We start from the raw sequence: 55,638 nt of genomic DNA, 5'->3' as shown, positions 1-55,638 counted from the left end.
GCGCCCCACCCCACCGATCTACATCGCCTCGATCAGCCCCGAAACCCTCGATCTTGCCGCTGACCAGGGCTACAACATGCTCGTCACCCCCACCCTGATGACGATGCCCGAACTGAACAGCTTCGTCGTCGACGCCAAACGCCGATTGCGGGATCTGGGCCGCGACATCCTCGACCTGGATTTCCCGATGAACTGGCAGATCCACCTCGCCGACACCGAACAGGCCGCGGTGGACAACGCCCGTGAGGCGTTGACCTGGTACTTCGACGCCGCACTGTCGGCGGTGCCGCAGGGCCCGGACGTGCCGCCGACCTACGAGCGCTACGCCGAACTGGTCTCGGCCACCGACGAGGCCGGCGGCGTCACCGTCGACGGTCTGCGCGACGGCGGCGTCGTCTACGTCGGCGACCCCGACGGCCTGATCCGGCAGCTCGACGCGCTGCACGACGAGACCGGGCTGCAGCACCTGATCTGCTGGATGCGCTTCGGCGGCCTCGAGCACGACAAGGTGCTGCGATCGATGGAACTGTTCGCCGAGCACGTCATGCCGCGCTTTCGCGACCGCGCCCCGGTGGTGCCGCGGGCGCTGCGGGAGCATCCGGCCCCCGAGACCACGTCCTTGCCCCCTTCCCTACTCGTTCAGGAGGACACCATGGGATATCTGCCCGTCGAGAACGACCGCAGCATCTACTTCGAACACCACCGCGGCAGCGGCCGGCCGATCGTGCTGGTGCACGGCTGGGGCGCCAACGCCCGCGCCTGGGACACCACGCTGCTGGCGCTGCTCGCCCACGGCAACGAGGTCGTCACCGTCGACCTGCGCTGCTGCGGCCGGTCCGACAAGGACTTCGACGACGTGTCGATCGCCGCACTCGGTGAGGACGTCGTGCGCCTGGTCGACCATCTCGGACTCGACCGGCCGGTGATCAACGGCTGGTCGCTCGGCGGAGCCGTCGCCACCGTCGCCGTCGCCCAGCTCGGCGACCGGGCGTCGGGGCTGGTGCTCACCGGCGGGGCCTCCCCGCGCTACACCGCGACCGACGACTGGCCGCACGGCGGCTCGGTCGACGACGTCGAGGGCACCCTCGCGGCCGTGGCCGCGAACCGCGCCGAGACCTTCCGCGGGGTTGCCGCGGCGGTATGCGCGCAGAATCCCGGTGAAGCCGTGCTGGATTCGATCTGGGACATGTTCATGGCCATGGGTCCGCGCGGGGACGACTCGCTGCGCGATCTCGCGACGGTGGATCTGCGCAAGGAGATGGCGGCGCTCGAGGTGCCGATCCTGCTGCTGCACGGCACCGCCGACGCGTTCGTGCCGTTCTCCGCGGCCGAGGCCGTGCGCAGTGTCAGCGCACGCGCCGAACTCGTCGAGTTCACCGGGGTCGGGCACGCGCCCTTCCTCGAGGACCGCGACCGCTATCTCGCCGCGCTGACGGGATTTCTGAAGCGATGACCGAGACGAAGAACTGGCTGGTCACCGGTGGGTCGCGGGGAATCGGCCGGGCGGTCGTCGAGCAGGCGACCGCCCGCGGCGACCGGGTCGCGGTGTTCGCCCGCAAGCCTGCCAGCGCGCAGTGGGCCCATCCGGACCGGGTGGTCGAGATCCACACCGATATCGCCGATCCGGACTCGCTCGCTCGCGGGGTCGACACCGTCTTCGAACAGTTCGGCTCACTCGACGTGGTGGTCAACGCCGCCGGGGTGCATCGTGGCGGCCGCGTCGGCGATCTGTCGCGCAAGCACTGGGACGAGGTGATCAGCACCAATCTTTCCGGCGCGTTCGAACTGGCCCGCACCGTCTCGCCCCGACTCGGGGCCGGCGCAGCGATCATCAATGTCGGTGCGGTAGTAGGTTTCCGGGGCTTCCCAGGTGATGTGGCCTACGGGGCGGCGAAAGCCGGCCTGCACGGGCTGACGCAGGTGCTCGCTGTCGAGCTGGCGCCACGGCAGATCCGGGTGAATCTGGTGATCCCCGGTTTCGTGGACACCGACATGACCTCCGCCCTGACGGGGCGGGCACGTGAGCGGATCCTCGCGGCGATCCCGATGGGCCGCACCGGTCTTCCCGAAGAGATCGCGCAGGTCATCGTGGGTGTCGCCGATTCGCCGTACATGACCGGGTCGGTGGTGGCCACCGACGGCGGGTTGATGAGCTCGTTCAGTTCCCGCAGTTGACCCCTGGGGTCGTTGTAGCGACCTACAACCGCCGGAAAAGTTGCGTGACCCACGCCACAGGCTTCCGGCTAGTCTTGAGCACAGCAGCATCGAAAACGTTCCCCCGCTGCATTTTTCGTCCAATCCTCTCCGAAAAGGAGTTCGCATGGACAACGTCGCGAGCGCCGGAAACCTCGAAGCGGCCAACAAGAAGCTCGTCGCAGAATTCATGGAGGTCTTCTCCACCGGCGACGTCGAGGCGATCATGGGCTATCTCGCCCCCACCGCCACCTGGTGGGTCGCCGGCACCATCGAGGGCATCTCCGGCACCAAGAACAAAGAAGAGTTCCGCGCGATGCTTTCCGGTCTGTCGACCGAGACGAAGACCGGCGCGATCCGTCTGACCCCGCTGGCGTGGACCGCCGAGGGCGACCGCGTCGCGGTGGAGACCGAGTCGTACTCCGAGATGAAGAACGGCCGCATCTACAACAACCTCTACCACTTCGTCTTCGAGGTCCGCGACGGGCAGATCCAGTCGGTCAAGGAGTTCCTCGACACCGAACACACCCGGGCCGTCTTCCTCGGCTGACTCCCCTCCCTATTCCTCCTGAAACCCCACTCACACAAGGAGCTACGTCCATGGACGTCGGAATGCTGCTGGTCTTCCAGAACTACCACGAGAACGTCAGCGACCAGGAGGTCTTCCTTCGCGAACTCGAGATGGGCGTCGACGCGGAGAAGTACGGATTCGACGCCGTCTGGTCCGCCGAACACCACTTCGACGACTACTCGATGTGCCCGGACAACCTGCAGATCATGTCCTACATCGCGGGTCGGACCTCGACGATCAAGCTCGGCACCGGCGCCGTGATCCTGCCGTGGAACAACCCGGTCCGAGTCGTCGAAAAGATGGCGATGCTCGACATGATGTCCGGCGGCCGCGCCCTCTACGGCATGGGCCGCGGCCTGGCGAAGATGGAGTACGACGCCTTCGGCATCCCGATGGACGAGGCCCGCGGACGGTTCATCGAGGCCGCCAACCTCACTATCGAGGGGCTGCGCACCGGCGTCGTGGACAACCCCGACGGCGAGTTCTACAAGCAGGCCCGCGTGGAGATCCGGCCCGCCCCGAACCCCGCCTACGAGTGGACCCGCGACCGGCTGTTCGGCGCCGCCATGTCCCCCGATTCCGTGCCGGTCATCGCCGATCTCGGTGTGCGCATGATGACCTTCGTGCAGTACGAGTTCGCCAAGCACGCCGAAGCGATCAACCGCTGGCGCGATCTGTACCGGGAGCGGTGGAACACCGAACCGCTGCCGCCGGTCGTGCAGGACTTCGTCATCTGCCACGAGGACGCCGAGGAGGCCCGCCGCCTCGCCTACGAGCACACCGCCCGCTACTTCCTGTCGGTGATCAAGCACTACGACTTCGCCGGCGAGCACTGGCGCAACACCCGAGGCTACGAGACCTACCAGGCCGGCGCCGACATGATCCGCGAGGCCGGCATGGAGGCCGCCGCCGACGCCTACGTCGAGGCCAACATCTACGGCACTCCCGAGCAGATCGTCGAGAAGTACGCAGCCCGCCACGAACTGGTCGGCGACGTCTTCGTCAATGCCGCCTTCGCGTTCGGCGGCCTGCCGATCGACCAGGCCGAGAAGTCGCTGAAACTGTTCGGCGAGAAGGTCGTTCCCGAACTGCACAAGTTGAAGGCGAAGGTCCCGGTCGGCGCCTGATCCCGACCCGGGCGGCGCCCGGCCCAGCCGGGCACCGCCCGTTCCATCCCCGTCGGAGGACGACCATGAACTCCCCACTCACTCAAGACCTCACCACCGTGTTCCGGGACGTGATGGCCGGCGTGTGCACTCCCGTCACGGTGGTGACCGCACTCGACGGCGACCGCCCGCACGGCACCACCGTCAGCGCCTTCGCGTCGCTGTCGATGGATCCTCCGATGGTGCTCGTCGCACTCGACCGCGGATCGGACCTGCTCACCGTCGTGCGCGGACAGGGCCGGTTCGGAGTCAACATCCTCGGCCACGGCCAGGACAGCCTGGCACTGACCTTCGCCCGCAAGGGTCCCGACAAGTTCGCTGCCGTCGCATGGTCACTGTCGGCGGGCACCCCGCGCATCACCGGCACCCCTGGATGGTTGGCGTGCACCGTCTCTGACCTCGTCGACGGCGGCGACCATGTGGTGGTCCTCGGCCACGTCACCGAGGCCGACCGCCACGACCACCCGCCGCTGACCTACCACCGGCGCACTTTCGGCACCCACAGCGCAGAACAGGAGTAGTGGTCATGCCCCGCACCCCGGCCCAGCAGGTCGAACTCGCCGTCGAGGCCCTCGCCGCGGGCGGACTCGTCGTCGTGGTGGACGACGACGACCGCGAGAACGAAGGCGACCTCGTCGCCGCCGCGTCGACCATCACCGCCGAGCAGATGGCGTTCCTCGTACGCCACACCACCGGCATCGTCTGCGCACCCATGCCGGCGCACCGCGCCGACGCGCTCGACCTGCCGCTGATGGTCGAGCACAACACCGACGCGCACGGCACCGCCTTCACCGTCAGCGTCGACCACGTCTCCACCGGCACCGGGGTCAGCGCCGCCGACCGCGCCGCGACGATGCGGGCCCTCGCCGACGAGGCCTCCGCCCCCGCCGATCTGCGGCGCCCCGGACACGTCTTTCCACTGCGCGCCCGCGAGGGCGGGGTCCTCGCCCGCGCCGGGCACACCGAGGCCGCCGTGGACCTGCTGCGCCTGGCCGGGGCCGGCGAGGTGGGGGTGATCGGCGAGATCGTCGCCGAGGACGGCTCCATGCGCCGCGGCGACGACCTGGCCGAGTTCGCCCGCACCCACGGGCTGCCGCTCCTGCGCATCGCCGACCTGGTGCGCTACCGGGCAGCGACCGAACCGTTCGTCGAGTACGTCGCCGAGGCGCAGATGCCTACCGAGTTCGGGACGTTCCGCGCGGTGGCGTTCCGGTCGGTGCTCGACGACAGCGAACACCTGGCACTGGTGATGGGTGACATCGCCGCAGCCGGCCGCAGCCGCGAGGGGGTGCTGGTGCGGGTACACAGCGAATGCCTCACCGGCGACATCCTCGGCTCGCTGCGATGTGACTGCGGCGCCCAACTCGAACGCGCCCTCGAAGAGATTGCTCGCGAGGGCTGCGGGGTGCTGGTCTACCTCCGCGGCCACGAGGGGCGCGGTATCGGGCTCGCCCACAAGATCCGCGCCTACTCGCTTCAGGAGCAAGGCCTGGACACCGTCGATGCCAACCGCGCCCTGGGGCTGCCGGACGATTCGCGTAGCTACGGGGTGGGCGCCCGCATCCTCGCCGACCTGGGGGTACGGCGTATGCGGCTGATCACCAACAACCCGAGCAAGCTCGGCGGGCTGGAGGGTTACTCGATCGAAATCGTCGGCCGGGTGTCGCTGCCGACCGCCGTCACTGCCCATAACCTGCGCTATCTGCGGGCCAAGCGGGACCGGATGGGGCACGTGCTCGACACTTCTCTCCCCGATGTGATCGCGACCTGACCGTCGACTATTTTGTGATGTTGCACAACATCGTGGATGCCGAGTGACTGCGACCACGACGAGGAGGCGAGAGGACGGCATGACCCTGCTGCCGAGCACCGGAACCGGAACCACACCGCTCCGTCCTCCGGGCACGGCCACCGTCCCCCGTCACCGCGAACGCGACGTCATCACCGCCTTCGCCGAGATCACCGGGGAGGCGATCAAGGACACCGACCTCGAGGAACTACTGCGCGCAGTGTGCCTCAAGCTGTGCGAGGTGATCGGGGTCTGCCGCTCCTCCCTCTACCTCAAGCGCCCCGACGGACGCTTCCGCGGCGCCGCCGGGCACTGCGCCGAGCAGGGCGACATCACCGAGGCCGTCAAACGCCAGGAATCCGGGATCGAGGGCGACCGGTTCAGCCGGGAGATCATCGACACCGCCCGCCCGGTGCTCATCGAGGACGTGCGCAACGACCCGCGGCCGCACCGGCGCACCATGGAGCACTGGCAGGTACGGGCCATGCTCGGCGTCCCCCTGGTATTCGACGGCGAGGTCATCGGGCTGCTGTTCGTCGACGACCGCGACGGCGACCACGTCTACACCCAGGAAGACATCGAGATCGCCGAGATGTTCGCGCAGCTCAGTGCGCTGTTCATCAGCCAGGCCATGCTCAACGTGCGGCTGCGCACCCAGGCCTCGGAGATCGCCCGCAGCCGCAACACCCTCGCCTATCTCGCCGACGTGCATCGCAAGCTCACCAACGCCGTGCTCGAAGGCGCCGACATCCACACCGTCGTCGCGCTGCTGTCGGACCTGTCCGGCAAACCCGTCGTGCTCTACGACGAGGACTTCCGGGTACTGGCCTGGTCCACGCCCGCCGCCCTCGGCCTCGACCGGCCACCGGTGATCTCCGAGAAGATCCGGGGCATGCCGTCGGTGAAGGCCGAACTCGCCGGTCTGAGCCCCGCGCGCCCGTCCGCAGTGGTGCCACCGACCCTGTCGGTCGGGCTCGGCCGCCGGCACCTGATGTGCCGGCTCGTCATCGAGGGCCGCCCCAACGGCTATCTCGGCATCGTCGAAGTCGGCCGGTCGCTCGAGGCAGTCGACGCGAACATCGCCGAGCACGGCGCGACCGTGCTGTCGCTGCAGATTCTGTCCGAACGCCGCCAGATCGAGACGCAGGGGCAGGCGCGCGACGACTACCTGTCCGACCTGCTGCGCAACACCCGCGACAAGGAACACCTGATCCGCCGCGGCCCGCAGTTCGGCATCGACCTGACCAACCCGCACGTGCTGGTGCGGTTCACCCTGTCCGCGAACCCGCGCCTGACCGCCTCGGTCGCGCAGCGCCTGGTCACCCGCCGTTTCCGGGAGATCTTCGGCATCGACGAGCCCGCCGCGGTGAAACTGCCCGGCCACATCATCGTGCTGGTCCCACTCCGCGAGGGCGGCTCCGCCGACGAGCTGGCGGCGGTGCGCGAGAAGGTGCAGCAGGTGCGCGCGTCGCTGCAACCTGATCTGGCCACCGGCGCCACCGTCATCTCCGGGGTGTGCCGGGAGGTCGCCGACTTCCCGCACGCCTCGCGCGAGATGCGGGAGGTCGCCGAGATCGCCCACTCCTTCGACCGGTCCGAGGACGTCCTCGACGTCACCGAACTCGGTCTGCTGCGTGTCGTCGTGAGCTCCGGCCGGGTCAAGGAGGCCGTGCGGTTCGCGCACGAGTACGTGCACACCGTGCGCGCTACCGACGACGGGATCCTGCTGGCGACCTGGCGCGCCTTCGTCGCCGCGGAGGGGCGGGTGCAGGGCGCCGCCGCGATGCTGGACGTGCACGAGAACACCGTTCGCTACCGGATGGGCAAGATCAAGGAGCTGACCGGGCTGGACCCGAGCAGCCTCGACGCCCTGCTCTCGGCGCGCCTGGCCTTCCAGATCCTCGAATTCTCGGCCCGCTGACCAGCGTCGATCCCGGGCCCTGGGGTGTTGTAGGAATCCACAATCGGTCCCGAAAACCGCAGTGCCCCCATAGGTGTCGGCCGATACGTTCGATACATGCCGACCGACACCACACCCAGCGACCTCCTCGGGGTCGATCTCACCGCCGTGCGGGACTGGATGGACACCCAGGGCCTCGGCTCCGGCGAGCCGACCGCGGTCTCCCCCATCGGCGGCGGGACCCAGAACATCATGATCGGCTTCGAACGCTCCGGCGTCCGGTACGTGCTCCGACGCGGGCCGAAACACCTTCGGCCTCAATCGAACCGAGTGATGCAGCGGGAGATGACGCTGCTGCGTGCGTTGTCCGGGACCGCGGTGCCGCACCCGACCTTCGTTGCCGGCTGCGAAGACACCCACGTGCTCGGTGCGGTGTTCTACCTGATGCATGCTGTGGACGGCTACAACGCCGCCGAGACCCTCACCCCCACCCACGGCGCCGACCGAACCTTGCGCCACCGCATGGGCCTGAGCATGGTCGACGCCCTCACCGAACTGGCGCGCCTGGACCCGGCGGCGATCGGATTGAGCGACTTCGGTCGCCCCGAGGGTTTCCTCGAACGACAGGTAGGCCGCTGGCTGGGCGAACTCGAGTCCTTCACCCACCTGCCCGGTTACCCCACGGTGCTATTGCCGCAGGTCGAGAGGATCGCGTCCTGGCTCGACGACAACCGGCCGCCGCAGGGTGCACCTGGCATCCTGCACGGCGACTACCACGTCGCCAACGTCATGTTCGACCGCGTGGCCCCCACGGTCGTCGCGATGGTCGACTGGGAGATGGCTACCGTCGGTGACCCGCTGCTCGATCTGGGCTGGATGTTGGCGATGTGGCCGCACGCCGACGGCGAACCCGACCTACTCGAAAGCCGCCTCACCGCCGCCGGTGGCCTGCCGAGCCGCGCCGAGTTGATCGCCCGGTACGCCGCGAACAGCGACCGCGACCTCTCCGCGATCGACTGGTACACCGCGCTCGCCGGGTTCAAGCTCGGCATCATCCTCGAGGGCACCTACGCCCGCTCCCTCTCCGGGCAGGCCCCCACCGACGTCGGTGACCGCCTGCACCGCTACGCCCTGCTCCTGTTCGAGCGCACCCTGCGCTCGATCGACTGACCCGCTCCCCACACACCCCGGAGGTACGACGACATGGCTTGGGAATTCTCCACCGAACCCGAGTTCCAGCAGAAACTGGACTGGATGACGAGCTTCGTCCGTGACGAGATCCGTCCGCTCGAGACCCTCGAGCTGACCTGGCCGCAGCTGCGCAAGGCGATCGCGCCGCTGCAGCAGGAGGTCAAGAAGCAGCAGCTGTGGGCCGCGCACCTCGACCCCGAACTCGGCGGCCAGGGCTACGGTCAGGTCAAACTCGGCCTCATGCACGAGATCCTCGGCTCCAGCCCCTACGGGCCGATCGTGTTCGGTTGCCAGGCACCGGATTCCGGAAACGCCGAGATCCTCGCCGCGGTCGGCACCGACGAGCAGAAGCGCCGCTGGCTCGACCCACTGCTCGCCGGCGAGATGTACTCGGCCTTCGCCCTGACCGAACCGGACAACGCCGGTGCCGATCCGACGAACCTGACCACCACCGCGGTCCGCAGCGGTGACGGCTGGGTCATCAACGGTGCCAAGTGGTTTATCTCCAACGCCTCCACCGCCGACTTCGTCATCGTCGTCGCCGTCACCGACCCCGACGCCGAACGGCACCGCCGCGCCTCGCAGTTCATCGTCCCCATCGACGCCCCCGGCCTCGAGGTGCTGCGCGACATCGCCTCGATGGAGAATCCGTCGCCGCGGGAGAACACCTACGGGTCGCACTGCGAGGTCGTCTTCCGCGACGTGCAGGTCGGAGGCGACGCCCTGCTCGGCAGTCCCGGTGACGGTTTCCTGATCTCGCAGAAGCGCCTCGGTCCGGGTCGTATCCACCACTGCATGCGCTGGATCGGCCAGGCCAACCGCGCCTTCGACATGATGTGCGAGCGCGCCACCTACCGTTTCGCCCACGGCAGCGTCCTCGGCGAGAAGCAGACCGTCCGCAACTGGATCGCCGATTCGGCCGCGGAGATGCAGGCGCTGCGACTGATGACGCTGCAGGCGGCCTGGGTGATCGACACCCAGGGCACCAAGGCGGCTCGCAAGGAGATCGCCATGATCAAGTACTACGGCGCGAAGATCCTGCACGACGTCATCGACCGGTCCGTGCAGACGCACGGCTCCCTCGGCTACAGCTCCGACCTGCCGCTGGAGTTCATGTATCGCGCGGCTCGCGCCGCACGCTTGTACGACGGACCGGATGAGGTCCACCGCGACACCGTCGCCAAACTGATCCTGCGCAACTACCACGCTCCCGCGGACCGGGTGCCGAGCGAACATGTCCCGACCCGCCGACGCTCAGCGCTCGAGCATTACCCCGCACTGTTCGACGAGGTCCTTGCTTCGGTTTGAGCTCAACGAATGACCATGTCCTCTTAGACCACGGCCCCGAAAGCCTGCTCCTCTGGCTCACACGGTGTGACAGCAACAAGAGCATCCCTCTTCGTGGATGCGACCCCACCGTCGAGAGGTGTCGGGACAACGGCGTCTCTCTGCGCCAAGGGGACGGGCCGAGAGTGCAATTGCAAGGTGGCGGGTCCGGGAAGTGACTGATCCGAAGTGTTGGTGCGGGATATCAGCCAGCTATGCAGGGCTCGAGCGCCCCCGATTGCCCTCCCGGGCCTGCCTCGCTTCTTCGAGCCGCGTCATTGATCAACTGCTGGTAGACGACGTCGGGCAACGCCCACCGGGGAAGTCATGCCGACTGCAACTCGCGGACAGTCTCGGCGGCATCGGCAGCAGGTAGGGGTGACACCGTGAATCCTTCGGTTGCGGCGGCTGCAACGAACGAGCGCCACCGGCGACTGACGGTGGACTTGTCGACGTGCAACCGCCGCGCAACCTGGGTTTGCCGCAGGTGCGGTTCGTCGATGAGCATCGCCGCCACGCGTTTGACCGAGTCGGTGAAACTGCTGTCGGCGAGGAACTGCTGCAACCCGGCCGCGGTGTGCGGGTAACCGTTGCGCGTTGTATCGGCGCCGCGGTCGTTCACGGCAACGTCGGCGTCCACGGCCGTCTCGGCGAGGGCAACACCCGCAACGCCGGACTCGCGTGAGGTGCCGGGTGCTGCACCATCCGCTCGGTGGTGCACCTCGTGGGCATGGCCCGCATCGGTTGCGCTCTCTCGCGTGGCCACGGCGACGAGCGTGAAATCATGCTCCGTTGTCTTCTCGGTCGCAGTGCGGGTCGGTGCAGCGGCGTTGCCCTCGCGTTGCACGACATGACCCACCGTTGCAGCATCACGGCGTTGGGTGCGTTCTTCGATGACAACCTGCAACATCATGGTGAACAGGTGAAACAGGGCCAGCCACAACAGCGGGAAGATCGCCGCAATGACCGCGGCAATGGCTGGGGGTTGCGGGATGAAGTCGAGTATCTCCCCCGCTGCAACGCGCGCGAGGTTGCGGGCAGCGAGTTGATACGAGTGGTACGAGTTGCCCACCACACTCAACGCGACGGTGACGACCGCCAAGGCCATGCAGTAGCGCCGCGCCCAGGCGTGCCGGTTGGCAACGCGGAAGATGACGTAGCCGGCGGTTGCGGCGGCTTGTGCAACGTCGATGGCAACCGGCGCCATCCACGCACGGCTCGGATGCACATTGATTTCGATGGCCAGTGCCCGCAACGCATCGAACGACAGTGTGAACGCCAGGCCGGCGAGGAACAGGGCCATGGTTGCCACTGCGGCGACACCGAGCATCTTCGAACGCTCCGGTTGCGCATCGTGGTGCAACGGCGGTGCGGACTGAGTGGAGTCATCGGACACGACGGGAGCCTCTTTCTACGAAAATTTCTAGAGGGGTGCTGATTCGGCTACTGACGCGGTCACCGCACCCGCTCCCCTCTCGCCGGGGTGTGGACACGACCTCCGCGAGATGCACACCGCACGAACCACGCCGGGGACGGTGGAGGGGCGGATCCGGTGATCAGCTGAAGACGTCGACGAACCACTTGCCGTCGATCTGCGCGGTGGTGACGGTCTGGGTGATGCGCTGTAGGCCGTCGGGGCGCAGTTCGGACAGATCGACGAGATAGACATCCTGCGAGAGGGCTTTGGTGCGTACGCAGTAGTTGGTGCCGACCGGGATGGCGTCGATGAACGGCTGCAGCTGTTCGGCCGGGACGACAGAACTGTTCGGCGTGGCCAGGGCGCGGGCGGCGATCGCGTCGCGGCGGATGTAGTAGGCGTAGTTCCACGCGGCGATCACCCCGGCACCGCTTCTCTGATCACCCCGATCGGCGCGGCACTCGTCGTCGAGATCGGACACCGGAGCCGCAGGTGCATCGGAGAGCTCGAGTATCGGTGCGCCGGTGCCATCCACCTGCGTTGCAGCAGCAACATTCTCGGAGTCATCACCCGCAACACCCCAGATCACACCTGCGATGACGGCCGCAGCAACACCCACAATTGCCGCTGCAACGATGCGCGTGCGTTGCGGTGTGTACCGCCCGGAGCGGTCACGCGGCGCAACAGCGGGTGCAACCAATGCACCGTCCACTGCGTCGCCGGGTGCAACCGCATCAGAAGTTGCACCCGGCGACACGGTGGGTGCACCGCCGAGAAGGTCGACGACGGCCGGATGCCGAGAGGTGTTCTTGCCGAGTTTCATGGGATGCACCCACATCCTTATCTGTCAGGTCAGGCCTGGGCGCCGGCGCCCTGGCCGATGGCGGTCGAGATCATTTCGGCGGCGGTCCCGGCCGAGCCACCGAAGAACGTCTCGAGGGTGGCGTCGACGGCCGTGATCACACTGTCGCCGCCGGGCTGGACTGTGACCCACTCGCGGGCCTGCGCATCGATCTGCGGGGCCGTCTGCACCGCGTCCTGTACTGCGTCCGCGGCAGCGGCACCGACCGGTCCGGAGGACTGCCACTGCTCGACCGTCGCCGCGGCCTGCTCGGTGAGCGCGTCCTGGTGCACATCGGGCAACTCGACCTCGATCGGCTGGCCTTCGTCGTCCCCGGCACCGAATGCGGTTCCTGCGGCCAAACCGACTGCGCCGCCGACGACGGCACCGGGGACTGCGCCGACGGCGCCGCCGATCGCCGCCCCCGCTGCGGTGCCTGCAACGCCGGTGGTGACCTCGGGCAGCACCGGGATCGGCAGCGGCACCACGCCTCCGAGGGCGGCGCCGCCGATACCGCCGATGGTGCCGCCGATCAACGCACCCGGCACCGCACCGGCCACCGCACCGGCGGTCGCACCCGCGGCGACACCGCCGATCTGGGCGGCGGCGACGCGATCGGCGCGGTCGGCATCGACACCGACGGATGTCCAGAAGGTGGCCACCTGGGAGCGGGTCAGGCCGGCGGTGTTGTTGGTGCGCTCGCGGTCGGCGTCGGTGACCCAGTTCGGCTGGGTGAAGTGGTAGTCGCCGACCATGATTTTCTCGGGCGGGGCGATGTAGATCGGGGCTTGCTCGACCTCGATCGGGGCGTGCAGTGTCGACAGGTCCAGCGGCGGGGTGTAGCTGGCCTGCCGGTCGTAGCGGCCGGTGTCGTAGTCGTAGTTCGGCAACGGCGCATACTGCGGCGTGACTGCCGGTGGGGCGGACCAGTAGATCGGCTCGGACGGCGCCTCCGGCACCGACACCGCGTCGGGTTTCGGCGCCGGGGCGGGGGTAGTGGTGGTGCCGCCCTGGGTTGCGCCGCCGGTGGTGCCGCCCTGCGAGGGAGCCGCCCCGGCCGTCGGGGCCAGCACCAGGCCTGCAGCTACGGCTGCAGACGCGACGAACGTGGCCGTGGTCTGACGCTGGGCTGCGCGGCGGCGGTGGACGCGGCGGGCCGCGCGGTTACCGGTGGGAGTGTCGTTGTTCATCGAAGGGTGCCTTTCGTGTGTCGGCCTCCCAGGAGGCCGGGTCTGGTGGGAAACAGGGAAAAGCTGGGGTGGAGCACCGCACGTCCGGTCCGAAGGTTGTTCCGGGCCAACGGATCAGTCCACGGCATCTGCGATCAGGTCGATGACGGTGGCGGCGAGGACGGTCAACGCATCGCAGGTGTCGCGCCGCAGCCCGCTGAGGGTGATGCGCTCACCGGAGGCGAACAGCGGCTCGAACGGCATCCGGCACACCGGCACACCGAGCGCGGAGAACGCGTCGACGGCGTCGGTTTCGACCATCGGCACATCGCCGGGACCGTCGGTGATGACCACGACAGTGCGGGCGAGTGCGTCGGGGCGGACCGTGGCCATCGCGGCGAGGGTGTGTCGCGCTGCCACCGCACTGTCGCGGCGCAACGGCACCGGAACGATCACCGCGTGCGCGGACGCGATCGCCCACCGCCAGCTACCGGCATGGCTGGAGTTGCCGGTATCAGCAACCAGAACGTCGTAGTGACGTCCGAGGATCGACGCCAGTGTGGCGGCATCGTCATAGTTCAACGGCGTCGCAGTGCCGGTCGGTCCGGCAACCATGTAGGAGCCGCACGGTTGGCGGGTCAGGTAGCGGGTGAGCGTGGACGGGCGCACCTGATGCGCGGTGTCGCTCAGATCGGTGAGCAGGGTTGCCGCGTCCTGCCCTGCGGCCGGTGGGACGGCCACACGGTCGGTGAAGCTGCCGCCGATCTCTCCGAGATCCAGGCACGCGATTGTGGCGGGACCGCGGTGTTCGGCGATGGTTTCGGCCAGGCCGATGGCCATCGGGGTTTTGCCGACGCCGCCTTTGACGTTGGCGACGGTGATGAGCGCGCCCTCCGGCAGTGGGCGGCCGATCGATGTCTGCGCGCTCCGCAACCGTATCTCGCGCGAGTCCGCTTTCGGTGCGAGCTTCAGGCCGAACATCGCGTTGACGCGTCCGCGAACACCACTCTGGGCAGGTGCACTGGTCGCGGGATCCACACGGGGTGCGGACAACGCAGACAGTGCATCGAACGGAGCGCTGAGCGGCTCTGTGACCGATCGCGTAGGCCGTGTGGACGTCGGTCCCGGAATGGGTGCCGGCGCGGGCTCTGCAGGCTCCTGGGAGGCCTTGGGAACATTCTGTGCGGGTGTCTCGTAGGTGATCGGGTCGGCCGCCACGGTCACCGGTCCGGTCGGCGCGGCGGTAACCGGTTCTGCGGCGGCCGGTTCGAGTTCGGTCTTGACGACCGGAATGGGCACGCTCGGAGCACTTTCGGTGAGTTTGCCGTCGGGGCCGACCGTGAGAAACCGCGTGTCTTTGCCCGTCCGGTAGATCACCTCGACGGCGGCCTGCTGCTTCACCGCGAGCGTGCATACGAACTCGTGCACGACAGCCGCGAGGGCCTTGTCCTCGGTCGCGGCCAGGTCCATCGGCGGTACATCGACACCGGTGAGCGTCGCGCGTGCTGTCGTCGCGGAGGTCGCTTCGATCTCGACGGTCGGCGCCATCGTTAGTTGGTCCCGCCGAAGGCACCGGCGCCGGCCAGTGCGGTGTCCATCTCGTCGACGACGGACTCGGTTTGCGCCAGCTCGTCGAGGGCTGTGTCGCGGGCCTTGCCGTCGGGCAGCGCTTCGATCACCACACGGCGCTTGGTGGCGGCGTCGCGGATCTCGGCGAGGCGCTCGCGCGTGAGTTCTTGCCGTTCGTCGAGCTTGGCCAGCCACACCGGCGACGTCGCCTTGAAGTAGTCGCGCAGGGCCTTGATCACCGGATCGTTGGCGCCCTTGGACACGAACGGTCCGCGCAGCGCGGCAACGTCCTCGGCAGTGGGGGTGATCGATTGGGAAATGCGACGGGTCATCGGGCGGTCCTTCCGGGTAGTGGTTGCTGGGCGATTCAAGGAGGTGACGGACGGTTGAGGCGAGGCGAGTCACCGCGGCTGTTCAGCAGTAATCCGGCGCTCGCACAGCGCGATGTCGGAGCATCACGCGGGCTGGTCGACGAGGTCGGGTTCGGGCAGGACGACGACACCGGTCGCGTCGAAGGTGATGCGGGTTTTCACGCGGCCGGTGCCGACGGTCAGGACGGTCTCGACAACCTCGCCCCGGGTGCCGCGGCGCACGTCGACCGCCGAGGCGGTGACCGGCACCAGCTCGCCGTCCTCGTTGTCGATGAGCACGGTCTGTCCGGCGGTCACGCTCGAGGCCGGGATGACATCGGCGAAATCGTCATCCTCGGCCTCCGGTTGCGGTACAAATCCAGCGCCGGTCTTGGTCATCGACACCGCACCGGTCTCCCCCGTCTCCGCGCCGCCGAGGACGATGGGTTCGGGGACGCTGCCGTGGCTGCGTGCACGCCGGGCCAGGGCGCGTTCGGATTCGATGAAGTCGGCCAGTTCCGGCGAGTAGCAGGTGAACTGCGGCGCCTCGACCGGTATCAGGCCGTCGATGATCGCTTTTTCGCTCGTCGACAGTTGGTTCCACTTGTTCGGGTGCCGGTCCACATTCGGGGTCCACCACATCTGCGCATCGACCGGGGACCCATCGTCACCGAGCGCGATACCGCGGCCCTTGACCGAGGTATCGACCTCCCGCCCGACGGTGGAGTCGCCCCACATCATCAGCGCGCCGTCCTGCGAGAGGTTCCCGAGCGAAATGCGGGTGCCGAAGTTGTCACGCGCATTACCCGAGGCGCCGCCGAACAGCGACGCATCCGGACGCTGCACACCGAGCAACAATCGGATGCCGGCAGAGCGCGCGAGCACCGCCAGATCCGCCCACGCGCCGAGCGGATCGAGTTCTTTGAGCTGCGCCTTGGTGTCGTCGTCGCCGGTCTTGGCCAGGCGCTGCCACTTGCCGGAGAGAATGAAGAATTCGTCGAGCACCGCGATCATCAGCGGCAACTGTGAGCCTTCGATCTTCATCTGATGGATGTAGGCGTTGCGCGCCATCATCTCCGTGTGCAGGGCGCGCACGAACATCGCCGCGCGCAGCGCGTCGTAGATGATCGCCCCGCACCCCGGATAGCCCTCGAGGCCGTCGAGTTCGATCATCTTCGGATCGACCCCGACGAACGGGATCCCGCGGCGCGCCGCCTCGGTGAGCAGGGTGCGGATCACCGAGGTCTTGCCGCCACCGGTGGGGCCGACGATCAGGCAGTGCGGTTTGTTGGAGCTGGTCGACACATCCCAGTACATGATGCGGTCGGCGGCACCGGTCGCGTAGGGCAGGTGTCGCAGGTTCTCATCGACCAGTTCGAGGGGATGGTCGACGCGGTCGGGCATGGCGGTGACCAACCGCATCACCAGATAGCCCTTGTTCGGGTACCAGTCGCAGGTCCAGTGGCGTCCGGACTCGTGGGGGCCGGCCAGAGAGGCGAGGGCTTCGTCGACCTTGGCCTGAAAAGCGGGGGCACCGGCGTTCATCGACTTGGCGAAGGCGATTCGGTAGCTGGTCTCGATGCCGCTGTCGTCGGTGGTGTCGACGCTGACCTTGGGGCTTTTGAAGATCGAGGCGGCATCGAGCGCGTCCTGCAGGACCTTCTGTCGTTCGCTGCGGGTATCCGGGGCGATTGCAGTGCGTGTGAGGACCAGGCGGTCGCGGTGTGCGTCGTGCCGGACCGTCATCGCCCACAACTCGGTGTCGAAGGCTGATTCGACCGCTCGGGAGAGCTGCTCGAACTGCTTGGGCCGGATCACCGCCCCGCGCGGCAGCGTGATGGTTGCGCGGCGCATCGTGCGTCCGCTCATGGGCAGCGGAACGGAGATTTTCGTGGGTGTGTGGCCGGTGCTCTGTTGGACCATCGCTTCGAGCATCTGTGACCAGCGGCGAGCGCGATGACGGACAAGGTCGAGGCCGATCAGCGGTGCGGTCACCACTGTCAGTGGCCATCGGTAGTCGTGCAGCCCGGTCAGCACGTCGATCGCGGCCTGGTTGCCGGCTGCGGCGGCAATGAGATGGGAGCTGGCGAAGGCCGCCGCGGCAGGTACCGCCGTGAACGGCGAGACCGGCACGAAGCGCGGCACCCGCGACGTGCGGCCGTCCTCGCCGACGCGACCGCCTTGAGCGGTAGTGGTGTCGCCGAACGTGTCGCGCCAGGCAGCGACAAGCCAGTCCTTGAGAGGGTCGGGAGTTCCGCTCACTGCCTGTGCCTTTCGCTCGCGGTGGCGCCGATCCGGATGTCGTCCGGTGCGGTGTGTGCGAGCACCGTGGCAGAGGGCTCAGGTTTTCACCAAGCAGGTGACCCTGTTCCGCATCGGGTGAACGGTTCACGTTCCGGTGCGTGACAGCGCTGACCGATCAGGTTGCGGTCCAACATGTTCGAGGCGCATCGAGAACGAGCCGGGTTCAGCACCGTGAACAGCGTTGAGCACGTGGCTCGTACAGCACTGCGGCGAGCGCTCATTCCTGCGTCCCATCCACCGGTTGCGTACCGGTGTGTCGAGCGCTCGACCGAGCGTGTGCACTCGTGCTCGCATGCGCTGTGTCGAGCGCTCCCCACGCCGTCGAACCGTGCAGTTATCTAGGATGTACATCGCCGGCGCATCCAGCGCTCCGAATAGCGTCCGACATGGACGTCTGCGAATAGCGTTGGCGCCCGGCGCAATTCTGGATTACACTCCCCCCAAGGAACGCCGGGGGGAGTGACCCCGTAAGGGGTACGCGTCGCAGGCGCTGTATCGGGCGCTCGGATCGATCGCTCGAATCCACCGCTGTGTTCACGCGCTCAGTCGAGCGCTGTTCGATGCGCGCTCGGGCAACGCTCGGGCAGCGGACTGTCTCCGACGATCCGATCGCCGCCTGACGAACGCGCTTCCCACACCGCGTGTATCGGCATCGACCTATGCGCAGCCGGCACCACTGTGAGCACTCCCCCGTGCCGCCACAGCACAAGCACGACGGCGCACCGACGAACCACCACAACGTCCGTGCTGACTTCGAGTGCGTGAACCTCGCTGCTGCACAACCTCAACCGCGCGTGCTGGGCAGTACCCTCCGGCCTCATTTGTCGAGGCGGGTTTCTTACGCGCGATCTGTCCACCGACCGCGGCGGATCCGCGCCGGATGCGCGGTCACCTGCTTGGCCGAGATTGCCTCTTCGTTTTACGTTCTCGGCCGTCGCCTCTCGGGCGTACGACCGAACCCGTCACTGGAGTGCTCATGTCTCTCGCGTCAAGCTTTGCCGAATTGGCGATCACGACCGTCCCGCGCGGTGACGTGCTGGCCCAGACCACCGAGGTCAACACGACCGGGGTGCGCGCCTGGATCGAAGACAACATCGTCTTCACCATCCTCGTGCTCATCGCGTGCGTGGTGTTGATGGGTGGCCTGCGCGGCAACTTGTCGAAGGTCGTCACCGTCGGCGGCCTGTCACTGGTGGGCATGGCGTATCTGGGCATCGCGACGAACACCACCGCAGCCACCGGTATCGGCAACTGGCTCCTCGGCCTGATCGGCATCCAGGTCTGACCACCGCGCAAGCACCGCCCGACAGCCAATGGATGGGAGAGATCGTCCGTGATCGACAACGACGACATGCTGCACCGCGTGGACCGTCACTATCTCGGCCCGACTGGCTTCACATTGCCGTTCCGGCTCCGCTACGGGGCGGTCGGACTCGGCACCGTCATCACCGCCGCGGTCTTCGTCGTCGCACGCGCGATCGTGCACGTCCCGCTCGGTTTCCAATCTCTCGTGCTCATCGTCGCGATCGGCGTGGTGATCACCGCGCGGGTGACGAAGTACGTCAACGCCGACCGTCCATTGCGCTCGGTGATCACAGCGGCGTGGAACGACCTGATCGCGCCGCGCCCACCGAAGGCGGGTCAGACCGTCGTGCTCCGCATCCCTGCTGCGTTCCACACCTCGCGGAGTACCGGTGCCGCGACGTCGTACGAAGGGAACTCCACCGATGCCTGTGCAGCCTGACAACGACATCGCCGCGCTGTTCGATCCGAACTTCGACGACCCCGAACCGACCGTGGTGCCGCCGGGTGCGTTGCCTCCGTCGTGGGCCGCCGCGATCGCCGCCCATCGCACCCACTCCCCCACCACAGCGTCCGCCCCGCCACCGTCGGAGTTGGCGTGGTCCCAAGTGCCCGACAGCAGCATCACCGCACCCGCTGCAGCGGTCGCCCCGACCGCTCCAGTCGAGGCAGACGCACCAGCCGGCAAGCGCACGCGCGGACGCACGAAGCGCGGCACGAGAACCGGCACCGACGCGGAGTTCACCCGCCAGTCCAAGGCGGCGGCCAAGCGCGCCGAGCGTGCACGCAAGGCAGTGCGTCTGCAGCTGGTCGGGGTGGAAGGCAACATCACCCGCACCCGCACCCAGTCCACGGCGTGGTTCGTGCAACCGCCGGGACCGTGGAATATGCGCCCGGTAGCCCGGCAGCGCCGCTACATCCAAAACGAAGCGCTGGTGCTGGCGAACCTCGCCGAAGCCGGCGTGACCGGTCTGCACCGCCGTCTGGTGCGTACCCCGTGGCCGGTGCGCCAGTGGGCGCAAGCGCACGACGGGTGGGCCGAACCGATCCCGGATGTTCCCGGTGCGTTGTCGTGGTCGGATTATCTGCGTGGTCAGCAGCACGCGATGCTGTGGGGCAACCCCACCCTGAAGGGCCGCTACTGGGGCATCGAACTGCCACCGCGCTCCACGCTCGCCGTCGGACTCGACACCGTCTCCGAATGGCTACTACCGGTCGTCGATGCACCGCTGCTCGGACGCGTCGCGAAGCTGGTCCGCTCGTGGGCGCGCACGGCGTTCCTGGGCGAGCAGAAGGCGCTCGCCGATCATCTCGCCGCGATCGAACGCATCCTTTCGGGACAGGGGGTGCGCGCCAAGCCCGCCACCGCCGCGCAGATGGACTATCTGCTGCTGCGCTCGGCCTCGCTCGGGTTACCTCTCGATGCCGAGGGCGTGATCTCCGGCGGCGGGAACTGGGAACACTCCGATGTCGCCGCGCTCGAAGACCTCACCGACCTGGAATTGACCCCCGGAGACGGGTACACCACCGTGCGTGGTCAGGTCGGTGGCCGCGACTACATCGGCTACGCCATCGTCCTCACGGTTGGGCGCATGGCACCGCTACCGGTCCCGGAGAAGATGTTGCCCTGGCAGGTCATTGGTGACTCGTCCGGTGAACCGCTCGAATGGTCCGAACGCCTCCGGCTGAAGACCAAGAGCCAGACCGTCCGGAGTCTGCGCCGGCTCACCGCGCGCATCGAGGCGCAGTTCGACCACTACACCGTCGAACACGACCAGGTCCCACCGCAGGAACTCGCCGAACAACACGCACTTGCGCAGCGGGTGATCTCCGACATCGAAGACGACCACTCCGGGTTGTCGGTGCGCACCGAGGGTTGGTACCGCGTCCTTGTCGTCGGCTCCACGCCGGAGGAAGCGAAGCAGAAGGTGTCGATGCTGCAGGAGATGTATGCCCCGCGCATCCGCCTTGAGCAAGAGCACGGGCAGTACCAGTTGCTGCGCGAGTTCATCCCGGGCGAGCCGCTGGCGAATATCGCGCACTGCCGGCGCATGAGTGTCGAAGCCGTCTCCGCCGGGATGGCTGCGGTCGGTGACCGGATCGGGGACCGCACCGGCGTGGTGATCGGCGAGACCGCCTCGATCGCACCGCGACCGGCGGTGTGGGATCTGTTCGCCGCGCACGAGAAGAAGCACAAGTCGGGTCTGACCCCGATCGTCGCGGTGCCCGGATCGGGCAAGACGTTCCTCGCCGGGATGCTCGTCTACCAGGCGGTGCGTGCCGGGGCCTACGGGGTGGTGCTCGACCCGTCCGGACCGCTCAAGAAACTCGCGCAGCTGTCCGAGTTCCGCAGTGTCGCCGATGTCCAAGCGTTGACCGGTCGCACCTCCCGACCCGGCTCCTTGAATCCGTACCGGGTGATCGTCGATCCGCGGCGCGACGACCCCGACTACGACCCGTCCAATCCGGATTACGCCGACGATGCCGATCCGGTCGCCGCCGTCCGCGCCCAGTACGAGGCCGACATACGGGCCGCGCAGGCCGAGCGGATCTCGGTGGCGGTGTCGGTGCTGAAGATGATGCTCTCCCCTGCCCGCCTCGAGCACGAGTGGACCGAAACCGTCCTACAGACCGCGGCGAACACCGTCGGCGGCGGGCGGCACCACAACCTGCGCGAAGTCCTCGACGCGATCGCCGCGCTCGGCCGTGACGACGAGAACGTCGAGCTGCGCACCTGCGCGCGCAGCGTGCATCAAGAGCTGTCGATGATGGCCGATCTCGCCGAAGCACGCGTGCTCTTCCCCGAACGCGCCGCCACCGGCGAGCCGGAGGACATCGTCGACAACACCATTCGCCTGACGGTGTTGACGATGCCCGGCTTGCAGCTCCCACCTACCGGCACCGATCCGGCGCAGTGGACCCCGCAGCAACGCATGGCCGGCCCGCTGATGCACATGGCTGCGTGGCTGGCGAACCGCCTCGTCTACGAGCTACCGCGCTTCGAGCGCAAGGTGCTGTTCCTCGACGAGAACAAGTATCTCGAACAGACCGGCGCCGGCCGCACTCTGAACCTGCGTATCGCCCGCGACAGCCGCAAATACAAAGTCCGCGCCCTCGTGTGCTCACAGCTACCCGATGACTATCTCGGAGTCGACGGCAGCGACGACAAGTCCGCACTGACCTATGAGGTCATCATCGGCGATCTCGGCGGCAACACCCACGCCATCGACGGCGCCCTCAAATTGTTGAACTTGCCCTCGGGGGAAGGCTACGAAGCGCTGTTGGCCGATCTCGGGGGCGGCGGGGAAGATACCCTCGACGAGGACACCGACACCGACCACCTCGATCAGGCCCGCCGGTTCATCGTGAAGATGGCCGACGACATCGAACTGATCCGCTCGGACTGGACCCACTTCGTCCACCTCGCCCACGTATTCGCCGCACTCGATTCCCGCGCGACCCGAGTTGCGATGGGCACCCCGGCATGAGCGCGCAACACGCACGCCGGATGTCCCTGGTCCCGTCGCTCTCCGTCCGCTACGTTGGGCGGGCCGGCGAGCTCGTTGCCCGTGTTCTCGTCGTGCTGATCCTCACCACGATCGCACTGATCGGGATCAGCACCGGGACGGCTGTGGCCAGCGGTTTCGGCTGCAAGGACGTACCGTCCCCCGAGTTTCCGAACGAGACCGTCGAGACGACCTTCGACTCGTCCAGCGCCAACCGGCCGCCGCTCGAGGGCGGGGGCGGTACGGGTTACGAAAGTTACGGCTGGGCCGGACTGAAATGGCACACCTACGACCTCGGCTGCGGCGAAGACCTGGTACGCGCTCCCGGCGCGGTCAACGACACCACGCTGGGCAACACCTTCCTGACGATCGGGAAGTCACTGGCGGCCGCGGCGTTCTGGCTCGACGACCAAACCAAGACCGGACGCGACGCACTCGACGGCGGAGTCACTTCAGCATTCGAACAGTTCGACCGGATCGTCTACTCGATCAGCGACGGCATGCGCGGGGTCTACGGACAGTGGCTGGGGATCGCGCTGACCGTCGTCGCTGTGATCGTGCTGTGGAAGTCGCTGAAGGCGGACACCACCGGCGTCACCCGAACCTCAGCGATCGCAGCGGCCGGGCTCATGCTCGGGGCACTGATGGTCGGTGCACCGCAGAAGGCGGTTCAGGTCGCCGACGACACGTTCGGTTCACTGATCACCGATACCCAGGATCAGATTTTCTCGGTCCAGTTCGGGGACGGCCCGGGCGGCGGCACACTCCTCGGTGGACCGACCGACCCGCGCAACGTACTGATCGACCAAGTTTTCCTTCCGGATTGGCGCACGGGGTGGTTCGGCACCAACTACGACGACGCGGACACAGCCGGGCTCGGTCCGAAGCTGCGTGATTCGCTGGCGTTTTCGTACGAAGAGCAGCAGCGCGTCAAGAACGACCCGGACGCGCAGGCCGAACTCGCCGAGCAGAAAGCCGACGCGTTCCGCGAGATCGTCGCGTCGCTGGAAGCCGACCATCAGTTGTCCTACTACCAGTTCCAGGGCAAAGACTCCGGCCGCACCTCGACCGGTTTCATCGGCATGGTCAAACTGGCCATGCCGTCGATGCTGTGGATCGGCGCCACCATCCTGAAGATCACCGCACTGCTCGCGATCCGGTTCGCCATCCTGTTCGCGCCGCTGTGGGTGCCGTTCGCGATGATCGCCGGTGGGTGGCTGGCCCGCATCCTGCGCATGCTTGCGACCGCCTACCTGTGGGGCGTGGCCGGTGCGGTCATCGTCGCGCTGTATTTGATGGCGCTCGTGCAGCTGTACGTCGATGCCGACGGACAGGTCGACGGGTCCTGGCGGTTGTGGTTCATGGTGCTGCTCACCGTCGTGTGCTGGGCAATCATGCGTCCATTCAAACGGGTAGGTCAGACGTTCACGCAGAACAGCTCGAGCATGGTCAACCGAAAAACCCGCGAGGCAAAGCGCTCCCTCAAAACCAAGGCATTCGCCGCGGCAGGTGCCGCCGTCGGTGGCCCGGGCGCAGCGATCGCAGCCAAGACCGGCGAACGCCTGACGCGAAGGAACCGCAGGGACGACGACGAGCTCGAGACACAGGCTGCCATTAGCACCCGGCCTGAAGGTCGCGGACTCAACAACCGCCGACAGCAGGCACTGGCCCAGGCACGAGCACAGGCACGCACGAGCAGAACCGAGCACCTGGGCCGTGGAGCGGACCGTGACGCACGCATCGCCGGTATCGCGGCCAATGCCGGCCGCGATCTGGACCGGGGCGCGAACCCGTTGGGTGCCAAGGACACCGATCGGGTCGTCGCCTCCGGTGCGGCCGCATGGAAACGGTTGGACAAGGACGAGTCCGAGGATCGACGCCGGGAGCGGCAGGCCCGTAAGGAACTGTTGACCGCCAGTGTCGGTCAGCGCTGGGATGGCGGGGATCGCTCGGCCATCGCACCGATGAAGGTCTACACCCCGAGCCGCCCCCGCGCCTCCGCACGCGCCGCCACCAGCACCGGCACTCGTGAGTCGCGGCATGCCGCCCTCCGCGGTGAGCATTCGACGGCGTCCACGCCGTCCCGACCACAGGTGTGGCATGCGCCCACCCCAGACGGTCCTACTCCGCGGGACAGGTACCTCTGATGTCTCGGTCCGGACCCAACCCCGTGTTCGCCCCGATTCGCCGCTGGATGCTCTATTCACGCACGAACCTGGCGGTATCGGTGGTCGCTGTCGTCGCGGTGTTGTCGCTCGTCGGCATGCTGTTCGGGGAGAATCCGCAGTCGCAGACCGCGAGTGCCACGGCCGCCGCAGCCCCCGAGACCGAGGCTGTGGCGACGGCGGACGCGATCAGCTACGAGCTCGACGAGGTGAGCGAGTCCCAGGTGGTCGCCACGACGGCGACCGGGGCTGCAGCCAGCGCACCGGCCACTGCGATGGCCTATGCCCACACCTTCGTCGACACCACACTCTCGGATACACAGTGGACCGCCGCGCTTGGCCGCTACACCGTCTTCGAGCCCGGACAAAGCACCGTGGCCGCCCGACCGCGCACTCCGGTGGTCATTACCGGACCCACGATGAGCACTCCCGTCGCCGGCCCCGCCGGAAGGCAGAGCGCACGGGTCCTCGTCCCGACCCAGGCCGGAGAGATGACGGTCTCGGTCGTGGTTGAGAAGCTGGCCGGTGGGACGCAGCGTTGGGTGGTCGACACTCCCCTGCCGACCCTCGACCTGTCCAACGTCGAGAACACCGTGCCGTCACCCACCGCACCCGCGGGCCCTCAGACTTCGGTGGGGTCGACGGCACCCCGACCGTCGCTGACCTCGCCCCCGGCATCTACACCTCCCTCGACGTCCGTTTCCAAGGAGCCAGAGCCGGAGCCGGAGCCGGAGCCCACGCCCAGTCGCAACGCCGACTCTGCACCGGTGCCGGTGCCGATGCCGGTGCCGGGTCCGATTCCGATTCCCGACCTCGACACCCCGATCCCGGGGCAGCTGTGACCATCAACAGCGTCGGCAAGGCGCTGCTGCTCAGCGGCGCAACCGTCATCACCATCGGCATATCCGCCTGTACGACCGGAACTCCGGTGATCCCCCACCATCCGTGCCGCACCGTCCCCACCCGCGCCAACAACGCTGAAAGGACATCGGATGTGCACATGCGTGTATCCGGCCCGATACAGCTACCGGTCCACCCCGGAACCACCACCCACACATCCGGATTCGGCCCACGCTGGGGGACGCACCACCAAGGCGACGACCTGGCCGGACCGGTCGGAACGCCGATCCTTGCCGCACTCGACGGAATCGTGGTCGCCGCAGGATCCACTGGTGAAGGACCGGGCGTCGGATTCGAGAACTGGGTGATCATCGACTCGAAGGTCGACGGCTCTCCCGTGAGCACCGTCTACGGACACATGTTCGCCGATGGCATCCACGTCGCCCCCGGACAACAGGTCACTGCCGGTGAGCACATCGCCGACATCGGCAACGCCGGAAGCAGCACCGGAGCGCACCTGCACTTCGAATATTGGCAGGGCGGAAGGTTGCAGGGCGGCACCCCGATCGACCCGGTGACCGTGCTACCCGAGATCGCCCGGCAGAACGGCGGAGCACCACCGTCCGTCAAGGACCATCATGACAACGACCGTCACAGCGATCAGGACAACAACGTCCGGCTCGTCGCCGCCTCCCGCTCAACCGCCGACTGCTCGGGATTCGGCATAGCCGGCGGCGGCGACCTGGCCTTCGGGACCGTACCGGACGAGTTCGAGCCGTGGCTGCGCCGCGCGGGCGGGGTGTGCCCCGACATCGACTCACCGCTACTGGCCGCACAGCTCCAGCAGGAGAACAACTTCCGCTACGGCCCGGACGCCCCCGTCTCACCATCCGGCGCAATCGGACCGGCGCAGTTCATGCCCGGAACCTGGGCCACCTGGGGCAAGGACCACGACGGCGACGGAACAGCGGACCCGAACTCGATCGCCGATGCGGTGATGTCGCAGGCGCACTTCATGTGCGCACTCCACCACGATGTTTCCGAGATTCCGGGTGATCCGATCGAACTGACGCTCGCGGCCTACAACGCCGGCCCAGGGGCGGTATTGCTGCATCGCGGTATCCCGCCCTACGCCGAAACACAGAACTACATCGCCAAGATCACCGCAGCCCGCACGGCCTTCACCAACCCGAACTCACGGGGCCGCTTCATGCCGAATGCCTCCGGTGACAACCGGCAGGTCGTCGCGGCCGCGCGCGAATACCTTGGCACCCCGTACGTCTGGGGCGGTGGTGGCATCGCAGGCCCGTCCAATGGAGGGTTCGACTGCTCCGGCCTGACGTCGTTCGCGGTCCACGCAGCCAGCGCCGGCACGCTCACGCTTCCTCGCACGTCCGAGCAACAGTGGACTGTCGGAGTCGAGATCCCGATCAAGGAGGCGCAGCCGGGGGATCTCGTCTTCGGCAGCTGGGGACCGAACGGGCCCGGCCACGTGGGGATCTACTCGGGCAACGGTCAGATGGTCCACGCACCCACGACCGGCGACGTCGTCACCGAAGCACCGCTCCAAGCAGGGATGAAAGCCCGCCGAGTGATGTAAGGAAACGTGTTATTCGTGCTGGTCATCAAGCATTCTCATGTGAATCGGAGGGGTCCTTATGAGAGCAGGAAAACTTGTCGTGGGGGTGCTGATCGTCCTGACCGTCAGTTGGGGCGCGCATTCATGTCTGTCGCCCCAGAGAGAAGTCGCGGAATCGGCACCCGCTGGCTCAGCGCCATCTATCTCCCCGACATCAGCTCCACCCACTACGACAGTGACCTCCTCTCCCGCCGCTGCGGAAGGCACGAGCCCGTCCCCGGCAGCTCAGGCCGCCGAAGACGCGGCCAGGCAGGGTCTGACCGTGGTGTTCACCTGGTACCCAGCCACCGACCGCACCCAGAACGACGCCTACGGCCGCGCACGCCCCTGGCTGACCGACTCCCTTACCCAACGCATGAGTGTCGACGCCCGCACCGAACGCGGACCAAGCGTGCAGTGGACTCACTGGGCCGAGCAGCAGACGAAGGTCATCGCCGACGTCAACATCGAATGCTCCGGCTGCCCCGCGGACACCGACACCGTCATTCACCGCGTGGCCACCATCAAACAAACAGCGGTGTCCGACAACGGCACCGATACCGTCCAGCCCGACACCACGGTGTGGGCCACGATCGTTCAAGAGGACGGCCGCTGGCTCATCGACGAAATCCGTTACTGACCCGGAGGACCTGTGAAGCCCAAGAACCTTGTCATCGCTCTGATCACCGCAGCTCTTGCAGTGGGCGTGGTTTCGTGCGGGAGCGACGAGCCGACCGCGCCTGCCCCCACAGTTGCGCCAAGTACGACAGCAGCACCTGCGGCCGTGTCGGCTTTCGGCGAGGACAGCACCGACATCCTCTTCAAGATCCATCAACGAAACGCTGTCGCGATCATTGAAACAGTCGAAGAACGTGGAGGTACGCCGGAACAGGCAGTTGCAGCACTTCTCGCCGGTCAGGCCGAGACGGGATGGAGGTCCGGGTTATCTCTGCCTTCGCCAGCCACCGCCATCGCGGACATCTACGGATGGCGTTTCGCGTACAACATCGGGGCCGATTCCACGGACGCAGTGCGCGCGGCGACATACACGTTCATGGACAACGCTGCTGACGTGGACGTCGAACCCGGGGATCTGGTGGCGTACGCGTTGGCGGTGCAGCGAGCCGATACGCGCGAGTACGTCGAGGACAAGCGCTTTTACACGAACGGTGAGACTGCCGCGTCGGAGTACGCAAAGGCCCAACCCATCGCCGAGGCTGCATACGCGGAGCTGCGCCTCGGACGGTAGCTCTGGACACGTGCAGTGCCAGACGTGCGCGGTGTTCCCTGCCAATTTATCCGAGTTCGACAGGCAGCCTTCTTTTCCGAGATCGTGCTCCTTCGCAGCAGGAAGGGCTACGCACCGACGAGGTCCCCAGTGCAGTTCTGTCGGTATCCTAGCGTCTCAAGCGCAGAAGTACGATGAGCAAGTACAAACCGCCCTACGCTGTCAGGCGTTGGCCGCGCCAATGCTCGAAGACGGTGCCGTTTAAAGGTCAGTAATGATCGTCTACCGGAGTGACCTGGATGAGCGTCAGCTCCGCGTGGGCAGGGCGATCCTTGAGTTGGAATGGGCGCATAGTTACCGAGGACTTCACCCATTCGTCCTCACCACCGTGCAATTGCACCAGATCCACGGTATATGGGGCTTCTCCAAGACTGATTCGCTGCGCGCTGGCCTGCAAGGCAGGTAGATCGTCCGGGTGCACGACAGGTCCGGTCAGGTGCGCGTACTGCCATTCGAGCCACTCCGGGGCACGGCCGATCCACAACACGATCGAGCCTCGGTAGGCTTCGAACAGTGCGACGTGCACCTTTGACCCGTCGAGTCCTTCGGTGAGTCCGAGCTCGGCGAGCGTGGGCATGGATGGCGGATAGGCGTCGGAGAAGTCATGGTAGAGAACACGCACGCCCTTCCCGTCCGCGGTAGGTCGCAGGATTACCTGCCACTGCATGGCGTGGCCGTGATCGTGACGGACTGAGAACCAGGCGCTGAGCACCATCCCCGGCTTGGGCGCCAGGGTGATCTCCAGGAACTCCTGTTCTTTTTCCATATGGATCGCCCGATTGATGTAATCCGAGGACAGCGCCGTAGGCACCCAGTCTTCGAGCAACGTTCCCGACATGGCCGCGGACTCCCAGGTCTGGTAGATCAGCCAATCGGTGGTCGACCAGAACACCCCTGACGTCAGTCGTCGCGGTGTCATCTTCTCCTTCGGATCGCCGACCCACATGTGGATGCCGTGCACGTCGCCGAAGGGACCGATGATGGGCCAGGCGTAGAACCGCCACGCTCGGTTCAAGCGCTTCGAGTGCAGGACACGTTCGAACGGTTCCCGTGTCTTCCGTACGTGCTCGATGATCGGCTCGACGAGGATGTCTGCCGCTGGCGAGATGCTTCTCCTGGTGGAGAGCATGTTTTTCGTCTCGTCTCCCGAAGCCACCAGTGTCGCGACGTCCTCGGTCAACGTCTCGATCAAGTGCCATCCGCCCATGCAGACCTCGCTCATTACGATTGCGTATCGATCAAGCGGTCAGTGTAACGGTCGTCCATCCTCATGCGATTGAGCGTCGCGTCTCATCGCTTGCGGGGTCGCATAACCAGGCGCAGGTTCTTGGGGCGGATCGTCAGAAGCTCTTCCACCTTCAACTCGTATCCCGGGATGGGTGCGATGTCGAAGTGCGTAAGGATGCGGGCCAGTGCGAGTACGGCCTCGTGCAGCGCGAATTGGCGACCGATGCACGCACGCGCTCCGACACCGAATGGCTTGTATGCGTGGGCCGGACGAGCCCGTACAGCTGCGGGCAAGAACCGATCCGGATCAAACCGCTCTACGTCGTCGCCCCACAGTTTCGGATCGCGGTGCAGGGCGAGCAGGACCACCAGGATGGTTTCGCTTTTGCGGATCGGATAGCCGGCCAGGGTGGTCTCTTGGCGAGCTTTGCGAAAGAAGGCCGGGCCGGATGGCCACAGTCGCAACGTCTCATCGACGATGCGCCGTACGTATCGCAACTTGGCGACCTGCTCGAAGCGCACCGGTGCGCCGTCCGTTCCGAGCACCTCGTCGATTTCTTCCCGGGCGCGTTCGACGATCTCAGGGTTGCGCGACAGGTAATGCAAAGCGAACGACAGCAACCCGGCGGTGGTCTCGTGACCGGCGATCAAGAAGGTCAGGACCTGGTTGCGGATGCTTTGATCCGACATCGTTTCCCCCGTCTGGGGATCCGGGTTCTCGAGCATCCGCTGCAACAAGTCATCTTGTCGTGGCGTCTCACCGCTGCGGCGGGCAGCGATCACTTGATCGACAGTGGTCTTCATCAGCGCGATATCTTTCGGATTTTGGCGCATAGCCTTCCATCCAAGAATTTCCCGAAGGACCGGAACATCATTCGCAGTTTGAGAGACGTACGCCATCGCGCGACTCATCGATTCGACGAACGGGTGACGGCCAGGGGCGAACGAGTCGAAGCTGTAGCCAAACCCCGTGCGGCCGATAACCTCCAGGGTCAGCCGGTTCATATCAGAAGATACGTCTACAGGCCCGCCACTAGCCGTATCGACCCAGTAGGCACATAGTTGGTCGATGCATTCGGCCATCGCGTCGTGGTAGCTGCGCATCGATGCCTGACTGAAGGCCGGCATCAACACATTGTGCGCCTGCGCCCAGGCCGGCTCGCTGTTGAATGCGGTGAAAAGTCCGTCACCTGCCAGTTCTCGCAGGTTGCTTACCGGGGGGACGACTGCCTTGGCGAAGCGGTTTTCGTCAAAAACCTCTGCGGCTGCGTCGCCACCGCCGACCACGATGACCTTGCGACCGAGGATGCTGATCTCGAAGACGTCGCCCAACTCCTGCACGAACTGCGCTTCCCGCTGCACCGGTCGCTGAGGGTCAAGGCGCAACACATCGCCCAGCAACGGCAGCCGCCACGACGGCCGAGGCATCCGCTGTTCCGCCACCTTGCCCTCCCCTGGAACGTTCGGCGTGATTTCTCCGGAACGGGCACTCCCCACAGAAGTCATGGCCCGAGTGTGCCGTACCGCCGTCTCCTCCGCCGAACCCCCACCTCTCGACCCGTGACGTGCCGGATCGGCCTTGACGACGCAAAAAGCACATGTCATTTCACTGCGCCAAGATCCATTCTTCGGAATCGCGCCGCGATCGAACGAGGGACCTGTCTGGAGCGAAAGGTGGATGACTTCATCCCGCCGCCCAAATAGCTACGAACCCCGCTGCGCACAGCCACTATTCATCTATGGCTGCCAGATCAACCATACGAGCCACCTACCGACACCTCAGGCACCTTCGGCCCGTTCAACCATTGCAGTGTCGCCACCGTGAGCACATCCGAACTCTGCATAGAGAGAACGCGACTGCACCGCCTTGCCCCAGCTGCTCGAACGGCCCCAGCCGAGCAGAACGACGAATGGATTGACGCGTCCGTCATCTGGAACTCGAACCTCAAATACGCTCTCGCACCGACGAGTCAGACACTGTCAACCAAAGCTGCCAAGCAAGAGACATCGGAAGCTCTCCCACTCCGATACGTCCCGAACATCGAACGTTACAGTGATTTGCGACACACACTTTGCCTCAGCTGCCCCACCTGGGTAAGTTCTCATGTGCCCGGGGGAGTGCCTCCTTCGCGCTCGCACCGGTCGGTGAGTGATTCCCGTCTGGAAGCAGTAGGCCCACGAAAATCGTGAGGTCTGCTTCCAGCTACCCGGAATCGGAGACGACATGCGGAGCGCGGGCACCGATAACGAACGACGCACAAGACGCCCACGAGCGAAAGACCTACGAAGGCTCGCCGAGCGGCCTGTTTCGAGCGCGTTCGTGCGCCGCTCGCAGTTCTTCCTCCGAAATCCCCAACGCAGCGGAGAGCCTTTCGCCGACGTTGTCGGAAAGCGAAATCACGCCGCGTTCCACACAACTCACAATCTGAGTGGTAACGCCGGCCTTGGCGCCGAGTTGCGGTTGCGTCAGGCCCAGCAGCACACGCCAGTCACCCGGGTAGCGCTCGGTCTCGGGCACTTTCACCACGTCCGCAATCGTCACCCCAAGCACTTCGACAACCCGCGCGAGCAAATCGACCTGCGGGGAGGACTCGCCCATTTCCCAGCGGCGGACGGTCCCTGTGCCCACCTTCGCGACCCGCGCGATCTCCGTCTGCGACAAGCCGGCGTTGAGGCGCGCCTGACGCAGAGCGTCGGGACTGAAGCCACGCATTACCCGTCGGCTCACCGTCCGAATCCTCCTTGTGAAGTCGTCATCGCTAGACACTGTGCAACTCCCTCGATACGATGCGCGCATATGGATTTGAATAGATCGTTTGTATAGATGGATGATATGGAAGGAGCGAAGTAGCCACTGAACGCGAACGGTCCCCCAGCTGTTAGCAGCAGCTGAGGGACCGTCCAATAGCAAGCCGACTGTTACAGCAGTCGAACAAGCCAGAGGCACACGGGTTAGCAGCCCGTGGCCTCGATGCAGATACGGAGCCTGCGATGAACAGGTTAGTTGGCGCTGGGCAGATACGCCTAGTAGCAGAGAGTCCCGCCCGTCCTCACGGAGAGACTCAAGACACAATCCGTGGCAGCAAGGATCCGCACTACGTCCTCGCTGCGCACTTGCCGAATCCAGAGGGCACCGCATGCTCGTCGTGCGGGTTCACCTACTCCACGGACCGGCCGCTGTGTCTGTCCGTCGTCGAGGCGTTGCGCGCGCTCACCGAACGCGCCCACACGCGATCGTTCAGCGACTACTCGACGAACCAGCTCCGGGCGCTCGAGCGGGAACACTGTGGCACCGGCCGGTGCCGACGATGCGGATTCGTCTACACCCCCACCGTGCGCGTATGCCCCACTTCGCGCCGTATCGCCATCGAGCTCGAATCCCGCTTCAAAGCTCCGATGAGCGAGGTCCGCGCAGGTCAAGGCCTGTGCTCCGGCAAAGGACAGGTGTGGACAGTCAGCGGAAACAAGTCCGCCCCGTGGCGGCAGGCCGTCGCAGCGTGTGGACAGTGCCCGCTGCTCACCTCGTGCACCACTGAGCTCGACCGCAGGTTGGCCAACGGGGAGAAGATTCGCGATCAGATCCTGGCGGGGCGACTGTTCTCCGGTAAAGGCGACGAGATCGCTCCCGAGATGTTCGATGCCTACGCCGACCGGTGCGGAGCCAAGACCAAGCGTCGAAAGCCCAGGCCGAAGTCCCGGCCGCCCCGGCGTGCGGCGACCGACCAAAGCATCCCCGCTTCTTCTCCCGTGCAGGATGTTCCAGCGTCCCCTGCCGGCGGACAACTCGCGTTGTTCAAGGGGGCGGTGGCATGAAGCCCAGCCCGCATCTGAACCTGTTCGAGGCCATCGCCCAGGGCGTTATCGAGGCACCGGCCGGTGATGACCACCCCGCGGCGGACCGCTGGCGGTGGTTCGCCGACCTGTACGCCAACCGCACCTGGGGCTTGGTTGCTGCCATCGACGGGTTCCCGCGCCTGGCGGCCGACCACATCGCCGCCGCATGCCGGGACACCGCCACCGACACCGCGACGATCGAGCAATGGCAGGCCATCGCGGACCTCGCGCGCACAGCCCGCACCGCCGCCTTATCCCCCGGTCTCGACATCGCGTGGAGCGCCGTCGCCGACACCTGCACCGACGCGCTCGATCATCTCGCCGGCCACACCTTCGGCGGCCTCGAAGGCATCCTTGGCGCACTCGATGCCCTCGGGCACGAGCACGAGCCCGCGATCGCAATGTCCTTCGTCCGCGACGCGTACACCGCCTGGCAGCACCGCGTAGCCTCACCCGCGACGAGTGATCGGAATGTCGCGTGAACTCCCCCGTCGCCGTCGACCGGGACGGCCGCCGATGGGCGATCCTCGCCCTCGACAGCAGACTCACAGCCCGACTCGTCCGCGGCACCGCTACTCCGGCGGTCCTGGACCTCGACGAGCTGCTCGAGCGGTACGGACCACTGGTCCTGTCCCCCACGCGCCGGGCTGCCGCCTGCGGGTACATCGCGCTCGCCGACACCGTCGGGCTCGTCGCCTCCGATCCGGAGACAGCCTCGATCGAGCAGATCAGGCAGGTCGCCGCGTTCGCCCAGTCCATCGTCGCACCGCACGGTTCATAACCCCGTCCGTCGGCTCCACACCCCAGGAGCCCCTCCACGTGTACCTCATCCATCACGAACTACGCACACGCTGATACGGAGTCGTCACGCGCACCTTGAGCACCGAGGAGACGCATCCATGACCGAGTAACCCGAACCACATAGCCCGACAACTCAACAGCGCAGTGACTCAACCCAAAAGAGAAACCCACCCCCGAAAGGGTGGGCTTCACGAGCACTTCCACAGAAGGACCTGAAAGGTCCTTCACCACTCGAGCAAGAACGTCTGGCAGGACGATCGCGCTCTTGGGTGAGTCTCCGAAGTTCGCAGCTTCAAAGACTCGCGAGTTACTGCTTCCCCGAAGGGACTTACCGTGCCAGGTACGTCTCAGGGTAGCGCACACCCTGAAACACACCCAACCACCTACAATTCCAACCTCGGCGCGTCAACCAACACCGACGAGGCCGACCTCCCACTTCCGCAACCGTTCACCGACGCCGAATGGGACGCCATCGTCGCCGCCGCCGTCGCCAACGTCGCCGCACTCGAAGCAGCCCAAACGCAGGACCATCCCACCGACGAAGCCGTCTGCGACCTGCTCGACGCCCAACCCGCAGGCACCCGCGCCGCACTCTCGTTGCCCATCCCTGCCGGCGCATGTGCCCGCGTCCCGACCTGGCACAGCCGCCGATACTGGCTGACCTTGTGCGAATGGGTCGTCACCCACACCGAACGCGGACACGCAGCCCTCAAACGCCACGGCATCGCCGCGACCACGTTCCTGCGGGTCTGCGCCGCACACGCCCAGTACGCCGAATCCACCACTGGACGCCACGTCTGCGCCTCCCTGGCCACCCTTGCCACCCAAGGCAGCCTGTCGATCGACCAACTCAAACGCGGCCGACGCGCACTCAAGACACTCGACCTCGGCGTCGAACTCGCCCGCGGCAAGAAACTCAACGCCACCGAACGCGAAGCCGCCGCCCGCCTCTACACACATACCCACGGCCAACCTCCGAGTCGACTACAGGTCGGTGCTGCCAGCGTGTGGGCACTATCCGCACCCGTATGGGCCGTTGAGACCATGCCCGCCCCAAAGAAACCACACAAGAAGCCACGTCGACGGAGCCGGCACCGACCATCACGCTCCGCCCACCACACCGAAACCTCTGCTAGCCGACCGATTTCACCAGCACAACGCCGATCACCGAGTTCCGCACCCCAATCCCCTAGTGGTTCTTTAGCAATGTGTCTTTCCGTCAGGAAAGATCACCAAGCGCGCACACGCGCAGGCGAGAAGACCTCGACCCCGACCACACCCCGACCCCTGGCCCTCCAACGAGCCGCCGCCCAACTGATCGAACGCATCCCAGCACTACGCACAATCGTCGGCATCGACGAGGACACCGGCCGGCGCCGAGGACACATCGGATCAGTCTGCGACCTCCTGACCGACGCCGGCATCGACACCGACCGCTGGACCGGCATCGACATCGCACACGCCCTCAACCACGACGGCACCACTCGCGGATGGACATGGCCCACAGCAAACGCGATGATCTCGTCCTTACGTCTGGTGGCCTACCGGCTCTCCCGACTTGACTGGACCGGACCCTCCCCCACCGAACACAAGATCCACGGCCGAGAACAGAGTGGCGAAACCGCAACAGATGCGGCACACCGACTGGCCAAGGCTTATCGCAGTGCCCGCGCCGTCACGTCGACACCACAGGGGCCACCGGCATCCAACGAGCATCGACGCGCCGTGCGCGAGCAACTCGCCGCGGACCTCGCGGAAAAGAAGGAGGCCGACGGTTGCGGCCGTTGAACTCGCCCACCCACCTGACGTACATAGGGCGATGACCGATCCGAAACCGTTCCGCTTCCTACCGCCCTGTCCAGTACCAGGACGCCCAGCTCGAGGTCCAGGGCTGCGGCGGCTACGCCCAGGCCCGCGCCTACACGGTCCTGGAAGTGACGGGCAACGACTACGTCAAGACCACGCTGTACGGCCAGCCGTTCAGCATCGGCTGACCCAGCCCGAGACCGTACATCCCCGACTCCTCGCTGCGCGCGAGACCCGACCTCGAGAGTAGAACAACATGAAGACCAGCGTCATCAGCGGCCTTCGCCGCGGCCTCAAGGTGGCCGGCATGGGCGCGACGATCGCCGTTGCCCTCGGATTCGCTTCCGCAGGTGCCGCCAACGCCGATACCTTCGTCCCACTGCCGGATGGAAACATCTCCCAGACTCTGCCGGACGGCACCGTCGTGACCGTCACGCGCACCGGCGAGACGGCGAATATCTCCCCGTCGATGGGGGCCACGCCCCTGCACCGCAACGTCTGGGTCTCCGGCAATGCAAAGGTCGAGCTCAGCGGGCCGGGCGCGAAGATCGGTGGCCGCATCCAGCCCGGCTACATCGTCGCCTGCCAACTCTCGCTCACCGCGAACCTCAACGGCGGCCTCAATGCAGGCGGCGGCATCACCGGCACCGCGACCGCAACGACACAGTCCGGAACCCTCGGCGCCAACGCCGGTGCGGGAATCACTCTCGCACCCAACCAGGCGTATGACTACAAGGTCATCGACATCACCACCACCGACCCGTTCGGCGCCGAGACGCACCGCAACTTCAACACCTTCAAGGGTGCGAGCGGCAGTGTCACCTGGGGCGACACCACCCTCGGCGTCACCGGCTGCGCGGGCTACGCTCAGGCCCGCAGCTATGTGAAGGTCACCGTCGACACTCCGACGGCCACCCAGCAGGTCACCCTGTGGGGACAGCCCTTCAGCATCGGCTGACCGACCATGGGGACCGCCCCGCTGCCGAGAACCCTCATCCTCTCGACAGCGGGGCACCCTCGCTCGAAAGCACAGCACTGGAAAGGATCCGACGACGGACTGCCCCTAGCTCCTCTGTCAAGCAGCAACGTCCATAAAAGCGCCCGACAAAATGAGGTGTCCGTCCAGCGCAGGTGAAGTTCCGGCGTGTCGGTACAGGTAGAGGCTCGGGTACCGAGTCGATCATGTGATTGCTGAAGTCCCACGATCACCCGGAGCACCCGTGCCTCTGCTGCCAGTCTGTCTCATCGAACCCCTGTGGGTCGAGTTCTCCGCCCTCGTGCACACGCTCGAAGTGCATCCAGAGCGGATGATCAGGTTCGGCTTCCGCGAGCGCCGAGGCGACCGTGTCACCGTCCTCTCCCACGGCGTGGAGGTGGCGGTCGTTGTCGCGCACCCACTGCTCGGCCAGCGCCGTTCGGAAATCCGGGTCGTACAGCGGCCACACCGTACGCAGATCCCCGTCGACACATACCGAGCTCAGAACGTCGAAGGCCATGCGGTGAGCGCCGTGTGACCGATAAAGCGTGTCCGCTCGGCCGCATCCATTCCGCGCAGCGTCAGGTACGCCTCGCGGTACTCCTCCGGCAGCGTTGCGACCTGCTCCTCGGATAGTGATGGGGCTCAGCGAAGGGGCTGGGCTCGCACCCGTGATCGGATCGTCGTCGTGTGGCCAGAGCGAAGCTCGTAACGCGGGACGAACCGAGGGGTCCGCTTCTCCAATGACCCAGCTCGCCGAGCGTGCGCGGTGGATGCCGGGTTCTGGCCACCTCCGTCTGCGTGGACTCGAGAGCACCTTTGGGAGTGAGGAGGTCATCGGGCTCGTGCACCCGTGCAAGCTCAGTGACTCCCTCATCGAATGGCGGACACGATTCGAAACTGCGCAGCCGTTCGAGCAACTGAACCGTACGGTGCACGAGCCCACCGGGCCGGAACGAACCACCATGCGCCTGACCCGCTTCGAACATCTCGCCGTGCCCGCCACAGCGCTGATCGGCCTGGAACGCCGCGGATGGGTCCGCGAAGAACCCGCCGACGCCGGCATCCAGATCAGCACCAGCCGAACCTGCCCTCCGGCACCGTCACCGTCTCGTTCTCCCCCGGCATATCCGTCGGCGCCTCCACCATGTTCCCCGACCAACACATCGTCGACGTGTCCGTCAACCCCCCGCCATTGGGCCGCTGGCATCCCGTCGACGCCTCCGAAGTACTGCGTGACCTCACCGAACTCGCGTCCACCCGCACACCCGCAACCACGTGATCACGGACATTGGCGGTGGCACCTGCCAATTGTGGAGCCATCGAAGTGCCAGCGATCCCGTACCTGAGCAAACCGATCGAGTTCAACGAACACCTTGGCCGGCACTGTTCGTCACGACCCAATCCTCGAAACATAATGGCAAACATAAAGGCGGGGAGGGTAACCACCGACCCCGCCTTGTGCAGCGATAGCTACGCCGCGGCACTGACCACTGAATCTCTCTGTGCGAACCAGCCGTCGCTCTTGCCGAGCAATCCGTCGACGCTGATGCGTCCTGCACCGATCACGCCGATCAGCTTCCCGCCGGACCGACCGCGGGACTCGAACAGGTCTTGTTGCGGCTGTCGACGCCATTGTCACCGCCCGTGATGCGGCAGTAGAGGTTCGGTTCTGGCTCGACGGCATCGACCAACGATTCGGGGATCACTGATCACCCGGTGACGTCGACTCGCTTCCTTCCCGAGCACGCCTTCTTGAACAGATCGATCGACCACACATCTTGGTCTTCGCCGTAGACTGGGCGGCCGTCGATCTCGAATTCGAGCAGGGTATTGATGCAGATGCTGGTGGCGCCGGGCAGAATCATCCGGCTTCGCGCGGTTCCGATGGCGATGAGTTCAGCGCCGTGCTCGTCCGTCACGGCGATCTCCATCTTGTCCACCCAGGCGTTGTGTGGGTCGCGCAGGACCGTCCTTTTCCCGTCGACGACACGGGAGATGTCGTCACCGCGACGGACGTACCCGGAGTGGACGTGGTCGGTGGTGTCGGTGGGTGTCGAATAAGTGAGCAGGCTGTATTCGGCGTCGGCCAGCCAGGTGTATCCGACGCGGCCGTATCCTCGCTCGGTGCGCGGTCCCCACGAGCGGTCGCGCATCGCGTAGCACTCGACGTCGATCCGCTCACCGTCGAGAATCACGTGGCCGGTGACGCGGCCGGTCTGGTCGTAATGCGACGCCGTCGGATAGGGAGGCGTCCCATGCAGCAGCGGAACGGGTCGTTCGAGTCCGCGGAACGACAACTCGACCTCGATGCGATTGCGGTCGTCATAACGCAGGTCGTACACCATGCCCGGCTCGACCACCTCGATCGTCGCGCCGGTCGGACTGATCAGTTTCGATCCGTCAAAGGTGGGCGGCTTCAATGCCGAGAAGCCCTCGAAGAACGGTAGATTCCACGTTTCGACCGCCGTGTCGTCCCACATCCACAGTCCGCCGTGCGTGATTCCCGCGTTCTGCCGGACGCCGATGTAGATCCAAGCGCCGATGTTGCGTTCCGGCACGAAAAACGAGAACCAGAACGTCTCGTTCTCGTAGAAGTTGTCCGAGACGGGGTGCAAATAGTCGTCGGATTCGATGAAGCCGATCTCCTGTGAGGTCATCGTGGTTCCTTTCGGCTGCGACTTCTGAAATGTGGTTAGATTTTCGGGATCCCAGGGACACCGCCGTGCACCTCGATGCGCTGTCCGGTGATCTGCCGGGCGCGGTCCGAGACCAGGAACTCCACCATCTCGGCCACATCTTCCGGACGCGTGACCCGCCCGAACGGCATCCGCCCATCAAGTTCGGCCGCATCCGCCGCGCCGGTGACGGCACGGGCCAGACGATCCCCCATCTCGGTGGCGATGAGTCCGGGAGCCACGATATTGACCCGAATTCCATTATCGGCCTCTTCGGCCGCCACGGTCCTGCCGAGGGCTTCGAGCGCCACCTTGCCGACCGTGTACGGCGCGTTGCCGGGAGCCATGGTGGCCGCCGCTGTGCTGGAGACGAGAACCACCGAGGCACGAGCGGATTTGCGCAACATCGGAATTGTCGCCGAGAGCAGATGGAACGCACCGAACGCGTGCACCCCCACCACGCGGGTCATCTCCACCGGATCCGTATCGGCCACGGCCTTCCCGCGACTGGCGATACCGGCGTTGTGGACCAGTGCGTCGATACGTCCGAAATCGGCCGACACCTGCTCGACCCGCTCCGTGACGGCGGGCGCGTCCGCCACATCGCACCGATACATCCGGCACCGCACCCCGGTCGACTCCACGTCCATCCGGGTCGTCTCAGCAGCGTCGTCGTCCCGCGCGTACAGGCCGGCGACGTCGAATCCTTCTTGCGCCAAACGTAGGGCGATAGCACGACCGGTCCCGCGACCTGCACCGCTGATCAGAGCAACTGGGGCTTCGGGTTTCGCGTTCACATAACTCACGGACACCATCTCATCTGTTCTCGTAGCCAGGGACACGCTTCTCCACGAAGGCGGTCAGCGCCTCCGACTGATCGGCGGTCAGCGAGGTGAGAGCCTGTTGCCGGTTCTCGAATTCGACGGCCGTGTCGAACGAGGGCATCTCGAGGGAAAGCCACATGCCGCGCTTGGTCAACGCCAGCGACAACGGCGGCGCCGCAAGCAGATCATCCAGACAGGTTTCGATACGACCGTCCAGTTGATCGTCGGGGACGACATCGGCGAGCAGGCCGATCCGCAAGGCTTCGTCGGCATCGAACTTCCGAGCAGTGAGCATCAATTCGTGCGCGCGGCCGGCACCGACGATCCGCGGCAGCAACCACGACGTGCCGATATCGCAACCGGAGAAACCAACTTTGATGAACGACACAGCGAAGACGGCACTTTCGGCGGCGATACGCACGTCGCTCGCGGACACGAGAGCAAAGCCCCCACCGGCCGCAGGCCCGTTGACGGCCGCGACGAAGACCTGCGGTAGTCGCCGAATCTTCTGAACGAGCGAGGCAATGTCCTCCTGACGCGCCATCGTCCGATGCACTGCACCGGAATGCTCGGTGCCGGGCACGTCACCGTATCCGTCGAGGTCGAGTCCCGCGCAGAACCCGCGTCCGGCGCCCGTGAGCACAACGATATGGGTCGAGCGGTCCGACGCGAGCGCATCGAATTCCCGGTGCATTGCCGCAACGAGCCCGAGGTCCAATGCGTTGAGCTTGTCCGGTCGGTTCATCCGCAGGACCTTGACTCCCTCGCGCGGATGCTCGATCGACAGCACGTCCGTCATGAATGCTCCGTTCTCCGCGCCATCGATGCGGTCAGGGCGGTACGCCAATTGCCCGCCTCGCGGGCGGCATCGAATTCGTGGACGAGTCGGTCGACGACGCCCTCCACCGGCGGGATGTCGTGGATCAACCCCGTCGAATGTCCTCCACTGAACACAGTCTTCCATGCCTTCACTCCCGCTGGAAGGTTCGGGCGATGCCGTGCAAGGGGTTTCGGAAGATCGGCCGGGTCGAGACCGTTCGCGGCGATCGACGGCGCGAGAAAGCTCGCCGGTAAGCCGGCGATGGCGTCGGTGAACACCACGTCCTCACTGCGCGCATCCACGAGCATTCCCTTGTGGTCGTCGACCGTTCCCGATTCGAGCGTGGCGATGAACCGGGTTCCCATGACCACGAGGTCGGCGCCGAGCGAGAGCGCGGCCGCGATGCCGTTGCCGTCGGCGATACCGCCGGCCAACATGATGGGCCCGTCGAACATGCGGCGTACCTGCGGCAGGAACGCGAACGGCGACAACGTGCCCGCGTGCCCCCCGGCTCCCGCGCACACGAGCATGAGTCCGTCCACACCGGCTTCGATCGCTTTCTCGGCGTGCCGAAGGGTCGTCACGTCGTGGAACACTGTGCCGCCCCATCCGTGCGCGGCATCGACGACCTCGCGCGGATCGCCCATGTTGGTGAGGATCAGCGGCGCCTCGTGTTTCGCGACGGTGGCGAGTGCGCGGTCGCGTTTGTCCTTGTCGAGCGCAGACGACGCGAGCATGTTGACGCAGAACGGCGCGAACGGCTCACCACGGTCGATGCTGTCGCGTTCGGCGGCGCGGATAGCGCCGAGCCAGTCGTCGAGGGTCTCGGGGGCCCGCGGGTTCGCGGACGGAAATGCACCGATGACACCCGCACGGCATGCTGCGATCACCAGGTCGAGGTTCGAGACGATGAACATGGGTGCTGCCATCACCGGCAGCCGCAGATCCTGCCAGCGCACGCTCATCGGCTGCCGCCTCTCGGGAAGTACTCGGCGCGAAGCTCCGCCTTGCGGATCTTGCCCAGCGCGGTGCGCGGCAATGCGTCGACAACAGCGAGTCGTTCGGGCGTTTTCTGCTTCGCCAAGCCGGACTTCGCGAAGTGCTCACGGATGCTGCCGAGATCGACGTCGGCTCCCGGCATCGGGACGACCACCGCGGCGACGACTTCCCCGTATCGGGAGTCCGGAGCGGCGACGATCGCGCCCTCGGCCACCCCCGGATGCGAGGTCAGGACATCCTCGAGCTGGCCGGACGAGATGGTCTCCCCCGCGCGGATCACTACGTCTTTGATGCGATCGGTGATCGTGAGCCGTCCGTCGGCATCGAGGTGGCCGAGGTCGCCGGTGCGCATCCAACCGTCGAGGGTGAAGGCCGAGGCATTCAGACTCGCATCCTTGTAGCCGACGAACTGGTCGGGCCCGCGCGTGACGACCTCACCGTCGACACCGGTGGGCACGTCAGCACCGCTCTCGTCGACGATACGCACACGCACACCGGGCAGCGGCGAACCGTCGGTACCGAGGCGCGCGGCCTCCGGGTCGGTAGTGGAGCCTGCCGTAACAGTCGGTTGTTCGGTCGACCCGTAGCACCGGTATGTGCTGATGCCGACATCGGCGGCACGGCGGACCAGGTCCTCGGGCACCGTCGCCGCTCCGATCAGGAATTCACGCAGCGTCGCAAGTTTGTCGGTTACATCGCCGAGGTCGAGCATGCCTGAGAGATGGAACGGGGTACCCGATGTGGCGGTGACGCGGTGGCGCGCGATGAGGTCCACGGCCAGCGCCGGATCCCACACGTCCATATAGACGGTGTCCTGGCCGTGGAGCAGCGGCCGCAGCACACTGCCGACACCTGCAATGTGGCCGGGCGGGAACGACACCAACTGCACGGCATCGTCACCCGCCCCCAGATACTGCGGCGCCGACCGTTGCTCGGCGAGCAGCGAATTATGGCTGTGCTGCACCCCCTTCGGAGCAGAAGTGGTTCCCGAGGTATAGATGAGCAGAGCGACGTCGTCGGCGTGACCAGCAGGTCGCGTGTACTCCGATGCGGTCGCGACGAGCTCGTCCCATGCCGAGGCGCCGGCGGGGACAGTGTCGCCCACCACCACGATCTGTTCCAGCGTGGGGATATCCGCATACACCGCAACGCGGTCACCGAAATCGGTCGACCTCCAGCGATCGGGTTGAACGAGAATCTTGGCGCCCGACTGCTCGAGGATGAACCGGACCTCGTTCGGTCCGTAGATGTGCACGATCGGGACGAGTACGGCGCCGGCGAGCAACACCGCCTCATACGCGATCGACGCTTCGATCCTGTTGGGCAGCTGCACTGCAACCGCGTCTCCCGAGCGCACACCGCGGTCCTGCAGTGCCGCGGCCACGCGCTGGGCGAGTGCGTGGATCTCCCCGACCGTCGTAACAAGCTGTGCACCGTCGGCGCCGGCGTAGACAACGGTGGCCGACGCACCGTGCACGCAGCTCTCTGCGAATACATCGGGCCACGTGCGGTCGCTGTAGAAGCCCTCGCGGTACCACTGCTCACGCAACGCGGCGGGATCGTAGGTGGTGATATCGGATGTTGTCATTTCGGGCGCCTCGGTTCGTTCTGATCGATCGACGTCGTGCGGATACTGCGGTCACGCAGATACTGCAGCGAAGTGGAGTTATCGTCCCTGCCACACGGGCCGCCGCTTCTCGGCGAATGCACGTGGCCCTTCCTTCGCGTCCTCGGTGGCCCTGTTGGCCACCGTTTCGAGCAGAGTTCGTTCCCACGCCTGTTGCTCGGTGACGAACTCGCGGTCGACGATGCCCGCGACCATGCGCTTGGTGGCCTGCACCGCAAGCGGCGCCTGACGGCCAATGGCCTCGGCCATAGTGAGTGCTTCGTCGAGTGCTCGCCCGGGCGGCACTACGCGGTTCACGAGTCCCCACGAGTACGCTTCGGCAGCGGTGAACCTGCGGCCCAGCAGTAGCAGTTCCATCGCCAGAGGGCGGGGCAGCCATGCAGGTAGGCGCACGGCTGCGCCGGATGACGCGACGAGTCCGTTACCGACCTCGGGGAACGAGAACACAGCGGTCTCGTCGGCGACGACAAGGTCACACGCCAGGACCATTTGGGCGCCGGCACCGATCGCGAAGCCGTTGACCGCCGCAATGATCGGCTTGTCGATGGGATGGCGACACACTCCGCCGAACCCCCGTGCTTCCTTGACCGGATCGGCAGGTTCGAGTGATCGCCCCTCGGACATCGCCACGAGATCGCCTCCCGCGCAGAACACCGTGTCCCCGGCGCCGGTGAGGATCACGACCCGCACGTCGGGGTCGTGATGGCCACGTTCGAGGGCATCGCCCACCTGTTCGGCCATGTCCGCATTCACTGCATTGTGGGCATGGGGCCTGTTCAGTGTGACGACGAGGACGTCGTCGTGGAATTCGGTCAGCACCGACGGCGCCGCGACGTCGGTTCGGGTCGAAGTCACTGCGTCCCTCCTTCTGAAATGCCGGGCATCGGCGAAACGACTCCGCGTACTTGCGCACGCCACATGTCGAGGTGAACGGGGTTCGCGCCCCGGTCGAGCATCCATTGCGCCGGTCCCCCGGGCGCCGACGTGAGTTGCTCGACGATCGGCGCGATCGCGTCGGCGGGTGCGCGCAGGAATTGTTCCGCGAGCGGCGGGGATTGACGGGTGCGGATACCCACCTCGAGCCACCGGTCGATGAGATCGAGCAACGCTTCCTCGCTGCGAACGTAATCGTCGACGACGGCATCCGGTTCGACGCCCGCAGCAAGCAGTAGTACGGCCACGAGCACGCCCGTCCGGTCCTTGCCGGCAGTGCAGTGCACCAGGACGGGGCCTTCGGGTTCGGCGACGAGCGCGAGGATCTCTCCGGCGCGGGTCTCGTTGTAGTGGAGCATGCGCGAGTAGAGCGACGGCAGGTCGGCCGGGCGGGCGCCGGGGGCCGCGGAATCGAACAGCGGCATGTGGTGGATCACCGTCTCGGCCGGCCAGCCGTACGCGAATCGATCGCGCTCGGTGTCACCGCGCAGATCGATGACGGTGCGTGGCGGCCAGGCCTCGAGTTCGGGAAGCACCGAATCTCCCGGGTACGGCGCGTCGCCTCGGTACAGAACTCCGTGTGCGGTCACTCCGCCGTCGACGAGTGGCAGTCCGCCCACGTCACGGAGGTTGACGAATCCGCGTGCGGTCATTGTGACCATCGGGCCGCGAGGAACGAATCGGGTGCTGTGGTGTCGACTGCTACAAAGCGATGTGCGAGGAGCCAGCGGTCTCCGTCCGGGACGAACGTGTCTCGGTATCTGCCCCAGTGATCGGCGCCGTCGGGTCCGAACACGACGAAGTAGGCGCGGGTGCTGATGTGATCGGGCGTGATCGAATCGAACACCAGATTTGCGACGAAGTGTCGCTGGAAGAACTTCGCGCCGGACGCGACTTGTGGCGGGTCATCGGGAGTATTTCCGCCCCCGAGCATTTCGACGATCGCGCCCCGACCTGTCGCACGGGAGCGGCCCTTGACCTCGAGTGTTCCGTCCGGTGTGAAGCACTCAGCAAGCTCGGTGAGCTTGCCACTGTCGCCTGCATGCGTGTAGCGGGCGACAGTGTCCCGGACGCACTCGCGAGCATGCAGTTCCAAGAGATCCATCGTCATGACGCGGTCACCGACTCGGCGCTCGGCTTCGGTGCGGGCCGGTAGCACGTGCCGAGCAGAATGCCGGCGGCAGCCAGCCCGCCGATCAGCGCGATGGCGCCGCCGACCCAGCCGGCGCGCAGGTTCTCGCCGAAGATCAGGTGGTCGAGGCTGGCGCTGCCGGCGCCCATGATCGCAACGACTACGGCACCTCCGGCAAGTATCAGGTTGTACTCCCAGCCGTCGGCGGCGACGAAGAAGCCCTTACCGCGGTGCACGGTCCATGCGGCGACGAACATCAGCGAGACGAATCCGGCCGCGGCGAACGGGGTGAGTAGTCCCAGGGCGAGGGCGATGCCCGCGCCGACTTCGGTGAGGGCGGCAAGCCAGGCATGCACCTTGCCGGGTCGCATGCCCATGCTGTCGAACCATCCGGCCGTGCCCGGGATGCGGCCGCCGCGGAAGAGCTTGCTGTATCCGTGGGCAGCCATCGTCAACCCGAGTAGCACGCGCAGTATCACCAGGCCGGTGTCGATCGTGTCCACTTCAGCTCCGTTCCCTCGACAAGGTCATTCGCGGACGGTGTGTTGCCGGTGCCACACCAATCCCATGACACAAGTCTTACCTGTATAACTAGGTTGTCGGCAAGGGGTCAGGATCGGGCTCCCCTATCTGCGGCGCCGTGCCGATGCCCTCGCGAACGAAAGGTTTGGAATTTCATGGATCTCACCCACGCTTCTGCCGCCGTCACCGGCGGCGCCTCCGGCCTCGGACGGGCCACCGCCGAAGCCTTCATCGCGCGGGGCGTCCCCACCGTCATCATCGACCTGCCCTCCTCCGACGGCGAGACCGTAGCCAAGGAACTCGGCGACCTCGCTACGTTCGCGCCCGCCGACGTCCGTGACGCCGAGGCCGTCGACGCCGCTCTCGCCGAGGCCGAAAAGAACGCGCCTCTACGCGCCGTCGTGCACTGCGCCGGCCGTGGCGGCAAACTGCGTCTCGTCGAAAAGGACGGCACGCCCGGCGATCTCGATCTCTACCAGGAGGTCGTCAATATCAACCTGGTCGGCAGTTTCAATGTGCTACGCCTGGCCGCGGCGCGCATGGCCAAGAACGAAGAGGTGGGTGGAGAACGCGGCGTCGTCATCATGACCGCGTCCGTCGCGGCCTACGAAGGTCAGATCGGCCAGGTGCCCTATGCTTCCGCCAAGGCAGGCATCGTAGGCCTGACGCTCGTCGGGGCACGCGATCTCGCGCGCAAGCTCGTTCGCGTCGTGACGATCGCCCCCGGCACTTTCGAGACGCCGATCCTGAACAACCTCTCGGACAAGGTACGCGAATCGCTCGCGGCGCAGGTCCCGCATCCGTCCCGTCTGGGCGTCCCGGCCGAGTACGCCAAGCTGGCCCTGTCGATCGTCGACAACGCCATGATCAACGGCGAAACCATCCGAATCGACGGTGCAATTCGCATGGGTCCGGTGTAGATCCACCTTCTCGCACGAACAGGGACGAGGCCGGCCGGCGACCAACCGGCCGGCCTCCTTCATTCGCGCCCGAGGGTGTTAGCGTTTATACCGAACGATCGTTCGCTGTGTTGAGTCCATACAGAAGGGCATCCCAATGACCGCTGAGATCGACACGCGCGCATTGACGCAGTATCTCGGTCGCGCGCTCGACGGCGGAGTGAGCGGCGAGTTGACCACCTCGCTTATCAGTGGTGGCCGCTCGAACCCCACCTATCGCGTCACGGACTCCGACAGGACGTGGGTTCTGCGGCGCCCCCCATACGGGCACGTTCTACCGAGCGCCCACGACATGAAGCGTGAGTTCACGGTGATCGAGGGACTCACCAACACATCGGTCCCGGTGCCCACAACGGTGCTGCTCTGCGAGGACACGGATGTTCTCGGCGCGCCGTTCTATCTCATGGAGTTCATCGATGGAGTGCCCGTCGGAACAGTCGATCAGGCGTCGAGTCTGACATCGGACGAACGTCGTCGGCTCGGGTTCGATCTGGTCGACACCCTGGCCGCACTGCACGGCGTCGACCCGGACGCGGTCGGCCTCGGTTCGTTCGGCCGACCGGACGGTTATCTCGAACGCCAGCTCGACCGCTGGGAACGGCAGTGGGACGCCTCGTGCACCATCCACCGCCCCGAGGTGTCCGTGCTGCTCGACAAGCTGCGCCGCGCGCTGCCCACCTCACACTTCCCGGGCATCGTCCACGGCGACGTCAAACTCGACAACGTACTCGCCTCTCGGGACGACCACGGAAAGATCGTCGCGGTGCTCGACTGGGAAATGGCCACGCTCGGCGACACCCTTGCGGACGTCGGAATCATGCTGAGCTTCTGGGACCAACCGGGCACGATCGACAACCCGATCACCGAGGGTCTCGCACGACTCGACGGGTTCCCCACCCGCACAGAGCTTCTCGACCGATACACCACACAGCGTGGCATCGAGATTCCCGATGTGGACTGGTACACGGTGTTCGCCGACTTCAAGATCGCGGTCATCCTCGAGGGCATCAACACCCGGCACACGCAGGGCGGCACCGTCGGTGACGGTTTCGACGACATCGCCGACATGGTCGGCCCGCTCCTGCAACGCGCGCTCGAACTCGCCGCAACCTCGTCGGTCACCGAACTTCGCCGCTGAACGCGGCCCATCATCGAACCGGATCGGAGCACGGAAGTGGATTTCGAATACAGCCCGAAAGTCCTCGAACTGCAAGAAAAAGTGTCGACATTCATTCAGGAACGGTTGCTGCCCGCCGAGGCGATCGCCGAAGAGCAACTCGCGTCCAAACCGGACCACTGGGGTGCGCCGCCGATCATGGCCGACCTCAAGGCTGCAGCCAAGCGCCAGGGTCTGTGGAATCTCTTCCTCCCCGCCCGCGAGGGCGCGGGGCTGACCAACCTCGAGTACGCGCCCCTCGCCGAACTCACCGGTTGGAGTCCGCTGCTGGCGCCCGAGGCGTTCAACTGCTCCGCACCCGACACCGGGAACATGGAACTGCTGCACCTCTACGGCACGGACGCGCAGAAGGAGCAATGGCTCGCGCCGCTCCTCGAGGGCGAGATCCGATCGTGCTTCTCGATGACCGAACCCGATGTCGCAAGTTCCGATGCCAACAACGTTCGGCTCGAGATCGCCGACGACGGCGACCACTGGGTGCTCACAGGCCGCAAGTGGTGGTCGACCGCAGCATTGCGCGACGACTGTCGCATAGCCATGGTGATGGGCGTGACAGACCCCGATGCCGTGGTCGGTAACCGCCACAGCATCGTCCTCGTCCCCATCGACACTCCTGGTATGACCATCGTCCGATCCACCACCGTGCTGGGCTTCACCGACCGCCACGAAGGCGGTCACGGCGAAATCGTCTTCGACAAGGTTCGCGTCCCCAAGGAAAATCTTCTCGGTCCTCGCGGCAAGGGATTCGCCGTCGCACAGGCTCGCCTCGGGCCCGGACGAATCCACCACTGCATGCGCTTGATCGGCATGGCCGAACGCGCGATCGCGTTGATGATCGAACGTGCTCGCACGCGTGTCGCGTTCGGGCGGCCACTCGCTGACGAGGGTGTCGTGCAGGCAACCGTCGCCGAGGCCCGCATCCGGCTCGACGCCGCGCGCCTGACGGTGCTGCGAGCTGCCTGGAGAATGGACGTCGAGGGCACCAAGGATGCCCGGCACGACATCGCGGCCGCCAAAGTGCTGGTGCCGCACACGGTCAAGCAGATCATCGACGACGCAATGCAGATCTTCGGCGGCGCCGGCCTGTCGCAGGACACGATCCTGCCCGTGCTCTACGCACAGGCCCGGTTCCTCCAGATCGCCGACGGACCCGACCAGGTGCACCGGCGTTCCCTCGCGCGCGCCGAGTTCGCCGCGACCCCGGTCCTGAAGGAAGTCCGAGGGTAAGCCGACGGGAGGGGATTCGAACGTCCACCCACGACCCGGCTGCACGCAGAATTTCTGTCCTGTTTAGACTTTCTGAACACAGGAGAGTGGGTGGACGTGGCGATCAACGACGAACGACCCCGGCCGGCAGACGCGATTCTGGGGGCACAGATACGAGCGGCACGTTTATCCCGGCGAATCAGCCTCCGAGCTCTTTCCCGCACCCTCGGCGTCAGCCCGGCCACGATCAGCCAGATCGAGAACGGCAACACCGGCCTCAGTGTCGTTCGTCTCGGCCGGATAGCAGAAGCCCTGAGTCTGGACGTGTCGCACATCCTCACCATCGACGTCGACCCGGAGAATCCGAAACCCCGACTCGTGCCACCGTCGCCGAGATCGCCTGCCCGGCCTCGAAGCACTGCCGAGTCGACAGGATCCGACTGGCGTACCTACGCGCCCCTGAATTTCGACCCCGTCCTTCAGGCAGCTCTCGAGGAATTCGTTGCGATCGGCTATCACGGCGCGAACATGCGAAGCATCGCCGCTCGGTGCGGTTTGTCCGTCGCGGGGATCTACCACCACTACACGAGCAAGCAACAGATGTTGGTGACACTCCTCGAGTACGCGATGACCGACCTTCAGCGACGGAGCGACGCCGCGCGAGACGAGGGAGGGAGTCCGGTCGAGCGATTCGGCCTACTCATCGAGAACCTCGCGCTGTACCACACTCACCGCAGAGAACTCGGCTTCGTCGGAGCGAGTGAGATGCGCAGCTTGGATACTGCGAACCGGACCGCGATCGCCGACATGCGCAGCATTCAGCAACGCATGATCGATGTAGAGGTAGAGGCTGCAGTTCGCGAAGGCCGTTTTCGCGCTGATCATCCTTACGAGGCATCGCGAGCAGTCGTCACCATGTGCACAGCACTGCCCACCTGGTGGCGTCCCGACGGCCCGTCGAGCCCGGAACAAATTGCGGAGCATTACGTCCGGTTCGCGCTCGATCTCATGCGTTACGCGCCGACCGTGAGGAAGTAAACATGACCTCTGCATTTCTTCCAGCCGCATCACGTGCACCGACCTTCACCCGACCGCGCACCGCTGTTCTCGAAGGGAGCACATGGGCTGTCGTGGACGAGGACGCATCCGACGTTCTGGTGTGCGCAATACCCACGCAGGTCGCATTTTCCGACAGGGCGGTCACTGCTTCGGTATAGACGTGTCGTACTACCTCGAAGTCTTGGATCTCAGGTACATCAGTTCGGGCGAGTCATCCGCGTCGCGTCGTTGCCGGCAAGCCGGGCGTCGTGGAGCGTCTCGGTACTGGTGGATAGACTTTCTGCTGTGAGTGTGGGCGAGTTTCCGGGTGCGTCGATCCAGAGCTGGGTACCGTTCCTCCTCGGAACAACCCTGCCTACACGTCCGTTCGTTCCGGGCGACGGGATCATCGCGTTGCTCGAGTATGCCGGATACACGGCGAGTTCGATCAGGGTCGCGCTCTCCCGGCTTTGCGCGGATGGCACTCTCGAATGCCGTCGGGAGGGTCGCAAGTCCAAATATCGCCTCGCCCCGCAGATGATCGAGACGATCGTTTCGGTTGATCGGCGGGTCGAACAGTTCGGCCGCGAGGTCGCCTGGAACGGTCGCTGGACAATAGTGTTGGCCTCGATCCCGGACAGCCTTCGTTCGACACGCCGCAACATGAAAAGCCGCCTCGGGTATCTCGGCTTCGGTCGCATGCGTGAGACGGCGTGGATTGCCGCCCGTGACTGCGAAAGCGAGGTCGAAGATCTCATCGAGAACCTCGGTCTCGACGGAATGGTCGACGTGTTCGTCGGCGAGCCGGCCGGATTGTCGGACATCGACGAACTTCTCCACCGGTGCTGGGACCTCGACGCCTTGACTGCCGGATACAACGACTTCGTCGTGCGCTTCGCCCCGCTGGTCCCCACCAACGCCCGGGACGACCTCACAGCCGAGGAATCGGTGTTGCGGTGGATGAGACTGACCCACGACTATCGGGAACTGGTCCACCGGGACCCAGAACTTCCACCCGAATTTCTCCCAGATGCAGCAAGGTCGCTGCGTCACCGCGTGGTCGAAACGTATGCGACGATCCACGACGACCTGTTCGAGCGTGCGCAGGCACACGCTCGACGCATGTTCGAACTCGACTCGGCACCCTGATCACGCCACGAATCCGACGACCTGGCGAGCATGATGGATCGAGGGCGGAACCGGACGCGGCGCGGCGTCGTATCAAGGCAGGACGAACGGGCGGAAGTCTCCGTCCAGCACATCGAGGTGACCGACGACCCGGCCGGTGATCACCTGAGGATCCACGACCGCCAGACGAACCGCTGCTTCGGCAAATTCAGATTCGGAACCGTAGTCCTCGAACTCTTTTGCATAGTACGCGACGCCGGGCGTCTTGATCGCCTTCGAAGGCGAGAGAGCATTCACGGAAATGTTCCACCTCTGGAGGTCGAACGCGGCACATCGGGTCAAGTGTTCGAGCGCAGCCTTGGAGCCGCCATAACCGGGCAGGATCCCGGAATCGAACTCGTGATACGGACCGTCACCCTGGCAGGTCCCCGATAGTCGGTCCGGTCGTTTCTAGAGCCGGTTCCTCTGTGCAGTCGATCAGTCGATCTCGCACGCCACGGGCTGGTGCCGGTGGGTGCATCCGGCAGCGTACTCGGCGGGGGTCTTGTACCCCAATGCCGAATGACGGTGTCGGTGATTGTGGTCGTCCTTGAAGTCCTCGATCACCACCCGGGCCTCGAGCAGAGTGGGCCAGTAGTTGCGGTTCAGACACTCATCGCGCAACCGGTTGTTGAACGATTCGATGAACCCGTTGTTCCACGGCGTACCCGGCGGAATGTAGGACACCCCCACCGACCCAGCACAGAAGTCCCGCAGCGCTTCCGAGATGAACTCCGGCCCGTTGTCCATGCGCAACACCAGCGGCGGCCCACCCCACATCGCGAACGCCTTCTCCAAGCCTTCGATCAACCGCCCGGCGGTGATCGAGCGGTCCACGATGTTCAACAACGACATCCGGGTATGTTCATCGACCATCGACGCGATCTTCACCGTCTTGCCGTCGACGGTCGAATCGAACTGGAAGTCTAATGCCCACACCACATTCGGAGCATCCGCGTCGACGACCGGAACGGAGGACAGGCCGGCACGTTTGCGGCGTGGAGCACGCCGGACCTGCAATCCTTCTTCTTTCCACAGGCGGTGCACCTTCTTCTTGTTCACCTCGATGCCCTGGTCGTAGCGCAGCCATGCCCACGCCCGACGAAACCCGTGCCGCGGATGCTTGCGGGAATACCTGCGCAACTCTGCGCGCAGATCGGCGTCCGGGTCGCCTGGTGTCTGCGCCAACGGCAACCGCCGGTAAACCGATCGGGAGAGCCCAACGACCTTGCACGCGAACCGCTCCGACATCTGTAGGGTGTCGGTGAGCATGGTGATCGCGGCGCGTTTGGCGGTCGGGCTTAGAATTTTCCCTTCGCGATCTCCCGCAACGCGTCCTTCTCCAACTCGGCATCTGCGAGCAATCGCTTGAGCCGGCTGTTCTGCTCCCGCAGTTCCTTGAGCTCCTTCGCCGCATCGGCATCCATGCCGCCGTATTGACGACGCCAGTTGTACAGCGTCGCCGCCGACACCTCGAGCGCGGCGGCGATCTCCTCGCCGTTCTTGCCTTCCGCGGCCAACTCGTCGGCCCGGCGCAGCTTGCGCACGATGTCCTCGGCCGAGTGACGTTTGCGTCCCGCCATGATTCCTATCGTCCCTTCTTCGCCCTTACCAGGGCAATCAGGACTCTAGAACAACCCGGACCTACTCACAGGGGACACGCCAACCCGGCATGAGCGACGCGCCGGAAGTGATGTTGATGATCGCACCTCCCCCTGCCTCCCTCATCCCAGGTGCCACCGATCGCATCAGTTCGTAGGGGGCAAACACTCCGATGTCGAAATGCCGTCGGTAGGCCGAGAACTTGGTATCGACAAAGGTGGGCCACTCGCTCTTCTCGGTAACAGGACCGGTCCCCGCCCCCGAATCGCGCCGCGATCCAGCTTTGTCGCGTGCATGGTCATCAGGCCGAGGAGGCCGTCCCGGTGCAGTGAACGCAGCATTATTGACCAAAAGGGTGGCCGGACCCGACAACTGGCGAACCGTATCGATTATGCGGGGAATGTCGTTCGGGTCCAATAGATCCGCGCGAACCGCTATAGCTTTTCCGCCTGCGGCCTCAATTTCCGCGACCGTGTCCCCGATGGTGCCCGGCAATCGTGCGTCCCACACCTTTTCGGTACGCGCGACAACGGCCACTTCGGCCCCTTCCGTTGCTAGGGCGATTGCCATGGCTCGCCCCAGCCCCCGGCTTGCACCGGTGACAATCGCTGTTCGCCCTTCCAGCCGTCCTGCCATGCTTCACCCTCTCGTTCAACAACTGTGAAGTTCCTGCCGAAGACCATCGGCCGCGATATCGAAATCGATGGTGGTGGATCACCCGTGCGGTTGCCCGGTCCTGCGCCTGGGCGGAAATTTGGTTACCGCAGCTGGAGTGCGCCGGCGAGCAGGGACCGATGGTAGATGGAATCTCCGAATAGCAATTCCGCGGACTTTGCGCGTTTGAAGTACAGATGTGCGGGGTGTTCCCAAGTGAAACCGAGTCCACCGTGGATCTGAATGTTCGCGGATGCGGCACGGAAGTACGCTTCACCGGTATACGACTTCGCAAGTGATGAGGCGATTGGCAATCGGTGGTCATCGGCGGTCGAGTGCGCAGCGAAGTAGGCGGCGGATTTAGCTCCTTCGAGGTCGACGAGGATATCGGCGCACATGTGCTTGACAGCCTGGAAGGATCCGATGGGCCTGCCGAACTGATAGCGCTCTTTGGCATACTGCACGGATTGGTCGAGTACTGCTCGAAGACCTCCGACGTTCTCGTTGGCAAGCGCGACGCACGCCAGTGCGAGGACGCGGTCGAGTACTGCAGTTGCATCTCCCGGCTCCCCGAGCAACCGCGCCGGTGTGCCGTTGAACGTGAGTGTTGCCTGCTTTCGAGTCAGGTCCATGGTCGGCAATCGGTCTTTGGTCAGTCCGTCCGCCCGGCCCGAGACGACGAAAAGCGACAGTTCACCGTCGAGTTCGGCAGTGACCACGACCACGTCGGCGATCGACCCGTCGAGGACATAGCTTTTTGTTCCGGTGAGCAGGTACCGGTCTCGAGTACGGGTAGCAACCGTCTGGTCACTACTTGTATCCCATCTGCCGTGACGGTCGGCGAATGCCACCGTACCGATCGTGCTGCCATCGGCCAGAGAGGGAAGAAGGTTTTTCTGCGCGGCGTGATCACCGGATTCCATCACCGCGGATGCGGCGAGCACGGCGCTGGCAAAGAAGGGACCACCGGCCAGGGAAGCACCCAGTTCTTCGAGGACAACGCAGAGTTCGACGTATCCGTATCCGGCTCTTCGCACTTGGTAGGGGCGGGTGTCGATCGACCCCATTGCCGTGTCGGTGATTGAAAAAGGGCCCGCGCCCTTGTGAGCTGGGTGTTCTCAGGCATCCAGGACAGCAAGGAACGCGGGCAT

49 protein-coding genes and 4 pseudogenes are annotated in these 55,638 nt (G+C 65.8%); 30 read left to right on the top strand and 23 right to left on the bottom strand.

Features of this window, described 5'->3' with window-relative positions; translation table 11 throughout:
* The 9 genes from M1M07_RS21305 to M1M07_RS21265 all read left to right on the top strand — a co-directional run.
* A partial coding sequence (locus tag M1M07_RS21305) for an alpha/beta fold hydrolase (RefSeq protein ID WP_248675472.1) occupies positions 1-1,453 on the top strand: 1,453 nt, incomplete at its 5' end.
* Positions 1,450-2,175 carry an SDR family NAD(P)-dependent oxidoreductase gene (locus M1M07_RS21300; RefSeq protein WP_248675471.1) on the top strand — a complete coding sequence of 242 codons (726 nt, stop codon included), beginning with the start codon at positions 1,450-1,452 and terminating at the stop codon, positions 2,173-2,175. The genes M1M07_RS21305 and M1M07_RS21300, both read left to right, overlap by 4 nt.
* A gap of 145 nt (positions 2,176-2,320) precedes the next feature.
* Positions 2,321-2,743 carry a nuclear transport factor 2 family protein gene (locus M1M07_RS21295; RefSeq protein WP_248675470.1) on the top strand — a complete coding sequence of 141 codons (423 nt, stop codon included), beginning with the start codon at positions 2,321-2,323 and terminating at the stop codon, positions 2,741-2,743.
* A 50-nt stretch (positions 2,744-2,793) separates the two neighbouring features.
* Complete coding sequence (locus M1M07_RS21290) at positions 2,794-3,891, top strand: LLM class flavin-dependent oxidoreductase (protein WP_248675469.1); 1,098 nt, start codon at positions 2,794-2,796, stop codon at positions 3,889-3,891.
* 65 nt (positions 3,892-3,956) lie between these two features.
* On the top strand, positions 3,957-4,451 hold the full coding sequence (locus tag M1M07_RS21285) for a flavin reductase family protein (RefSeq protein WP_248675468.1): 495 nt from the start codon (positions 3,957-3,959) through the stop codon (positions 4,449-4,451).
* Positions 4,452-4,456: 5 nt separating this feature from the next.
* Positions 4,457-5,701 carry a bifunctional 3,4-dihydroxy-2-butanone-4-phosphate synthase/GTP cyclohydrolase II gene (locus M1M07_RS21280; protein WP_248675467.1) on the top strand — a complete coding sequence of 415 codons (1,245 nt, stop codon included), beginning with the start codon at positions 4,457-4,459 and terminating at the stop codon, positions 5,699-5,701.
* A gap of 79 nt (positions 5,702-5,780) precedes the next feature.
* The gene (locus M1M07_RS21275; RefSeq protein ID WP_248675466.1) at positions 5,781-7,640 is read left to right on the top strand and encodes a GAF domain-containing protein; all 1,860 of its coding nucleotides are present in this window, start codon (positions 5,781-5,783) and stop codon (positions 7,638-7,640) included.
* A gap of 96 nt (positions 7,641-7,736) precedes the next feature.
* Positions 7,737-8,789 (top strand): phosphotransferase family protein, encoded by a 1,053-nt coding sequence (locus M1M07_RS21270; protein WP_248675465.1) that lies wholly within the window; start codon positions 7,737-7,739, stop codon positions 8,787-8,789.
* Between the two features lie 33 nt (positions 8,790-8,822).
* Entirely contained in the window at positions 8,823-10,118 is a 1,296-nt protein-coding gene (locus M1M07_RS21265) for an acyl-CoA dehydrogenase family protein (RefSeq protein WP_248675464.1), read from the top strand.
* Between the two features lie 343 nt (positions 10,119-10,461).
* Here the strand turns inward: M1M07_RS21265 and M1M07_RS21260 are convergent, their stop codons facing one another.
* The 6 genes from M1M07_RS21260 to M1M07_RS21235 all read right to left on the bottom strand — a co-directional run bounded on the left by M1M07_RS21260 (position 10,462) and on the right by M1M07_RS21235 (position 17,744).
* Positions 10,462-11,466 (bottom strand): hypothetical protein, encoded by a 1,005-nt coding sequence (locus tag M1M07_RS21260; RefSeq protein WP_248675463.1) that lies wholly within the window; start codon positions 11,464-11,466, stop codon positions 10,462-10,464.
* A gap of 226 nt (positions 11,467-11,692) precedes the next feature.
* On the bottom strand, positions 11,693-12,391 hold the full coding sequence (locus M1M07_RS21255) for a hypothetical protein (RefSeq protein ID WP_248675462.1): 699 nt from the start codon (positions 12,389-12,391) through the stop codon (positions 11,693-11,695).
* Positions 12,392-12,405: 14 nt separating this feature from the next.
* Positions 12,406-13,584: an insoluble domain protein gene (locus M1M07_RS21250; RefSeq protein ID WP_248675461.1), complete on the bottom strand. Its 1,179-nt coding sequence runs from the start codon at positions 13,582-13,584 to the stop codon at positions 12,406-12,408.
* A 114-nt stretch (positions 13,585-13,698) separates the two neighbouring features.
* Entirely contained in the window at positions 13,699-15,111 is a 1,413-nt protein-coding gene (locus tag M1M07_RS21245) for a ParA family protein (RefSeq protein ID WP_248675460.1), read from the bottom strand.
* 2 nt (positions 15,112-15,113) lie between these two features.
* Complete coding sequence (locus tag M1M07_RS21240; protein ID WP_248675459.1) at positions 15,114-15,464, bottom strand: hypothetical protein; 351 nt, start codon at positions 15,462-15,464, stop codon at positions 15,114-15,116.
* A gap of 123 nt (positions 15,465-15,587) precedes the next feature.
* Positions 15,588-17,744, bottom strand: a complete 2,157-nt coding sequence (locus M1M07_RS21235; protein WP_248675458.1) for an FtsK/SpoIIIE domain-containing protein — start codon at positions 17,742-17,744, stop codon at positions 15,588-15,590.
* A gap of 1,018 nt (positions 17,745-18,762) precedes the next feature.
* Between M1M07_RS21235 and M1M07_RS21230 the strand changes: the two genes are divergently transcribed.
* The 8 genes from M1M07_RS21230 (at position 18,763) to M1M07_RS21195 (ending at position 28,466) form a co-directional block, all read left to right on the top strand.
* Complete coding sequence (locus M1M07_RS21230) at positions 18,763-19,071, top strand: hypothetical protein (protein ID WP_085470821.1); 309 nt, start codon at positions 18,763-18,765, stop codon at positions 19,069-19,071.
* Between the two features lie 48 nt (positions 19,072-19,119).
* The gene (locus M1M07_RS21225; protein ID WP_248675457.1) at positions 19,120-19,530 is read left to right on the top strand and encodes a hypothetical protein; all 411 of its coding nucleotides are present in this window, start codon (positions 19,120-19,122) and stop codon (positions 19,528-19,530) included.
* Positions 19,514-22,576 (top strand): ATP-binding protein, encoded by a 3,063-nt coding sequence (locus M1M07_RS21220; RefSeq protein WP_248675456.1) that lies wholly within the window; start codon positions 19,514-19,516, stop codon positions 22,574-22,576. The genes M1M07_RS21225 and M1M07_RS21220 overlap by 17 nt, the downstream gene beginning before the upstream one ends.
* The gene (locus tag M1M07_RS21215) at positions 22,573-24,741 is read left to right on the top strand and encodes a hypothetical protein (protein ID WP_248675455.1); all 2,169 of its coding nucleotides are present in this window, start codon (positions 22,573-22,575) and stop codon (positions 24,739-24,741) included. Before M1M07_RS21220 ends, M1M07_RS21215 begins: the two co-directional genes overlap by 4 nt.
* Positions 24,741-25,601 (top strand): hypothetical protein, encoded by an 861-nt coding sequence (locus tag M1M07_RS21210; protein WP_248675454.1) that lies wholly within the window; start codon positions 24,741-24,743, stop codon positions 25,599-25,601. The genes M1M07_RS21215 and M1M07_RS21210 overlap by 1 nt, the downstream gene beginning before the upstream one ends.
* The gene (locus M1M07_RS21205; RefSeq protein WP_248675453.1) at positions 25,598-27,199 is read left to right on the top strand and encodes an NlpC/P60 family protein; all 1,602 of its coding nucleotides are present in this window, start codon (positions 25,598-25,600) and stop codon (positions 27,197-27,199) included. Before M1M07_RS21210 ends, M1M07_RS21205 begins: the two co-directional genes overlap by 4 nt.
* A gap of 214 nt (positions 27,200-27,413) precedes the next feature.
* Positions 27,414-27,857: a hypothetical protein gene (locus M1M07_RS21200; RefSeq protein WP_248675452.1), complete on the top strand. Its 444-nt coding sequence runs from the start codon at positions 27,414-27,416 to the stop codon at positions 27,855-27,857.
* A 12-nt stretch (positions 27,858-27,869) separates the two neighbouring features.
* On the top strand, positions 27,870-28,466 hold the full coding sequence (locus M1M07_RS21195) for a hypothetical protein (protein WP_248675451.1): 597 nt from the start codon (positions 27,870-27,872) through the stop codon (positions 28,464-28,466).
* A 247-nt stretch (positions 28,467-28,713) separates the two neighbouring features.
* Here M1M07_RS21195 and M1M07_RS21190 read toward each other — a convergent pair whose 3' ends face one another.
* From M1M07_RS21190 to M1M07_RS21180, 3 genes are all read right to left on the bottom strand, one after another.
* Positions 28,714-29,727 (bottom strand): GAF domain-containing protein, encoded by a 1,014-nt coding sequence (locus M1M07_RS21190; RefSeq protein ID WP_248675450.1) that lies wholly within the window; start codon positions 29,725-29,727, stop codon positions 28,714-28,716.
* A gap of 68 nt (positions 29,728-29,795) precedes the next feature.
* Entirely contained in the window at positions 29,796-31,160 is a 1,365-nt protein-coding gene (locus M1M07_RS21185; RefSeq protein ID WP_145692858.1) for a cytochrome P450, read from the bottom strand.
* Between the two features lie 853 nt (positions 31,161-32,013).
* Positions 32,014-32,445, bottom strand: coding sequence for a helix-turn-helix transcriptional regulator (locus M1M07_RS21180; protein ID WP_145692857.1), 432 nt, complete (start codon positions 32,443-32,445; stop codon positions 32,014-32,016).
* A gap of 401 nt (positions 32,446-32,846) precedes the next feature.
* Between M1M07_RS21180 and M1M07_RS21175 the strand changes: the two genes are divergently transcribed.
* From M1M07_RS21175 to M1M07_RS21150, 6 genes and pseudogenes are all read left to right on the top strand, one after another.
* Positions 32,847-33,545 (top strand): hypothetical protein, encoded by a 699-nt coding sequence (locus M1M07_RS21175; RefSeq protein WP_248675449.1) that lies wholly within the window; start codon positions 32,847-32,849, stop codon positions 33,543-33,545.
* The gene (locus tag M1M07_RS21170; RefSeq protein ID WP_145692848.1) at positions 33,542-34,048 is read left to right on the top strand and encodes a hypothetical protein; all 507 of its coding nucleotides are present in this window, start codon (positions 33,542-33,544) and stop codon (positions 34,046-34,048) included. Before M1M07_RS21175 ends, M1M07_RS21170 begins: the two co-directional genes overlap by 4 nt.
* The gene (locus M1M07_RS21165) at positions 34,045-34,347 is read left to right on the top strand and encodes a hypothetical protein (protein ID WP_145692847.1); all 303 of its coding nucleotides are present in this window, start codon (positions 34,045-34,047) and stop codon (positions 34,345-34,347) included. The genes M1M07_RS21170 and M1M07_RS21165 overlap by 4 nt, the downstream gene beginning before the upstream one ends.
* A gap of 353 nt (positions 34,348-34,700) precedes the next feature.
* Positions 34,701-36,155, top strand: coding sequence for a replication protein (locus tag M1M07_RS21160; RefSeq protein WP_248675448.1), 1,455 nt, complete (start codon positions 34,701-34,703; stop codon positions 36,153-36,155).
* 68 nt (positions 36,156-36,223) lie between these two features.
* Positions 36,224-36,361: pseudogene (locus M1M07_RS21155) on the top strand (MspA family porin); the annotation flags it as partial.
* Positions 36,362-36,429: 68 nt separating this feature from the next.
* Positions 36,430-37,131, top strand: a complete 702-nt coding sequence (locus M1M07_RS21150; RefSeq protein ID WP_248675447.1) for an MspA family porin — start codon at positions 36,430-36,432, stop codon at positions 37,129-37,131.
* A gap of 247 nt (positions 37,132-37,378) precedes the next feature.
* Here M1M07_RS21150 and M1M07_RS21145 read toward each other — a convergent pair whose 3' ends face one another.
* Positions 37,379-37,669, bottom strand: a complete 291-nt coding sequence (locus tag M1M07_RS21145; protein ID WP_248675446.1) for a hypothetical protein — start codon at positions 37,667-37,669, stop codon at positions 37,379-37,381.
* A 118-nt stretch (positions 37,670-37,787) separates the two neighbouring features.
* On the opposite strand from M1M07_RS21145, the pseudogene M1M07_RS33230 reads away from it, so the two are divergent.
* Together M1M07_RS33230 and M1M07_RS21140 are read left to right on the top strand one after the other, a co-directional pair.
* A pseudogene (locus M1M07_RS33230) lies at positions 37,788-38,126 on the top strand (DUF4132 domain-containing protein); the annotation flags it as partial.
* A 56-nt stretch (positions 38,127-38,182) separates the two neighbouring features.
* A complete protein-coding gene (locus tag M1M07_RS21140) occupies positions 38,183-38,431 on the top strand; it encodes a hypothetical protein (RefSeq protein ID WP_248675445.1) in 249 nt (82 codons plus the stop codon).
* Positions 38,432-38,861: 430 nt separating this feature from the next.
* On the opposite strand, the gene M1M07_RS21135 is transcribed toward M1M07_RS21140, so the two are convergent.
* From M1M07_RS21135 to M1M07_RS21095, 9 genes are all read right to left on the bottom strand, one after another.
* A complete protein-coding gene (locus M1M07_RS21135) occupies positions 38,862-39,809 on the bottom strand; it encodes a hypothetical protein (RefSeq protein ID WP_248675444.1) in 948 nt (315 codons plus the stop codon).
* Between the two features lie 35 nt (positions 39,810-39,844).
* Entirely contained in the window at positions 39,845-40,642 is a 798-nt protein-coding gene (locus tag M1M07_RS21130) for an SDR family NAD(P)-dependent oxidoreductase (protein WP_248675443.1), read from the bottom strand.
* Between the two features lies 1 nt (position 40,643).
* Positions 40,644-41,450: an enoyl-CoA hydratase/isomerase family protein gene (locus tag M1M07_RS21125; RefSeq protein ID WP_248675442.1), complete on the bottom strand. Its 807-nt coding sequence runs from the start codon at positions 41,448-41,450 to the stop codon at positions 40,644-40,646.
* A complete protein-coding gene (locus M1M07_RS21120; protein WP_248675441.1) occupies positions 41,447-42,436 on the bottom strand; it encodes a nitronate monooxygenase family protein in 990 nt (329 codons plus the stop codon). Before M1M07_RS21120 ends, M1M07_RS21125 begins: the two co-directional genes overlap by 4 nt.
* The gene (locus M1M07_RS21115; RefSeq protein WP_248675440.1) at positions 42,433-44,058 is read right to left on the bottom strand and encodes an AMP-binding protein; all 1,626 of its coding nucleotides are present in this window, start codon (positions 44,056-44,058) and stop codon (positions 42,433-42,435) included. Before M1M07_RS21115 ends, M1M07_RS21120 begins: the two co-directional genes overlap by 4 nt.
* Positions 44,059-44,136: 78 nt before the next feature.
* Positions 44,137-44,952 carry an enoyl-CoA hydratase-related protein gene (locus tag M1M07_RS21110; protein ID WP_248675439.1) on the bottom strand — a complete coding sequence of 272 codons (816 nt, stop codon included), beginning with the start codon at positions 44,950-44,952 and terminating at the stop codon, positions 44,137-44,139.
* Positions 44,949-45,683, bottom strand: coding sequence for a tyrosine-protein phosphatase (locus tag M1M07_RS21105; protein WP_248675438.1), 735 nt, complete (start codon positions 45,681-45,683; stop codon positions 44,949-44,951). Before M1M07_RS21105 ends, M1M07_RS21110 begins: the two co-directional genes overlap by 4 nt.
* Positions 45,680-46,141 carry a nuclear transport factor 2 family protein gene (locus M1M07_RS21100; protein ID WP_248675437.1) on the bottom strand — a complete coding sequence of 154 codons (462 nt, stop codon included), beginning with the start codon at positions 46,139-46,141 and terminating at the stop codon, positions 45,680-45,682. Before M1M07_RS21100 ends, M1M07_RS21105 begins: the two co-directional genes overlap by 4 nt.
* A complete protein-coding gene (locus tag M1M07_RS21095) occupies positions 46,138-46,665 on the bottom strand; it encodes a DoxX family protein (RefSeq protein WP_308200823.1) in 528 nt (175 codons plus the stop codon). The genes M1M07_RS21100 and M1M07_RS21095 overlap by 4 nt, the downstream gene beginning before the upstream one ends.
* Positions 46,666-46,839: 174 nt before the next feature.
* Between M1M07_RS21095 and M1M07_RS21090 the strand changes: the two genes are divergently transcribed.
* From M1M07_RS21090 to M1M07_RS21070, 5 genes are all read left to right on the top strand, one after another.
* The gene (locus M1M07_RS21090) at positions 46,840-47,604 is read left to right on the top strand and encodes an SDR family NAD(P)-dependent oxidoreductase (RefSeq protein WP_085470973.1); all 765 of its coding nucleotides are present in this window, start codon (positions 46,840-46,842) and stop codon (positions 47,602-47,604) included.
* Between the two features lie 136 nt (positions 47,605-47,740).
* Positions 47,741-48,781 carry a phosphotransferase family protein gene (locus tag M1M07_RS21085; RefSeq protein WP_248675436.1) on the top strand — a complete coding sequence of 347 codons (1,041 nt, stop codon included), beginning with the start codon at positions 47,741-47,743 and terminating at the stop codon, positions 48,779-48,781.
* Between the two features lie 36 nt (positions 48,782-48,817).
* On the top strand, positions 48,818-50,047 hold the full coding sequence (locus tag M1M07_RS21080; RefSeq protein WP_248675435.1) for an acyl-CoA dehydrogenase family protein: 1,230 nt from the start codon (positions 48,818-48,820) through the stop codon (positions 50,045-50,047).
* Positions 50,048-50,137: 90 nt separating this feature from the next.
* Positions 50,138-51,064 (top strand): TetR family transcriptional regulator, encoded by a 927-nt coding sequence (locus M1M07_RS21075; RefSeq protein WP_308200822.1) that lies wholly within the window; start codon positions 50,138-50,140, stop codon positions 51,062-51,064.
* Positions 51,065-51,313: 249 nt separating this feature from the next.
* Positions 51,314-52,213 (top strand): PaaX family transcriptional regulator C-terminal domain-containing protein, encoded by a 900-nt coding sequence (locus M1M07_RS21070; RefSeq protein ID WP_248675434.1) that lies wholly within the window; start codon positions 51,314-51,316, stop codon positions 52,211-52,213.
* Positions 52,214-52,285: 72 nt separating this feature from the next.
* Here the strand turns inward: M1M07_RS21070 and M1M07_RS21065 are convergent.
* From M1M07_RS21065 to M1M07_RS21050, 4 genes and pseudogenes are all read right to left on the bottom strand, one after another.
* Positions 52,286-52,609: pseudogene (locus M1M07_RS21065) on the bottom strand (SDR family oxidoreductase); the annotation flags it as partial.
* Between the two features lie 60 nt (positions 52,610-52,669).
* A protein-coding gene (locus M1M07_RS21060) for an IS3 family transposase (protein ID WP_156665112.1) occupies positions 52,670-53,814 on the bottom strand; the annotation gives its coding sequence in 2 pieces (ribosomal slippage) (positions 52,670-53,547 and positions 53,547-53,814; 1,146 coding nt in all).
* A gap of 82 nt (positions 53,815-53,896) precedes the next feature.
* Positions 53,897-54,469, bottom strand: a pseudogene (locus M1M07_RS21055) (SDR family NAD(P)-dependent oxidoreductase); the annotation flags it as partial.
* A 122-nt stretch (positions 54,470-54,591) separates the two neighbouring features.
* Complete coding sequence (locus M1M07_RS21050) at positions 54,592-55,554, bottom strand: acyl-CoA dehydrogenase family protein (RefSeq protein ID WP_248675433.1); 963 nt, start codon at positions 55,552-55,554, stop codon at positions 54,592-54,594.
* Positions 55,555-55,638: the final 84 nt, after the last annotated feature.

The sequence above is a fragment of the Rhodococcus sp. HM1 genome (assembly GCF_023218075.1).
GTDB lineage: Bacteria > Actinomycetota > Actinomycetes > Mycobacteriales > Mycobacteriaceae > Rhodococcus.
This window is presented reverse-complemented; position numbering and strand designations above follow the sequence as displayed.

What these genes read in the sequence shown, in the direction of transcription:
- M1M07_RS21300 (WP_248675471.1), top strand. Translation starts at nt 1,450, where the DNA reads ATGACCGAGACGAAGAACTGGCTGGTCACCGGTGGGTCGCGGGGAATC.
- M1M07_RS21295 (WP_248675470.1), top strand. Translation starts at nt 2,321, where the DNA reads ATGGACAACGTCGCGAGCGCCGGAAACCTCGAAGCGGCCAACAAGAAG.
- M1M07_RS21290 (WP_248675469.1), top strand. Translation starts at nt 2,794, where the DNA reads ATGGACGTCGGAATGCTGCTGGTCTTCCAGAACTACCACGAGAACGTC.
- M1M07_RS21285 (WP_248675468.1), top strand. Translation starts at nt 3,957, where the DNA reads ATGAACTCCCCACTCACTCAAGACCTCACCACCGTGTTCCGGGACGTG.
- M1M07_RS21280 (WP_248675467.1), top strand. Translation starts at nt 4,457, where the DNA reads ATGCCCCGCACCCCGGCCCAGCAGGTCGAACTCGCCGTCGAGGCCCTC.
- M1M07_RS21275 (WP_248675466.1), top strand. Translation starts at nt 5,781, where the DNA reads ATGACCCTGCTGCCGAGCACCGGAACCGGAACCACACCGCTCCGTCCT.
- M1M07_RS21270 (WP_248675465.1), top strand. Translation starts at nt 7,737, where the DNA reads ATGCCGACCGACACCACACCCAGCGACCTCCTCGGGGTCGATCTCACC.
- M1M07_RS21265 (WP_248675464.1), top strand. Translation starts at nt 8,823, where the DNA reads ATGGCTTGGGAATTCTCCACCGAACCCGAGTTCCAGCAGAAACTGGAC.
- M1M07_RS21260 (WP_248675463.1), bottom strand. Translation starts at nt 11,466, where the DNA reads ATGCTCGGTGTCGCCGCAGTGGCAACCATGGCCCTGTTCCTCGCCGGC.
- M1M07_RS21255 (WP_248675462.1), bottom strand. Translation starts at nt 12,391, where the DNA reads ATGTGGGTGCATCCCATGAAACTCGGCAAGAACACCTCTCGGCATCCG.
- M1M07_RS21250 (WP_248675461.1), bottom strand. Translation starts at nt 13,584, where the DNA reads ATGAACAACGACACTCCCACCGGTAACCGCGCGGCCCGCCGCGTCCAC.
- M1M07_RS21245 (WP_248675460.1), bottom strand. Translation starts at nt 15,111, where the DNA reads ATGGCGCCGACCGTCGAGATCGAAGCGACCTCCGCGACGACAGCACGC.
- M1M07_RS21240 (WP_248675459.1), bottom strand. Translation starts at nt 15,464, where the DNA reads ATGACCCGTCGCATTTCCCAATCGATCACCCCCACTGCCGAGGACGTT.
- M1M07_RS21230 (WP_085470821.1), top strand. Translation starts at nt 18,763, where the DNA reads ATGTCTCTCGCGTCAAGCTTTGCCGAATTGGCGATCACGACCGTCCCG.
- M1M07_RS21220 (WP_248675456.1), top strand. Translation starts at nt 19,514, where the DNA reads ATGCCTGTGCAGCCTGACAACGACATCGCCGCGCTGTTCGATCCGAAC.
- M1M07_RS21215 (WP_248675455.1), top strand. Translation starts at nt 22,573, where the DNA reads ATGAGCGCGCAACACGCACGCCGGATGTCCCTGGTCCCGTCGCTCTCC.
- M1M07_RS21210 (WP_248675454.1), top strand. Translation starts at nt 24,741, where the DNA reads ATGTCTCGGTCCGGACCCAACCCCGTGTTCGCCCCGATTCGCCGCTGG.
- M1M07_RS21190 (WP_248675450.1), bottom strand. Translation starts at nt 29,727, where the DNA reads ATGAGCGAGGTCTGCATGGGCGGATGGCACTTGATCGAGACGTTGACC.
- M1M07_RS21185 (WP_145692858.1), bottom strand. Translation starts at nt 31,160, where the DNA reads ATGCCTCGGCCGTCGTGGCGGCTGCCGTTGCTGGGCGATGTGTTGCGC.
- M1M07_RS21180 (WP_145692857.1), bottom strand. Translation starts at nt 32,445, where the DNA reads ATGCGTGGCTTCAGTCCCGACGCTCTGCGTCAGGCGCGCCTCAACGCC.
- M1M07_RS21170 (WP_145692848.1), top strand. Translation starts at nt 33,542, where the DNA reads ATGAAGCCCAGCCCGCATCTGAACCTGTTCGAGGCCATCGCCCAGGGC.
- M1M07_RS21150 (WP_248675447.1), top strand. Translation starts at nt 36,430, where the DNA reads ATGAAGACCAGCGTCATCAGCGGCCTTCGCCGCGGCCTCAAGGTGGCC.
- M1M07_RS21145 (WP_248675446.1), bottom strand. Translation starts at nt 37,669, where the DNA reads ATGGCCTTCGACGTTCTGAGCTCGGTATGTGTCGACGGGGATCTGCGT.
- M1M07_RS21140 (WP_248675445.1), top strand. Translation starts at nt 38,183, where the DNA reads ATGGGTCCGCGAAGAACCCGCCGACGCCGGCATCCAGATCAGCACCAG.
- M1M07_RS21135 (WP_248675444.1), bottom strand. Translation starts at nt 39,809, where the DNA reads ATGACCTCACAGGAGATCGGCTTCATCGAATCCGACGACTATTTGCAC.
- M1M07_RS21130 (WP_248675443.1), bottom strand. Translation starts at nt 40,642, where the DNA reads ATGGTGTCCGTGAGTTATGTGAACGCGAAACCCGAAGCCCCAGTTGCT.
- M1M07_RS21125 (WP_248675442.1), bottom strand. Translation starts at nt 41,450, where the DNA reads ATGACGGACGTGCTGTCGATCGAGCATCCGCGCGAGGGAGTCAAGGTC.
- M1M07_RS21120 (WP_248675441.1), bottom strand. Translation starts at nt 42,436, where the DNA reads ATGAGCGTGCGCTGGCAGGATCTGCGGCTGCCGGTGATGGCAGCACCC.
- M1M07_RS21115 (WP_248675440.1), bottom strand. Translation starts at nt 44,058, where the DNA reads ATGACAACATCCGATATCACCACCTACGATCCCGCCGCGTTGCGTGAG.
- M1M07_RS21105 (WP_248675438.1), bottom strand. Translation starts at nt 45,683, where the DNA reads ATGACCGCACGCGGATTCGTCAACCTCCGTGACGTGGGCGGACTGCCA.
- M1M07_RS21100 (WP_248675437.1), bottom strand. Translation starts at nt 46,141, where the DNA reads ATGACGATGGATCTCTTGGAACTGCATGCTCGCGAGTGCGTCCGGGAC.
- M1M07_RS21090 (WP_085470973.1), top strand. Translation starts at nt 46,840, where the DNA reads ATGGATCTCACCCACGCTTCTGCCGCCGTCACCGGCGGCGCCTCCGGC.
- M1M07_RS21085 (WP_248675436.1), top strand. Translation starts at nt 47,741, where the DNA reads ATGACCGCTGAGATCGACACGCGCGCATTGACGCAGTATCTCGGTCGC.
- M1M07_RS21050 (WP_248675433.1), bottom strand. Translation starts at nt 55,554, where the DNA reads ATGGGGTCGATCGACACCCGCCCCTACCAAGTGCGAAGAGCCGGATAC.